Genomic DNA, 57,671 nt, shown 5'->3' with positions numbered 1-57,671 from the left:
CAGCGGCTTCACCGGGGTCGCCGACCGCCAGGGCAACCTGATCGGCCAGGTCTGGTCCGCCCGGGGCGCCAACTTCGCACCGGGCCAGGACGGCAAGGACGCCCGCTACCCGATGGCCGAGGGCCAGGGCCCGAAGAACGCCAAGGAGGTCGCCCTCGACCGCAGGACGGCCGACAAGGCGGGCTACAAGGTCGGCGACACCGTCCGGGTGGCCGCCAACGGCCCGGTGATCGAGGCGAAGCTCACCGGCGTCTTCACCACCGACGACCCGGTGGTCAACACCGGCGGCACGCTCACCCTGTTCGACCGGGCCACCGCCCAGCAGATCCTGCTGGAGCCGGGCCAGTACAGCAGCGTCGTGCTCACCGCCAAGCCCGGCACCTCCGAGGACGCGCTGCTCGCCCAGGTCCGGCCCAAGCTGCCGACCGGCGGCCGGTTCGACGTCGAGACCGGCGCCAAGCTGAAGGCCGACGATCAGGCCATGATCGCCAAGGGCACCGACAACCTGCGCATCGTGCTGCTGGTCTTCGCCGGCATCTCGCTGTTCGTCGGCATCTTCATCATCGCCAACACCTTCACCATGCTGGTCGCCCAGCGCACCAAGGAGCTGGCGCTGCTGCGCGCGATCGGTGCCAGCCGCAAGCAGGTCACCCGGTCGGTGCTGGTCGAGGCGCTGCTGATCGGCGCCGCCTCCGCGGTGGCCGGTCTGCTGGCCGGCATCGGGATCGGCGCCGGCATGCGGTCGCTGATGGGCGCGATGAACGAGAACATGCCGACCGGCTCGCTGGTGATCGCACCGGCCACCATCGTGGTGACCCTGGTGGTCGGCGTCCTGGTGACGGTCCTGTCGGCCCTGCTGCCGGCCGTGCGCGCCGCCCGGATCGCCCCGGTGGCCGCGATGAGCAGCGGCGACCAGCCGGCCAGCCAGAAGAGCCTGATGGTCCGCAACACGATCGGCGCGCTGTTCGCGGCCGGCGGCCTGGCCCTGATCAGCTACGGCGCCTCCACCGGCAACGACTCCGGCCGGCTGCCGGTGGGCGCGGGCGCCTTCCTGGCCCTGATCGGCGTGTTCGTCCTGCTGCCGCTGCTCTCCCGCCCGGTGGTCGCGCTGGCCGGCCCGCTGCTGCGCGGCCTCGGCGGCACGCCCGGCAAGCTCGCCCAGCAGAACGCGGTCCGCAACCCGCGCCGCACCGCGGCCACCGCCGCCGCGCTCACCATCGGCCTGACCCTGGTCAGCGGCCTGACGGTGATCGGCACCTCGGTCGGCGCCACCGTCGACCGGGCCGTCACCAGTTCGATGAAGGCCGACTACATCGTCTCGGTCGCCAACGGCATGAGCCTGTCCCCGCAGGTCTCCGAGCAGATCGCCAAGACCCCGGGCGTGGCGGCCTCCTCCCCGGTGACCACCGCCGCCGGCTGGAAGCTCAACGACACCCGCCAGGAAATCAACGGCCTGAACCCGGACGGCTTCGAACAGCTCCTCGACGTCAAGCTGACCAGCGGTTCGGCCGCGGCGCTCGGCCAGGGCCAGCTGCTGGTCTCCCAGGACGTCGCCACCAAGTCCGGGGTCGGCACCGGCTCGACGATGACCGTGACCTACCCGGACAAGTCCACCGGCCGGCTCACCGTCGGCGGCGTGTACGAAAAGGGCGGCATGCTCGGCTCGGTCCTGCTGGCCAACAGCGAGATCGCCAAGCACGAGTCGAAGCCGTACACCGCCGACGTCCTGGTCAAGGGCAAGGACGGCGCCACCGCGGGCCTCAAGCAGGCCCTCAAGGACGCCACCGGCGCCAACCCGGTGATCGAGGTGAAGTCCAAGCAGGAGGTCCGGGACGACTTCAGCCAGACCATCACCAACGTGCTGAACATCATGTACGGCATGCTGGCGATGTCCGTGCTGGTCGCGGTCCTGGGCGTGGTCAACACGCTGGCGATGTCGGTCTTCGAGCGCAAGCGCGAGATCGGGATGCTGCGGGCGATCGGCCTGGACCGCGGCGGCATCAAGCGGATGGTCCGGCTGGAGTCGGTGGTGATCTCGCTCTTCGGCGCCGGGATCGGCCTGCTGCTCGGCTGCTTCATCGCCTGGGCGATCAACGGGACGCTGAAGTCCAGCCTGACCGGGCTGACCACCGTCCTGCCGTACGGCCAGCTGGCGCTGTTCCTGGGCCTGGCCGGGCTGGTCGGCCTGGTGGCCGCGATCTGGCCGGCCCGCCGGGCGGCCGGGCTGGACATCCTGTCGAGCATCAAGACCGACTGACGGACCGTCCGCCTCCGCCCCCGGTCGCACCCGCGGCCGGGGGCGGAGGCGTCCGGAACACAGCGGGAGCCCCTGCCGAAGGATCGGCAGGGGCTCCTCAACTGCTGTACTCCGCCCGGTCGCACGGCCGGCTGAGCACCACGGAGGTCGTGGTCCGGCGACACTGCCGGGCGGAGGGCCTCCGACTCATACCCCGGCGCTCCCACACCGGGGTCCAGTCGCTTACTTGCTGGCGAGCTCCTTGTCGGCGGCCGGCTTGGCGGCCTCGACGGGCTTGGTGGGCGGCGTGACCTCCTGGATCGGAAGCTGCGGGTTCTCCATCTGGGAGAGACCCACCGCCTCGCGCTTCAGGAACATCGCGAGGGTCCAGTCGGTGAAGACGCGGACCTTGCGGTTGAAGGTCGGGACCATCGCGCCGTGGTACAGGCGGTGGAACCACCAGGCCGGACGGCCCTTCAGCTTGTACTTGCCGAAGAGGATCGCCACGCCCTTGTGCAGGCCGAGACCGGCGACCGCACCCAGGTTCTTGTGCTTGTACTCCTTCTGCGGGAAGCCCCGCATGCCGGAGATCACGTTGTCACCGAGGACGACGGCCTGGCGGCAGGCGTGCTGGGCGTTCGGCGGGCACCAGGCGCCCTCGCCGGCGGCGAGGTCCGGCACCTGGGCGTTGTCGCCGGCCGACCAGACGTAGTCGAAGCCCTGGACCTGGAGGGTCGGAGCGGTGTCGACGTGGCCGCGCGGGCCCAGCGGCAGGCCGAAGTTGGCCAGCACCGGGTTCGGCTTCACGCCGGCCGTCCACACGATGGTGGCGGCGTCCATCTCCATGCCGTTCTTCAGCATGACGTGGCCGTCGATGCAGGAGTCCATCGAGGTCTCGATGTAGACCTCGATCTTCCGCTCCTCCAGCTTCTCCTTGGTCCACAGACCGAGGTCCGGGCCCATCTCGGGGAGGATGCGGTTGGCGGCCTCGACCACGACGAAGCGCATGTCGTCGCGGCTGACCGTCTTGTACAGCTTCGCGGCGTCGCGCGCCATGTCCTCGACCTCGGCGACCGTCTCGATGCCGGCGAAGCCGCCACCGATGACGACGAAGGTCAGGGCCTTGCGGCGGATCTCCGGGTCGGTGGTGGACTCGGCCTTGTCGAGCTGGGCCATGACGTGGTTCCGGAGGCCGATGGCCTCCTCGACCGTCTTCATGCCGATGCCGTTCTCCGCCAGACCCGGGATCGGGAAGGTGCGGGAGACCGAGCCGGTCGCGACGACCAGGTACTCGAAGGGCAGCTCGTAGCTGTCGCCGGCCGCCGGCTGGATGGTCGCGACCTTGCGGGCGTGGTCGATGCCGGTGACGGACCCGGTCAGCACCTCCGCCTGCTTGAGGGTCTTGCGCAGCGGCGCGACGAGGTTGCGAGGCGCGACGTTGCCGCCGGCCGCCTCGGGGAGGAAGGGCAGGTACGTCATGTACGACCGCGGGTCCACGACCGTGACGGTCGCTTCGCCGTAGCGCATCTTCTTGAGGATGCGCATCGCGGCATACAGGCCGACGTAACCACCGCCGACAATGAGGATGCGAGGACGCTCCGTGGTGCTCATATCCGAAAGTATCCAGCACCGTCCGGAGCAGCCTTCGTGAGCCCGGTCACAAGTTGCTGGACACCCCGTGCTACACTCCGCGCCCACAAAAACGGCACGGACGCACCGGCTCACGGGCCCCGACGGTCCCTCGTGAACGTGCGCCGGAGCACCACCCGGCTGAGCAGCAACGATCCGTACAGCGCCCGGGTTCCCGCTCGTGATTTCGATTTTCAAACCTCAGCCGAGGCCTGACCTGCGATCCAGCGGGCCGTGCGCCGGGCGGGCCTTCGGTCTCACAATTCGGGCGTAGTGGGCCACGGGGTGCGACGAATGGCCGGATCGCCATGTGAAGAAATTCACGAACTTTCCGCCACGCACCCGGGCGCGCCCCGGCCCCGGCCCCCGGGAAGGGGTGCCGGGGCCGGTTCGGTAAGTCCCGAGGCGACTCAGGAGGCCGTACTCCAGGCGATGCCGTCCAGGATGTCGTGCTCGCTCACGACCACCTCGGCCGCGCCGGTGCGGTCCATGATCTCCAGCAGCTCCAGCGCGCCGGCCGCGATCACGTCCACCCGGCCCGGGTGGACCGACGGGATGGCCGCGCGCTCGGCGTGGGTGGCGGCCAGCAGCTCGGCGGCGATCTCCGCGACCCGCTCGCGGCTGATCCGGGAGTGGTGCACCGTCATCGGGTCGTAGACCGGAAGGCCCAGGGCGATCGCGGACACCGTGGTGACCGTGCCCGCCAGGCCCACCAGGGTGGCCGCGCCGGTCAGCGGGACGACCTCCTCGGCCTTGTCCAGCTCGGCCCGCACATGCGCCCGGGCCTGCGCGATCTGCTCCGCGGAGGGCAGCTCGGCCCCGCCGAAGTGCCGCTCGGTCAGCCGCACGCAGCCGATGTCCACCGAGCGGGCCGCCTGCACGTCCGCCGCGCCGAGCACGAACTCGGTGGAGCCGCCGCCCAGGTCGAAGACCAGGTAGGGGGCCGGGAACTGCCCGCCGGTCAGCTCCTTGGTGGCGCCGACGAAGGACAGGTGCGCCTCCTCCTCGCCGCTCACCACCTCCGGCTCGACGCCCAGGATGTCCCGCACGCCCTTGACGTACTCGTCGCTGTTCTCGGCGTCCCGGGAGGCGCTGGTGGCGACGAAGCGGGTGCGCTCCGGGCCGACGCCGAAGCCGTCGATGACCTCCCGGTACTCCCGGCAGGCCGCGAAGGTGCGCTCCAGCGCCTCCGGCTGCAGCCGGCCGGTGCGGTCCACGCCCTGGCCCAGCCGGTTGACGATCATCCGGCGGTCGAGGTCGGTGATCTCGCCCGTCTCCGGGTCCAGGTCGGCGACCAGCAGTCGGATCGAGTTGGTGCCGCAGTCGATCGCGGCCACGCGGGTCATGCTCACTCGGACTCCTGCTCCGCTGCGCCGGCGTCCCGGTCCGCGGCCTCGGTGGCGCGCTTCTTGGCGGCCCGCTCGGCGGTCTTCTGCTGCTTGGCCGCGATCACGGCCTCGTGGTCCTGCTCCTTGACCCGGTTGCGCAGGACCCGCTCACCGGCCGCCTCGACCTCGGCCGGGGAGACGCACGGGCCCTTGGCCCACCAGTCCTCCAGCATGCCGATCGCCTCGTCGCCGAGCGGGTTGACGCCCTCGCCGGCCGCCAGCGAGTGGCCGACCAGCACGTGCAGGCACTTCACCCGGTCCGGCATGCCGCCGGCGCTCGGGAAGCCCTCCAGCACCTCGATCGCGTCGCGCCGGGCGATGTAGTCCTCGTGCGCCTTCTGGTAGGCGGCGGCCAGCTCCGGGTCCTCGGCGAGGCGCGCGGTCTGGTCCTTCATCACGCCGTCCGCCTCCAGGGTGCCGATCAGCGAGGCGGCCTTGGGGCAGGTCAGGTAGTACAGCGTCGGGAACGGCGTGCCGTCCGGCAGCCGGGGGGCCGTCTCCACGACGTCCGGGTTGCCGCAGGGGCAGCGGTGCGCCACACCGCGCAGGCCGCGCGGTACCCGGCCGAGCTGGGCGGCGATGGCCGCGACGTCGGCGTCGGAGACGGTGGGGTGGTTCTCAGTGGTCATGGGGGGTGGGGTCTCCAACGGGGGACGGGGGGAGCGGACGGGGGGTGGCGGGGGCCAGCGCGACGGTGTCGGCGGCGTCCACCGAGTCCCAGACGCTGGTGTACCAGGGCTTCGCGGCCTTCGCCTGGCCGCCCGCCGCCTCGGCGGAGGGGGTGGCCGAGCCGGCCGGGGCCGAGGGCTTGGCGGCCGCGCCGGAGGGGTCCACCGCGATGTACGGGGTCTCCCCCGGCACCGCGTAGTGCAGCCGGGCGCGGGCCTGCGCCTTGACGTACTCCGGATCCTGCCAGCGGGCCCGGTCCCGGCGCAGCTGCTCGACCTGCTGGCGCGAGTGGTCGGCCTTCGCCCGCTGGGCGGAGATCTCGGCGCGCTGGGAGATGAACTGCCGCGTCGGGTACGCCAGGATCGCGACCAGTGAGCAGAGCACCAGGACGAGGACGGTCGCCCGGCTCGTGAACCGGGGCCGGGCCGCCAAGCCCGGGATCCTCCAGCCAGCCATCTCCCGTTTCCCCTCCTGGTCGCGACGGTGCCCCGCCGGACACCCTACGGGGTGTGCGGCGGGGCACCGGTCAGGCTTGCGCTACCGGGGACCTTCGGCCCCACGGTTTCCGGCCTCGGAGGCTCAGGCCTCGTACTTACTGTGCCTACTGGTCCGCGGAGCGGAACCGCGGGAAGGCGCCGCGGCCGGCGTACTCGGCGGCATCGTCGAGGATCTCCTCGATGCGCAGCAGCTGGTTGTACTTGGCGACGCGCTCGGAGCGGGCCGGGGCACCGGTCTTGATCTGGCCGCAGTTGGTGGCGACGGCCAGGTCGGCGATGGTGACGTCCTCGGTCTCGCCGGAGCGGTGCGACATCATGCAGCGGTAGCCGTTGCGCTGGGCCAGCTCGACGGCGTCCAGGGTCTCGGTCAGCGAGCCGATCTGGTTCACCTTCACCAGCAGGGCGTTGGCGGTACCGGTCTCGATGCCCTTGGCCAGGCGGGCCGGGTTGGTGACGAACAGGTCGTCGCCGACCAGCTGGACCTTGTCGCCCAGCTTGACGGTCATGGCCTTCCAGCCGTCCCAGTCCGACTCGTCCAGCGGGTCCTCGATGGAGACCAGCGGGTAGGCGGCGACCAGCTCGGCGTAGTACTCGATGAGCTCGGCGGCCGTGAGGGCCTTGCCCTCGAACTGGTAGGCGCCGTCCTGGTAGAACTCGGAGGCGGCGACGTCCAGGGCGAGCGCGATGTCGCGGCCGGGCACGTAACCGGCCTTCTGGATGGCCTCGGTGATGAGGTCCAGGGCCTCGCGGTTGCTGTCCAGGTTCGGCGCGAAGCCGCCCTCGTCGCCGAGGCCGGTGGACAGGCCGCGCTCCTTCAGCACGCCCTTGAGGGTGTGGTAGACCTCGACGCCCCAGCGGACGGCCTCGGAGAAGGACTCCGCGCCGATCGGAGCGATCATGAACTCCTGGATGTCGACGTTGGAGTCCGCGTGCGAGCCGCCGTTGAGGATGTTCATCATCGGGACCGGCAGGACGTGGGCGTTCGGGCCGCCCAGGTAGCGGAACAGCGGCAGGTCGCTGGCCTCGGAGGCGGCGTGCGCGACGGCCAGCGAGACGCCCAGGATGGCGTTGGCGCCGAGCGAGGACTTGTCCGGGGTGGCGTCCAGGTCGAGCATGGCCTGGTCGATCAGGCGCTGCTCGGTGGCGTCGTAGCCGACCAGCTCCGGGCCGATCTGCTCGATGACGGCCAGGACGGCCTTCTCCACGCCCTTGCCGAAGTAGCGGTTCTTGTCACCGTCGCGCAGCTCCAGCGCCTCGAAGGCGCCGGTCGAGGCACCCGACGGCACAGCGGCACGACCCGTGCTGCCGTCGTCGAGGCCGACCTCGACCTCGACCGTGGGGTTGCCGCGGGAGTCGAGGATTTCGCGGGCTACGACGACATCGATGGACGGCACGAAGCATCTCCTTGCGGAAGCAGGGTCCGGCCCACGGTGGTGCGGTCGGCCGGATGATTGCGGAGTCGTTACGACCAGAGCCTAACCGCCCGGGCTCCCGGGGCCACCTCGACCTCGGCTCCGTCTCAGCGTGTGGCCCCGCTACCCACCGGTAGTTCACCTGCTCGTCCCAGCCGGTCCGGCCGGAGCGGGCGAATGCGGACGAAGGGGGCCGCGCCGGGCGCGACCCCCTCGGAATGCGTCCGGGGACGGCTCAGCCGAGGTGCAGGACCTGGCCGGGCATGATCAGGTTCGGGTTGCCGCCGACCGTGCCGCGGTTGCCGTCGTAGACCGCCTGCCAGCCGCCGGACACGCCCTGGGCGGCGGCGATGGTCGACAGCGTGTCGCCGGAGCGGACGGTGTAGTCGTGACCGCCCTGGGCGGCGGCCTGCGGGGCCTGCTGCGGCTGGGCGGCGGCCTGCGGGGCGTACTGCTGGTAGACGCTCTGGTGGCTGGTCCAGTACCAGGAGCCGCCGTTCTGGTACCAGTACACCTTCGAGTCGGCGTCCCAGCCGGCCTTGCCCGGGAAGCCCTGCAGCTGCGGCTTGGCCAGCTGCGGGGCGGCCGGCTTGGCGTCGTCCTGCTGCGGGGCGGGCTTCGCGGCGGGCTTGGGGGCCTGGGTCTTGGGGGCCTGGGTCTTGGGGGCCTGCTGCTTCGGGGTGGACTGCTGCTGGGCGGACTGCGGCTTGGCGTCCGAGGAGGTGTCCACGGCCGCCGGGGCGCCGCCCTTGCTCAGCCCCGCCTTCTTGGAGCAGACCGGCCAGGCGCCCGGGCCCTGCGAGGCGAGCACCTTCTCGGCGACCGTGATCTGCTGCGCCCGGCTGGCCTGGTTGGCCTGCGCCGCGTACGCGGTGCCGCCGTACGCCTTCCAGGTGCTGGAGGTGAACTGCAGGCCGCCGTAGAAGCCGTTGCCGGTGTTGATGCCCCAGTCGCCGCCGCTCTCGCACTGGGCGACGGAGTCCCAGGCGGAGGCCGGGGCGGCGGACGCGCCGGTGGCGGTGAGGAGCGGCAGCGCGAGTCCGACGCCGGCCACACCCGCGACGGCGATGGCCTTCTCGGCCTGGGTGCGACGACGGTGACGGCCAGATCCAACGAGCAGCATGAAGGGTCCCTCTCCGCACGCCTGCGAGGTGAGCTGTCGGGTTCGGACCGGGAGGTGGCCCGGCCGCCGTATGCGGGAACGGTCCCGCGCGGGCGGCTTCACCCCGAGCCGTGGGAGAACGGCAACAAACCTGGTTCCCCCGCCCCTGCCCAGGGTTCTGGTCGGTTTCCCGTGGCGCGGCGGGCAGGACTCGGCGTTCCGCGTTCGGGGTCCGCAGCTGCGAACTCCAGGGAGACTAGACAGATCCTCAGATCAATCACAAGCTCATATCGCCGACATCACACAAGAATTACGGCGCGTGTTCGATCGCCTACGGACGGCGGGGCTTTGTCCGGTTTGATGGGTGTTCATACCGTCGCCGAGGCGCCGTTCGCGACCCCGCGTCAGTGTGTCGGAGCCTCCGGGCGGGCGTGCGGCGAACGCACTTCCGGACTGAATTCGACCGGAAGTTCACGCAATCCACGCATGATCAGGCCACCGCGCCAGCGCAGGTTCTCCGGACTTTCGGCCAGGCGCAGATCGGGCAGCCGGGAAAGCAGCGTGGCCAGCGCGGACCGTCCTTCGAGCCGGGCCAGCGGGGCGCCGATGCAGTAGTGGATGCCGTGCCCGAAGCCCAGGTGGGGATTGTCGGTCCGGGCCAGGTCCAGGGTGTTCTCGTCGGAGAACCGGGCCGGGTCGCGGTCCGCCGCCGCCAGCACCACCAGCACCGGATCGCCGACCGGGATGTCCACCCCGCCGATGGTCAGCGGCCGGGTCGCGAACCGCCAGGTCGCCAGCTCCACCGGCCCGTCGTAGCGCAGGAGTTCCTCGATCCCGGTCTCCAGCAGCGCGGTCTCGCCGCGGGCCACCGACTCCTGCAGCAGCGCCCGCTGCCCGGGGTTGCGCAGCAGCGCGTACGTCCCGTTGCCGATCAGGTTGACGGTGGTCTCGAACCCGGCGAACAGCAGGATGAAGGCCATCGCCGCGGCCTCGTTCTCGCTCAGGTGCTCGCCGTGGTCGCTCGCCCGGATCAGGCCGGAGATCAGGTCGTCGCCGAGGTCCGCCCGCTTGCGGTGGATCAGCTCCAGCAGGTACGCCCGCATCTTCTTCACCGCCCGGCCCACGCCGCCGCGTTGGCCGCCGCCGTGTCGGATCATCATGCCCGCCCAGTCGCGGAAGTCGTCCTGGTCCTCGGCCGGCACGCCCAGCATGTCGCAGATCGCGTAGATGGGGAGCGGGAAGGCGAACTCGTGGATCAGGTCGGCCGATCCGCGCTGCGCGAAGCCGTCGATCAGCCGGTCGGTCAACTGCTGCACCCGCGGCTCGAACTCGGCCACCCGGCGCGGGGTGAAAGCCTTCGACACCAGTCGGCGCAGCCGGGTGTGGTCCGGCGGGTCGATGTTCAGCAGGTGGGTCATCAGGTCCGCCTGCCGCTCCCCCGGGATGCCGACCCGGCCGGTGCGGTGCGCCTGCTCGCTGTGGTGCGCCGGGTTCTTCGACAGCCGGCCGTCCGCGAGCGCCTGCCGGGCGTCCGCGTACCTGGTCACCAGCCAGGCCTCCACCCCGCTCGGCAGCGTGGTGCGGTGCACCGGGGCGTGCTCGCGCAGCCAGGCGTAGGCGGGGTACGGGTCGGCGGCGAACTCCCAGGTGAAGAGCTGGGGGTCGGGCTGGGCGGCGGACTGAGCGGCATCGGGCTGAGCTGGCATGGGTCGACCGTAACCGCTGGACCGGCGGCGCCCGGCTACCGGCGGAACATCACCGGTTCGCGAACCGTTCGTGAGCGGCGCGCGAGCAGTGTGCCAACCCTCCGTGGACGCCCCGTGGACGGTCCGTGGACAGCCCTTGGACAGCTCTTGGCCGGGTGGCAGGCGTGAGCCTGGTCACCTGCGGGGTAATCCCTGTTGCGGAGGGTCAGGACGTGCCTACGATCCTCCGCAGTATGCGTGGGCGCCGGTGCGGTGTCGCCCACAGGGAGGAGCAGGCCATGCGGGTCAGCGGAGCAGTCGTCGTCATCGCGGTACTCGACGGCGGTTCGGGAGCCGACCTCGCCCGCCGGTTCACCGCGGCCGGCGCCGCCGGGATGCTGATCGCCGACCAGCACGTCGGGATCGCGGAGGACCTCGCCGCCGAACTCGACCGGCCGGGCTGCCCCGTGGTGGGCGTCTGCGGCGACATCCGCCGGCCCAGCGACGTCGCCGCCCTGGTCGACACCGCCGAGAAGCACCTCGGGCCGATCGACCTCTTCTGCGTCGCCGGCCCGCGCGGGGAGCGGATCGTCTCCCTCGCCGAGCTGCCCGACCACCTCGACCTGGAGCGGCTCGCCGAACTGGTCGCCCTGGTCGGCGAGGCGATCGGCGAGCTCGTCCCGCCGCAGCGGCAGCCGGTCGGCCGGACCGCCACGGCGGCCTGAGCCGCTCCCGTCCGGCCTGGGCCGGGCCGGCTCCGGCCCGAACCGGGCTACTCCGGCTTGAGCCCCTCGGCCGCGCGCACCGCGTCCCGGTAGCCGCGCGCGGCCGAGCGCAGCGCCGCGTCCACGTCCACCCCGGCGTCGTGCGCCCGCTGCGCGACGGCCAGCAGCAGCCGGCCCGCCGACTCCGCGGTCAGCTCCCCCGGCAGGACGTACGGCTCGTCCGGCACCCCGGTGAAGCCCGCCCGGCGGACCCGGGACACCAGCTTCGCCGCGTACGCCAGCGCCGGCAGCCCGGCCGGGACGCCGTCCAGGACGGACTCCCGGTCCGCCTTCTCGGCCGCCTTCAGCTGCTCCCAGTTGGCCTCCGCCTCGGCGGCGCCCGCCACCTCGACGTCCCCGAACACGTGCGGGTGCCGGTAGAGCAGCTTCTCGACCATGTCCCCGGCCACGTCGTCGACGGTGAACGGATCGGTCGGGTGCTCCTCGGCGATCCGGGCGTGGAACAGGACCTGGAACAGGACGTCGCCCAACTCCTCGCGCAGCGCGTCCCGGTCCCCCTGCTCGATCGCCTCGACCAGCTCGTAGGCCTCCTCGACCAGGTACTTCACAAGGCTCTCGTGGGTCTGCTCGGCGTCCCACGGGCAGCCGCCGGGCGAGCGCAGCCGGTCCATCACCGAGGCCAGGTCCAGCAGCCGCGCCCCGGGCAGGTCGTACGAGCCCGGCAGCACCTCGATCTCCGGCACCTCCCCGGCGTGCTCCACCGCGAGGCGGGCCAGCGCGTCGGTCAGCCCCGGGTCCCCGTCCGGGCCGCCCAGCCACACCGTCGGCCCCGCCCCGGCCGGCTGCCCGGTCAGCAACCGCGCCAGCGCCGGCGCCGACCCGGCCGCCGCCACCTCGACGGCCACCCCGGCCTGCCGCACGGCCGCCACCTGCGGATGCCCCTCCTCGCCCACCAGCACCCGCCCGGCCGACCGCAGCGCCTCCCAGGCCGGCCACGCCAGCAGCCCGGGGGCCACCCGGTGGGTGGTGGTCAGGAGGATCAGCTTCGCGCCCGGAGGGTTCGTCGGCACAGCGTTCGTCGTCACCCCTCGAACCTACCCGCCCCGGGCGCGCCCGGCCCGTGCCGGTGCCCCGCACGCGAACGGCGGCCACGGGCCGGGCCCGTGGCCGCCGCGGGGCGGGTGCCGGCTGCCGCCGGCGGCCGGCGTTACCTCCTCGACCCCGCCAGGTCGTCGAACATCGCCGACAGGAACTCGGTGCACCAGGTCAGCAACTCGCGCCCGACCAGCGGCTTGCCGCCGATCCGGCCGGTGCTGGGCCGCGGCACCAGCAGCTGCTGGGCCGCCGCCTTGACCTGGCTGCGCGGGTAGAGCCGGTTCAGCCGCAGTTGCTGGGACTCGCGCAGCTCCACCGGGCCGAAGCGGACGTTCGAGCCCTGGAGGGTGATGTCCGCGATCCCGCACCGCCGGGCGTAGAGCCGCAGTGCGGCGACCATCAGCAGGTTCTCCACCGGATCGGGCAGCTTCCCGTAGCGGTCGGTGAGTTCGTCCCGGACCTGCTGGATGTCCTCCTCCGAGTTGACCGCCGCGATCGAACGGTAGGCCTGCAGCCGCAGCCGCTCGCCGGGCGCGTAGTCGTGCGGCACGTGGGCGTCCACCGGCAGCTCGATCTTCACCTCCAGCGGCTCCTCCTCCGGCTCGCCGCCGTTGGCCAGCGACTCGCGGAACTCGGCCACCGCCTCGCCGACCATCCGCATGTAGAGGTCGAAGCCGACGCCCGCGATGTGCCCGGACTGCTCGCCGCCGAGCAGGTTGCCGGCGCCGCGGATCTCCAGGTCCTTCATCGCGACGTACATGCCGGCGCCCATCTCGGTGTGCTGGGCGATGGTGGCCAGGCGCTCGTGCGCGGTCTCGGTGAGCGGCTTCTCCGGCGGGTACAGCATGTACGCGTAGCCGCGCTCGCGGCCGCGCCCGACCCGGCCGCGCAGCTGGTGCAGCTGGGACAGGCCGAAGGTGTCGCCGCGCTCGACGATCAGGGTGTTGGCGTTGGAGATGTCGATGCCGGACTCCACGATCGTGGTCGACACCAGGACGTCGAACTCCTTCTCCCAGAAGTCGACGACGACCTTCTCCAGCTGGGTCTCCCCCATCTGCCCGTGCGCGGTGGCGATCCGCGCCTCCGGCACCAGGTCCTTCAGCCGGGCGGCCGCCTTGTCGATCGACTCCACCCGGTTGTGGATGTAGAACACCTGGCCCTCGCGCAGGAGTTCACGCCGGATCGCGGCCGAGATCTGCTTCTCGTCGTACGGTCCGACGAAGGTCAGCACCGGGTGCCGCTCCTCCGGCGGGGTGGTGATGGTGGACATCTCGCGGATGCCGGTGACCGCCATCTCCAGGGTGCGCGGGATCGGCGTCGCGGACATGGTGAGCACGTCCACGTTGGCCCGCAGCTTCTTCAGCTGCTCCTTGTGCTCGACACCGAAGCGCTGCTCCTCGTCGACGATGACCAGGCCGAGGTCCTTGAACCTGGTCTCGGAGGAGAACAGCCGGTGGGTGCCGATGACGACGTCCACCGAGCCCTCGAACAGCCCCTCCAGCACGGCCTTGGCCTCGCTGTCGGTCTGGAAGCGTGACAGCGCCCGCACGTTGACCGGGAAGTTGGCGTAGCGCTCGGCGAAGGTCGAGAAGTGCTGCTGCACCAGCAGCGTGGTCGGCACCAGCACGGCGACCTGCTTGCCGTCCTGCACCGCCTTGAACGCGGCCCGCACGGCGATCTCGGTCTTGCCGTAGCCGACGTCGCCGCAGATCAGCCGGTCCATCGGGACGGACTTCTCCATGTCCGACTTGACCTCGGCGATGGTGGTCAGCTGGTCCGGCGTCTCCGCGTACGGGAAGGCGTCCTCCAGCTCGCGCTGCCACGGGGTGTCCGGGCCGAAGGTGTGCCCGGGCGCGGCCATCCGGGCCGAGTAGAGCTTGATCAGGTCGGCGGCGATCTCCTTGACCGCCTTCTTGGCCCGCTGCTTGGTCTTGGCCCAGTCCGCGCCGCCGAGCCGGTGCAGGGTCGGGGCCTCGCCGCCGACGTACTTGGTGACCTGGTCCAGCTGGTCGGTCGGCACGAACAGCCGGTCGCCGGGGTGGCCGCGCTTGGCGGGGGCGTACTCCAGCACCAGGTACTCGCGGGTGGCGCCCTGGACGGTGCGCTGCACCATCTCGACGTACCGACCGACGCCGTGCGCCTCGTGCACCACGAAGTCGCCGGCCGCCAGGGCCAGCGGGTCGATCGCGTTGCGGCGCCGGGACGGCATCCGGCGCATGTCCTTGGTGGAGGACTTCTGGCCGGACAGGTCCGTCTCGGTGATCACGGTGAGCTTCAGCCGCTCGTCCACGAAGCCGTGCTCGATCGAGCCGCAGGAGACGTGGACGACGTCCCGGGTGGGCGCCTCGGCGAGGTCGGCGACCAGCCGGGCCGGGATGCCCTCGTTGCCGAGCACCTCGGCCAGCCGGGAGGCCGGGCCGTGACCCTCCGTCACCATGACGACCCGCCAGTCCGCGGCCAGCCGCTCCTTGGCGTCGGCGATCGCCCGGGCGGTGTCGCCCCGGTACGCCTCGACGGCATGCATGCCGAGGGTCAGCGTGTTGGCGTCGAACTCCAGGATGCCGTCGACCGTCGACTCGCTGGTCGCGAACGGGCTGACGGACCACCAGGGCAGCCCGATCTCGTCGGCGTGCTCGCGCACCTCGGCGAGCGAGCGCAGCGAGGCGGCGGAGACGTCGATGGCCTCCAGGTCGATCGGGCGGTCGCCACCGGCGGCCGCGGCGACCCAGGAGGCGTGCAGGAACTCCTGACTGGTCGCCACCAGGTCGGCGGCCCGGGTCCGCACCCGCTCCGGGTCGCAGACCACCGCGACCGAGCCGAGCGGCAGCACGTCCATCAGCAGTTCCATGTCGTCCACCAGCACCGGTGCCAGCGACTCCATGCCCTCGACCGCGATGCCCTCGGCGATCCGGTCCAGGATCTCGGCCAACCCGGGCTGCTCGGCGGCCAGTTCGGCGGCCCGGGCACGCACCTCGTCGGTCAGCAGCAGCTCCCGGCAGGGCGGCGCCCACAGGCCGTGCTCGGCGATCTCCAGCGAACGCTGGTCGGCCACCTTGAAGTAGCGGATCTCCTCGACCTCGTCGCCCCAGAACTCCACCCGCAGCGGGTGCTCCTCGGTCGGCGGGAAGACGTCCAGGATGCCGCCGCGGACGGCGAACTCGCCGCGCTTCTCGACCAGTTCGACCCGGGCGTAGGCGGCCGCGGCGAGCCGGCGGGCCACCTCCTCCAGGTCGTGCGACTCCCCGCGCCCAACGGCCACCGGCTCCAGCTCGGCCAGCCCCTTGACCTGCGGCTGGAGCACCGAACGGACCGGGGCGACGATCACCTGCACCGGCCCGGCCGCCGGGTCGTCCGCCCGCGGGTGCACGATCCGGCGCAGCACGGCCAGCCGGCGGCCGACGGTGTCCGACCGGGGCGACAGCCGCTCGTGCGGCAGGGTCTCCCAGGCCGGGTACTCGGCGACCGCGTCGGGGGGCAGCAGCGAGCGCAGCGAGGCGGCCAGGTCCTCGGCCTCCCGCCCGGTCGCGGTGACGGCCAGCACCGGGCGGCCCCGGTCGCCGGCGGCCTGCCCGGCCAGCGCGCGGGCCAGCGCGGCGATCGCGAACGGCCGGGCGGCGGGCGGCCCGACCAGGTCCAGGTGGCGGCGGCCGCCGGCCGCGGCTCCGGTGGCGGTGGCCGCCTCGATCGCCTCGGCGAGCGCCGCGTCCCGCGCGACGACATCGAGCAGTCCGGTCAGGCTCATCTGAGGTCTCTTCTTCGTCCCGTGACTGATGCTGCCTCCGGGCGGCGGAAAGCCCGCCGGGGCAACGCGAACGGCCCGGCACGCCGAGCGGCCGGGGGTCTCCAGCCTACGCCGCGGCACGGACAGCCACGCGGCGTACGGGCCGGGCGGCACCGCGCCGCCGGGGCGGTGGACCGCACGGGGACGAACCGGCTCCCCCACCCGCCGTGCTGTCAGGGACACGACCGCAGACGAACCACTGGACGGAACGCCGGACCGACCGGTGGACGAACCAGCCTGGAGACCGCCCCGACCGGACTTCACCATCTGCCACGAACTGGACATACTCCTGTCACTGGCCGTCCATGGAGATCGCGCACCATGGTGAATGTGCCCGCCGCACCCAACCGTGGGGGATGGCTGTGGCGGCACTGTCGCACCCCCGATGGGGGTCGGAGGTGCGAGGCCGGGCGACCCTGGGTGGGGGCGCCCGCCCAAGCGCCGGGAACCGTGGCGCCCTTTCCTGGAGGGCGCCACGGGTCTCGGCCTCATGCGTTCACGGGCCCTTCCGGCCCGTCCCCGCCCGGCGCCGCGACGCGAAAAGGCCCTGACCGCCTCCCAGGGGGCGGTCAGGGCCTTCGAACGCGCGGGCGGCTAGCGGCGGCGGTAGGCCACCGTGTTGGGCGGCTCGTAGCCGGCGCCGTCGTCCACGATGATGATCTTCGGAATGATCCGGGTCTCCTCGGCGCCGGGCGCGCCGACCCCCGGCGCCGCGCCGTCCTGCGCGGACGTCACGGACGACACGGACGACACGGGCGGCGCGGGCGGCGCGGACGTCACGGGCGCCACCGGCGGCGCGGGCGGCTTCGGCGGCGCCGCGGCCGGGGCGACCGGGGCGACCGGGGTGACCGGGCCGGTCACCACCGGACCGGCGGCGGCCTTGGACAGCGCCACCGCACCGCCGACCACGGGCTGCCGCAGCACGCCCGTCGACTTCTCCGGCCCGCCGACGGCCCCGGCGGCGCTCTTCGCACCGGCCGCGGCGCCGGCCGTCGCCGAGGCCTCGCCCAGGTCCGGCAGCGGGATCTCCCCGGTGTCCGCCTCCGAGTCCACCGGCGCCACGTCGGCCACCGGCGCGTCGTCCACCACCGCGGCCGCCGCGGCAGCCGCGGCCACGAGCTTCTCGGGCTCCAGCTGCCCGACCGCCGCCCCGGTGAGCGAGGCCAGGGTCGCCTTGATGTGGTCCAGGTGCTGCTGCACCGTCTCCAGCCGGGCGTCGAAGGCGCGCTGCTCGCGCTCGCTCTCCGCGTTGATCTTCTCGGCCTCCCGGCGGGCCTGCTCGATCACCTGGTCGGCCTTGGCCTGGGCGTCGGTCTCCAGCTGCTTGATCCGGCCCAGCACACCCTCCCGGTGCTGCTCGGCCTCCTTGACCCGGCGCTCGGCGGTCGCGGAGACCTCGGCGTCCTCTGCGTCGGCCGCGGCCTGGGCCTCGGCGAAGGTCTCGTCGGCCTTGCGCCGCTTGGCGGCCAGCTCGGCCTCGGCCTGCTCGCTGGCCTCGGCGGCGGCCACCCGCACCTTGGCGGCGTAGGCGGTGGCGCCGTCCCGGGCGGTCCGGCTCTCCCGGTCGGCCTCGGCGCGGAGCCCCTCCGCCTCGGCGCGGGTCCGCTCGTCGGTGCGGCGGGCGGCCGCGTCGGCCTCGGAGCGGGTGGTGGCGCCGTACTCCTTGGCGGCCTTGTCCGCCTCCTGCCCGGCCTCGTACACCTCGTCCCGGAGGTCCTCGGCGAAGCGCTCGGCCTTCTCCTTCACCGCGCGGGCCTCGTTCTGCGCCATCACGGCCAGCCCGGCGGCCTGCTCGCTGAGCACCTGGTAGTCGGGCTCCGGGGCCTCGTCGGCGGCGCGGCGGATGACCTCCAGCCGGGTCTCCATCTGCCGGATCCCGGCTCCCAGGACGCTCAGCCGTTCCCAGGCCTCGTCGCGTTGCGCGGTCAGGGCGACCAGCGCCCGGTCGACCTGCTCGGGCGCGTAGCCGCGCCGGGCCTGGGTGAAGCCGTACTGGGGGACGGCGTCGCTCATGGGCTCTTCCCCTCGTTTCGCGGGCTGCGGAGCCCATGATCGGACGGAACGGCCGGATCCGGAACCGGTTCGGTGGCCGGGGCCGGATTCGGTCGTCCTGTGGACCGGAATACGTCGAGGACCGGACGAGTAGACCCATCCTCTTGACCTATTTTGCGCAGATCCGGACGAAACCCCAACGAGGCACAGCTTCCGGGACATGCCGGAGGGGTCGTTCCGGACACCGGGAACGACCCCTCCACCTGCGAGGATCCGCGACGGTCCGCTACAGCAGACCGTCCCAGAACTGCTCCAGCAGCACGGCCCACCAGGTGTCCGTGGTCTGCAGGGCCGCCGGGTCGATCGCGGCGAGCTGGGCCTGGAAGTCGGTCGTCCAGCGACCGGCCTGCTCCGGGGTCAGCCCGTACCGGAGCCGCCACATCCGGCCCAGCAGGGCCAGCGCGCGGACGAACTCCGGTACACCGGTGTTGACGAAGCGGGGCGGCTGGCCGGTTCCGTCGACATCCACGGCGACCACGTTCGCGGTGCCGTACTGGACGCACAGCTGACGGCCGTAGTCGTTGCCGAGCACCAGGTAGCCGCCGAAGTCCGGGCCCGCGGGCAGGCCCCGCTCGGCGGCCAGCTCGGCGAGCGTCGGGATCGGACGCCCCTCCTGCGCCTGGGCCCAGAAGAACGGCCCGAAGTCGCGCGGCAGCCCGGCCCACATCAGGGTCTGGGACACCGGCTCGGGCACGCCCTGGCGGGAGACCGCGCGCTGCTCGTAGCGGAACAGGTTCTGCCCGAAGGCCGTCCCCAGCTCCTGGGCGAGCTGCTGGGGCGGCAGCGGGGGCAGCGGCTGGACCGTGCCCGGCGCGGGCAGCGGGGCCCGGAACGGGCGGACCCGCTGGGCGCCGGCGGCCTGCTGGTGCAGCTCGTCCAGGTGGTCGAGCAGCTCGGCCATCCCGGCCTGCCGGGAGGCGTGGTCGCGGCCGTACGGGGCGGTGTGGGTCAGCCGCACGTTCGGCCAGGAGGCCGCGATCATGCGGTTGCAGTAGCCACCGGGCAGGTCGCAGGACTCCAGCTCGGTGTAGAGCTCCAGCACCTGCTCCGGGGGCACGTTCAGCCGGCGCAGGTCCTGGAGGATCTTCCACTCCGGGTGCGGGGTGCCGGGCTCGCTGCGGTGCAGCAGCTTCTGCTCCGAGCCGTCCGGGCCCCGGTAGCTGAGCGCGGCGAAGTAGCCCGGGCCGACCGCGGGCACCCCGGGCGGCACCGGCGCGCCCGGCGGCGGACCGGTGACCTGGACCGGCGGGACCACACCGGGCGCGGCACCCGCGTTCGGGTAGCCGTACCCGGCCGCGGGCGCGGCGGGGGCGGCCGGGCCGCCGGGCGGCGGCGGGACGGCCGGGCCCCCGGACGGCGGGGTGCCCGGGTCAGCCGGGCCGCCGAGCAGCGCCGGGTCGATCGCGCTCGCCAGCTGGGTCGCCTCGTACGCCACCCCGGCGGCCGGGGCCGGCCCGCCCTGCGGCACCGGGGCCGGGGCCGGGGCCCCGCCGGAGCGCAGGCCCGCCGGGGGCGGGGGCGGCGGGGTCGAACCGGCCGCCCGACCGCCGGGGCCGGCGGCGGGCGTGCCGGAGCCCGGGGTCTGCCGCAGCTCGGCGGGCGGAGGCGGCGGCGGGGCGGAGGCCTGGGCGCGGCCCAGCCCGCCGGGGCCGGACGGGCCGGGCTGACCGGCCGGGCCGCCGCGCAGCGCGGCCGGCGGGGGCGGCGGCGGGGCCGAGGCCGGGGCGCGACCGTGGCCGACCGGCGGCGCGGCGGCGGGCGGAGCCGCCGGGGCGGGGACGCCGGGGGCACCGGGCAGGCCGGCCAGCCCGCCGGGCGAGGCCAGCATGGTGGGCGCCTGCTCCGCCGGTGCGCCGGCCGGGGGCGGCCCGGGCGGCGTGCCGGGCGTGGCCAGCACGGTCGGGGCCGGCTCCACCGGGGCGGCGGGCGGGCCGGGCGGCGTCGCCGGGGCGCCGGGCAGGCCCATCAGGCCGGGCAGGGCGTCCGGCGGGGCGAGCAGCGTCGGCGCCGGCTCGACGGCCGGAGCGGGCGCCGGGACCGGCGGGACGGCGGGCGGCGCGGCCGGGGGCCGGGCGCCGACCGGCGGGACCGCGGGCAGGCCGGGGCCGCCCGGGGGCATCAGCACGGTCGTGGCCTCGGCCCCGGCCGGGGCGGGTGCCTCGGGCAGGTCCGAGCCGGAGGTGCGCAGGCCCTCGGGCATCAGGACGGTCGCCGCCTCGGCCCCGCCGGGCGCGGCGGGCGGCACCGGTGCGGCCGCGGGGGGCACCGGTACGGCGAACGGGTCCCCGCCGGGCGGCGGGGCCAGCATCGTCGGCGCGTCCCCGGCGGGCCGGTCGGAGACCGGCGGCTCGGTCAGCACGGCGGGCCCGGGCGCCACCGGCGGTACGGGCGCGGCGGGCGGCACGGGCGCGGCAGCGGGGGGCACCGGCACGACCGGAGCGGGCGCGGGCGCCGGGGGGGCCGGGGCGGTCCCCAGCTTCGCCGCCTCCGCCGCGAGCGCCGCCGCCCCCGCCTCCTGCAGCCACTGCGGCGGGCTGAGCAGGAAGGAGGTCGCCTCCACCGGCCCCGGCGCAGGCTTCGCCGCCCCGGCCGGGTTGGCCGCGACCGGCCGGCCGTACACCTCCTCGTACTGCCGGACCACCTCGTTGACGGGCAGCGCGGGCCACAGCGTGCTGGCGCCCGAGTCCCGGGCGATCACCAGCCGCGCCTCGCCCGCGCCGGAGCCCGCGCCCGACCCGCCGTCACCGGCGGCCGGGAGGCCCGGATCGCCCCCGGGCGGCACCGCCCAGCAGACGAAGCCCAGGTCGAACTCCCGGACCCGCACCTCGCGCTGCTGCCCGTGCGGCACCCCGCCGTTGATCCACTCCTCGGCGAGCTCCTGCGCCTGCGCGTACGTCACCACGCCCGGTTCACCCCTGTCCCCGTCGTCCCCACTCGTTCCATCGCCGCCGTTCCCGCCGCCACGTCAGTCCACCGGGACGGCCCGGGCGAACCCGCCGTCCACCATCAGCTCGGCGACCGTCTCCAGCTCCGGCGGGCTGCCGGCCAGCCGGAGCAGGAAGGCGTCGAAGTCGTCCCCGCAGGGCAGCAGCAGCCGGGCGCAGCGCTCCTCCGGGGCCTCGGGGGCGCCGGAGTCGCGGGCGTCGTCGTACAGGTGGAACCAGACCGAGCCGGTCCGCTCGCCGCGCACCTTGAGCGCGACGATGCCGCCCTGGACGTAGGCGATGCCCAGGTAGTCCTTGGTGAAGTGGTCACGCAGGCACTTGTTGGCGTAGACGACGTCCTCGCTGCCGTACTCCTCGGTGAGGGTCAGGAACGGCTGGTCGAGCAGCATGCCCAGCTCGGTGTCCAGCGCGACGCCGACCGGGCCGCGGCCGCCGCCCAGCTTGAGGAAGGTGCGGTAGGCGCCGGGCAGCCGGTAGCCGAGGCGCTCCTCGGCGGCCTGCACCAGGTCCTCGGGGACGCCGATCGGGTCGCCGCCGTCCTTGGCCAGCGAAAAGTGGACGGGCCGGCGCTCCTGGAGCGGGCGGGTACCGCGCCGGGTGTGGTCGGCGGGCGAGGTGGCCAGGCCGCCGTGGTGCCGCAGCAGGGCCTTGACCTCGACCGGGACGAGCTCCATCCGGCGCCAGCCGGGGGCGGCCCGGCCGACCGCGTGGTGCCAGGTCCAGCCGGGCGGGGTGGCCACCGCGGTCTCCAGGTCGGCCCAGAGCGGGTGCCCCTGGGTGAACAGCGCGGCGTTGGCCGAGACGTAGTCGGTCAGCCGCAGTTCGTCGACGCCGAAGCCCTCGGGCGGGTCGGCGACCTCGGCCGCCGCCGCGGCGTACGGGCCGAAGTCCGGGTAGCCGGCCTCGTCCACCCGGACCCCGGCCGGGTGCCGCTCCGCGCGGACCGGGTCCGGGAACTGCACCACCTGACCTGCGTACGCCGCGTTCGGTGCGGCGGCGACGCCGGGCCGACCTGTCGTCATCTGGGAGCCCCCACTGGCTGCTGCAAAGTGCTCGGTGCGCTTGCTGGGCCCCAGCCTATTGCGTCACCCGGCCGGCCGAACCCCCGCGTCCAGCGCCCGCCCCAACACCTCCACGACCCGTACCTGCTGGGCCTCCGTGAGGTGCGGGTGCAGCGGCAGGCTGAGCAGTTCGCGGGCGGCCCGCTCGGCGACCGGGAAGGCGCCCGGGCCGTGCCCGAGCGGGCGGAACGCGGGCTGGAGGTGGACCGGGACGGGGTAGTGCACCCCGGCGCCGATCCCGGCCGCGTGCAGGGCGGCGAACGCGGCGTCGCGCCGGCCGCCGGCGATCCGCACCGGATAGAGGTGCCGGACGTGCTCGTTGCCCGGCGCGGTGGACGGCGGCCGCACGTCCGGCAGGCCGGCGAGCAGCGCGTCGTAGCGGGCCGCGGCGGCCCGGCGGGCGGCGTTCCAGTCGGCCAGCCGGCGCAGCTTGGCGCGCAGCACGACGGCCTGCAGCGCATCCATCCGGGAGTTGAAGCCGAACCGTTCGTGCCGGTACCGGTCGCGGGCGCCGTGATCGCCGATCAGCCGTACGGCGGCGGCGAGTTCGTCGTCGTCGGTGAGCACCGCCCCGGCGTCGCCGTAGCCGCCGAGGTTCTTGCCCGGGTAGAAGCTGGTCGCCGCGATCCGCCCGTACCCGCCGCGCCCGTGCCGCCGGGCACCCTGGGACTGGGCCGCGTCCTCCACCACCGGTCGGCCGTCGGCCAGTTCCAGCAGCGCCTCCATCGGCGCGAGCTGGCCGAACAGGTGGACCGGCAGCAGCGCCACCGCGCCGGGCAGGGCGGCGGCGGCCCGCTCCGGGTCGATCAGCAGGTGCTCCGGGTCGACGTCGACCGGCACCGGGCGCAGCCCGGCCCGCTGCACCGCCTCGGCGGTGGCGACGAAGGTGTTGGCGGGCAGCACCACCCCGCCGCCGGGCGGCAGGTCCAGGGCGCGCAGGGCCAGTTCCAGCGCGTCGGTGCCGTTGCCGGCGCCCACGCAGTGCCGGACGCCGGCGAAGGCGGCGTACTCCCGCTCGAAGGCGGCCACTTCGGGGCCCTTGACGAAGACGCCGCCGGCCAGCACCCGGTCGAAGCCGGCCCGCACCTCGGCCGCGACCTCGGCGTGCGCGGCCGCCAGGTCCACCAGCGGGATCTCCGGGCTCATCGGACGGCCGCCCGGTCCGCGGCCCCCACCGGCACGGTGACGCCGCCGAGTTCGAGGCTGAGCGAGGCCGCCTCCAGCAGCTCCAGCACCCGGACCCCGGCCCGCCCGTCGGTGAGCGGGGCGCGGCCCTCGACGATGGCGGCGGCGAACTCGGCCATCACGTTGCGCAGCGCCTCCTGCTCGACCAGGGCGGGCGCGACCATCTCGCCGACCCGGTAGGAGATCAGCGCCCGGTGCCGGATGGCGTCGGTCAACTGGTCGGGCGGGGTGAGGTCGACCCCCCGGTCGTGCACGGCCAGCCGGGCCTGCGGGTTGAGGTCGTCCCAGACCAGGGTGCGCCGGGAGCCGCCGATCAGGGTGGTGCGGACCTTGGTCGGGGAGAGCCAGTTGACGTGGCAGTGCGCCAGCGCGCCGTTGCTGAGCCGCACCGTCAGGTAGGCGACGCAGGCCCGGCCGGCCCCGATCGGGTCGGCGCCCTGGGCGGACACCCCGACCGGCACCACCCCGGGCGGCAGCACGAAGTCCAGGATGGACAGGTCGTGCGGGGCGAGGTCCCACAGCACGTCCACGTCCGGCTGCACCAGGCCGAGGTTGATCCGCACCGAGTCGAAGAACTGGACGTCCCCGATCTCCCCGCCGTGCACCAGTTCGCGGATCCGACGGACCACCGGGGTGTAGCAGAAGGTGTGGTCGCACATCAGCACCAGTCCGGCGCGCCCGGCCAGTTCGACCAGTTCGGCGGCCTCGGCGGCGGAGGTGGTGATCGGCTTCTCCACCAGCACGTGCTTGCCCGCGGCCAGCGCGGCCCGCACCAGCGGGTAGTGGGCGCCCGCCGGGGTGGCCACCGCGACCGCGTCCACCCGCTCGTCCGCCAGCACCTGCTCGTACCGGCCGGTCGCCCCGACGGTGCTGTACTCCCCCAGCACGGCACGGGCCTTGGCCTCGTCCAGGTCGCACAGCCAGTGCAGCCGCAGCGCCGGGGTGTGCTGGGCGTTGCGGACCAGCTTCGGCCCCCAGTAGCCGGCCCCGACCACGGCGAGGCCCACCGGTCGTTCCGGCACCGGCCGGGGCGGCTCGCCCGGGGTGGGCACATGGCCGCCGGGCGCCTGGTTGGCGGCCTCGGCCGCCCACTGCTTCGACGTCATCGCTCGGGCCCCCTTGCGGAAGGGTCTGACTCCGGCACTCGGAAGGCACCGGGTGCCGGGGGCCGCCCTGCCCGCCCCCGGCGCCCGGGCCCCAACCTCCGTCGCGGGAAGCGGAGTCGGCCCCGCCGGTACGTGTCCGTACGGCCGGGACGGCCCCCCTTCGGCTCGCTGCCGGAACCGTACCGGCCCGGGCCCGGAGCCGTGGGCGGTTTCGGTGAATCAACGGACATGTCGTGACGACGGTGTGCGGATCAGGCCCTTCCACCGCCAGGATTCCGGTGGGGCGGGAACGCGATCCACCGCCGACCGCACGGGTGTTCGCCCGGCCCCGCACCCCGGTTGTGCGGTTGTCGGTGTCGAATGACAGGCTTGCCCGGACCGACCGGAACCAACAGGAGCCGGACCACCAGGAACGAGGAGGAGGACACCGCATGACCACCGGTGAGCCCGCGGGCCCGCCCGTGCTGCGCCACCTCCGCGACAGCCTGCTGCCCGCCGTCGCCGCCGCGCTGTCGCTCAAGGGCGGCGAGGTGCACACCCTGGCCGGCGACAAGGACGACCGGCGACCGGTCCTGCACCCGCTGGTCGACGAGTTCCTGCGCACCCTGCCGGTCGAGGCCCGCGAGCGGTTCACCGGGCGCTGCCCGGAGGCCGTCCTGCTCTCCCAGCACCTGACCACGGTCGACGGCAGGCGCTCCAAGCGCGCCGCCCGCAAGCCGATGAGCCTGCACGAGGCCCGCAAGGCGCTCAAGGGCTCCCGGATGACGACCCTCCGGATCCGCGAGGAGGGCGACCCGGCGCACGGCACCCACGCCCCGCCGTGCCGCTCCTGCGCCCCGATGCTGGAGCACTTCACCGTACTGAGCGTTGCCGTCGGGCCGCCGGCGCGGTGAGCGTCCGCACGCCGGACGTCCGCGCCCTGGCGCCCCTCGCACGCCCCCCTGTCCCCGAGCCCCGGAGCACGCCCTGAATCCGCCCAGCCCGCCCCCGCCCCCACCGGCCACCCTCGCCCCGGCCGCCGCCCCCGGGCGGACCCGCCCGCGCTTCCCCGCCGAGGTCGCCGCCGAGCTCAAGGCGGCCGGCTGGCACCCCGGCCGGTGGCAGATCCGGCAGGCCGAGGAGTGGGCCGACGCCCTGGTCGGACACGGCGGCGGCCCCGGCGCGACCGGGCACGCGGTGTTCCCGGCGGCGGTGGAGGCCTGGGCCGAGTTCGGCGGACTCGCCTTCGACCTGTCCGGGCCGGGCCGCCAGCTGGCCCGCACCCCGTTCCTGATCGACCCGCTGTGCGGCCTGCACCAGCCGCGCACCCTGTTCGACCTCGGCCGGGCACTGGGCAGCCAGGTCGCCCCGCTCGGCGAGGAGGCGTACGGGCAGGCGCTGCTGGCCGTCGACGAGGAGGGCCGGGTGTACAGCCTGGACCACACCGGCGAGTGGTTCCTCGGCCACGGCATCGACCAGGCGATCAGCGCGCTGGTGCTGGGCACCGCCCCGGAGCGGCTGCGCACCGCCGAGGAGCACGGGGCGCCGTAGGGCGCGCCCGGCCTAGTTCAACCGGTCGCCCCGGACCATCAGCCGGGACGGCAGCACCGCCTCGACCCGGAAGCCGCCGTCCGCCTCCGGCCCGGCCGAGAAGGTGCCGCCCAGCGCGATCACCCGCTCCCGCATCCCGACCAGCCCGTTGCCCCCGCTGGGCAGCTGGGCCCCGCCCCGCTCGCCGCCCGGGCAGGCGTTCACCACGCCGACCCGCACCCCGTTCGGCGCGTACGCCAGCAGCACCGACACCTGCGCCCCGCCCGCGTGCTTGTGCGCGTTGGTCAGCCCCTCCTGGACGACCCGGTAGGCGGTCTGCTCGGCCTCGGCGGTGAACTCCTGCCGACTGCCGCTGACCGTCAGGGTCACCGCCATCCCGGCCGCCCGGGACTGGTCCACCAGCCGGGGCAGTCCGGCCAGCGAGTCCGGCTCCGGCTGCCGCTCGTCGTCCATCCGCAGCACGCCGAGGATCTCGCGCAGCTCGTTGAGCGCCTGCCGGCCCACCTCGCCCATCAGCCGGGCGCTCTGCGCGGCCTTCTCCGGGTCCTTCACGGCTATCCGCTCCAGCGCCCCGGAGTGCACCACCATCAGCGAGACCCGGTGCGCCACCACGTCGTGCATCTCCCGGGCTATCCGGGTGCGCTCCTCCAGCCGGGCCCGGCGGGCACGCTCCTGGGCCTGTTCGGCCAGCAGGTCCAGTTCGGTCTCCAGGCCGTGCGCGCGGTCCTTGAGCGACTCGATCAGCCGCCGCCGCGCCCCCACGTACAGCCCGGTCACCACCGGGGCGACGGTCAGTCCGACGGCGACCAGCAGGGACAGCAGCACCATGCCCCACAGCGGCGGCCGCTCGGCCGTCATCGAGTCGTCCGGGGTCAGGAACTGCACCGCCATCACACCGACCGCCTCGACGAAGGCCAGTCCGGACAGCGCCACCACCCGGCGGCGCCGGGACGGCCACTCCCAGGTCTCCGCCAGCGTGTACAGCCCCACCACCAGCAGCAGCACGCCCAGCATCCCGGGCAGCACCAGCAGCGTCGCCAGCACCGGTACGGCCGGCCAGCGCCGGCGCACCACCAACGAGCCGCCGGCCAGCGTGCCCAGCACGGCGATGCCCACCGCGCCCATGGTGGTCACGTGGAACCGCGCGGACAGGAAGGAGATCGTGCTGGCCGAGCACTCGACCGCGGCGAGCAGCGCCAGCCCGACGTCCAGGAGGGCGCTCCTCGGCCGCTTCCACCACCAGAACGACCGGACCGGCACGCGCTCCCCAGGCGACTTGCTCATGCGTGACAGGTTAAGCGGCAACCCCCTCCCTTCCCCACCGGGATTGCCGGGTACACCTCCGGGAGCCCGGCAAGTGGTCCAGACCACAGATGGTTTTCGGCGCCCCTGTCCGCCATCCGGCCACCTCGCGGACAGCGACCGCCCCGACACCTATGCTGGTCGCGTCGGACAGCGCGGTCCGCACGCGTCACACCCGCCACACTGCGCGTGGACCTGTGACGATGAGCCGTTGCCGAACCCCACCACCACAGGGAGCCAGCCGTGACCGCTCCGGTCCCCAACCCGGCGGACAGCCCCACCACCGTCGCCGACAATGCCGCCCTGCGCGCGGACATCCGCCGCCTCGGCGACCTGCTCGGCGAGACGCTGGTCCGCCAGGAGGGCCCCCAACTGCTGGGCCTGGTCGAACAGGTCCGGCTGCTGAGCCGCACCGACGGCGAGGCCACCGCCGAACTGCTCTCCGACATCGACCTGGACACCGCCGCCAAGCTGGTCCGCGCCTTCTCCACCTACTTCCACCTCGCCAACGTCACCGAACAGGTGCACCGCGGCCGGGAGTTCGCCACCCGCCGGGCCCGCGAGGGCTCACTGCTCGCGCAGACCGCCGACCAGCTCGCCGAGGCCGACCCCAAGCACCTCCGGGACACCCTGGCCCACCTCGCGGTCCGCCCGGTCTTCACCGCCCACCCGACCGAGGCCGCCCGCCGCAGCGTGCTCAACAAGCTGCGCCGGATCGGCGAACTCCTCGACCGCATCCACCGCGAGGAGCTCAGCTCCGGCCTGGCCGCCGCCGACCCGGCCCGCACCAGCAGCGCCAAGCGCTCCGCCGACCGCCGGCTGGCCGAGGTCATCGACCTGCTCTGGCAGACCGACGAGCTGCGCATCGCCCGCCCCGAGCCCACCGACGAGGCCCGCAACGCCGTCTACTACCTGGACGAGCTCTACCGCGAGGCCGTCCCCTCCGTCCTGGAGGAGCTGCACGAGGAACTCGCCCGGGTCGGCCTGAACCTGCCCGACGGCGTGCGCCCGCTCACCTTCGGCACCTGGATCGGCGGCGACCGCGACGGCAACCCCAACGTCACCCCGCAGGTCACCTGGGACGTCCTCAACCTCCAGCACGAGTACGGCATCAAGGACGCCCTGGCCGCGATCGACGACCTGCGCAACACCCTCTCCACCTCCGAGCGCCTGGCCGGCGCCTCGGTCGAACTGCTCGCCTCGCTCAACACCGACCTGCACCGGCTCCCCGAACTCAGCCCGCGCTACAAGCGGATGAACGCCGAGGAGCCCTACCGCCTCAAGGCCACCTGCATCCGGCTCAAGCTGGAGAACACCCGCGAGCGGCTGGCCGGCGGCACCCCGCACGTCGAGGGCCGCGACTACGTCGGCACCCGCGAACTGCTCGTCGACCTGCGGCTGATCCAGGAGTCGCTGCGCGCCCACCGCGGCGAGCTGATCGCCGACGGCCGGCTCGCCCGCGCCATCCGCACCATCGAGGCCTTCGGCCTCCAGCTCGCCACCATGGACGTCCGCGAGCACGCCGAGGCCCACCACCACGCGCTCGGCCAGCTCTTCGACCGCCTCGGCGAGGAGGCCTGGCGCTACGCCGACATGCCCCGCGAGTACCGGCAGAAGCTGCTCGCCAAGGAGCTGCGCTCGCGCCGCCCGCTCGCCCCCACCCCGGCCCCGCTGGACGAGGCCGGCACCAAGACCCTCGGCGTCTTCAACACCGTCCGCGAGGGCTTCGAGCGCTTCGGCGACGAGATCGTCGAGAGCTACATCATCTCGATGTGCCAGGGCGCCGACGACGTCTTCGCCGCCACCGTGCTGGCCCGCGAGGCCGGGCTGATCGACCTGCACGCCGGGATCGCCAAGATCGGCATCGTGCCGCTGCTGGAGACCACCGACGAACTCCAGCAGGCCGACCGCATCCTGGACGAGATGCTCTCCGACCCCTCCTACCGACTGCTCGTCTCGCTGCGCGGCGACGTCCAGGAGGTCATGCTCGGCTACTCCGACTCCTCCAAGTTCGGCGGCATCACCACCTCCCAGTGGGAGATCCACCGCGCCCAGCGCCGACTGCGCGACGTCGCCCACCGCTACGGCATCCGGCTGCGGCTGTTCCACGGCCGCGGCGGCACCGTCGGCCGCGGCGGCGGCCCCTCGCACGAGGCCATCCTGGCCCAGCCCTGGGGCACCCTGGAGGGCGAGATCAAGGTCACCGAGCAGGGCGAGGTCATCTCCGACAAGTACCTGCTCCCCTCGCTCGCCCGGGAGAACCTGGAACTGACCATCTCCGCCACCCTCGCCGCCTCCGCGCTGCACACCGCCCCGCGCCAGGCCCCCGAGGAACTGGCCCGCTGGGACGCCGCGATGGACCGGGTCTCCGAGGCCGCCCACACCTCCTACCGCGCCCTGGTCGACCAGGAGGACCTGCCGAAGTACTTCTTCGCCGCCACCCCGGTCGACCAGCTCGCCTCGCTGCACCTGGGCTCCCGCCCGTCCCGCCGCCCCGACTCCGGCGCCGGGCTGGACGGCCTGCGGGCCATCCCGTGGGTGTTCGGCTGGACCCAGTCCCGTCAGATCGTCCCCGGCTGGTACGGCGTCGGCTCCGGCCTGGCGGCCGCCCGCGCGGCCGGCCTCGGCGACGTGCTGGACGAGATGTACGGCCAGTGGCACTTCTTCCGCAACTTCCTGTCCAACGTCGCCATGACGCTGGCCAAGACCGACCTGCGGATCGCCCGCCACTACGTCGAGCAGCTGGTGCCCGGCGAGCTGCGGCACATCTTCGACCAGATCGTCGCCGAGCACGAGCTCACCCTGCGCGAGGTGCTGCGGCTCACCGGTGAGAGCGAACTGCTGGAGCACAACCCGGTGTTGAAGCAGACCTTCACCGTCCGCGACGCCTACCTCGACCCGATCTCCTACCTCCAGGTGGCGCTGCTGCGCCGCCAGCGCGAGGAGGTCGCCACCGGTCGGCCCGAGGACCCGCTGCGCGCCCGCGCGCTGCTGCTCACCGTCAACGGCATCGCCGCCGGCCTGCGCAACACCGGCTGACGGCCGCCCGGACGCACCGAAGGGGCCGTCGTCCGTCCGACCGGACGGACGACGGCCCCTTCGCGTCCCCGCGGGCGGACCGGCCCCGGACGGCAGGAGGGGCCGGCGCCCACTCCCGTGGACCCCGGCCCCTCACCGCACGTCGCTACTCCGCGGGTTCACCCGCGCGCCGGCGCTTCAACCACAGCGCCGCTCCGCCGGAGGCGACCAGCAGACCGCCGCCGACCGCCAGCAGCCCGGCGTCCGGACCGACCGGGTCGCCGAGCACCGGACCGAACTGCGCCGCCGCGGGCTCCGGCGAGACCACCGCATCCGGTTCGGCCACCGGATCGGCGTGCGCCACCGCACCGCCGGACAGCAGCACCCCGGCCGCCCCCAGCGCACCGGCCGTGCCGATCCTCCGTCCGAACCGCTTCAGCCGGACCACCCGGAGCCGCCGAAGTCGGCGGACCGGACGCAATCTCCGCATCGAGAACTCCCCAGGACCCGTTCGCGTACCCGGCCGACGCTATCCGATCCCGCACGGGATTCTCACGTGGATTCAGGTTTGACGGAGCAAGCGTTGTACGACTGTTGTGTACCCGGCACGATGTGCGCATGACGGACCGTCAGGAGTTGTAGCTGCCCTGCGCGCGCTCCAGCCCCTCGGACAGCAGCGCCTCCACCGCGTCCGCCGAGCGGTCCACGAACCACTCCAGCTCCTTGCGCTCGGTCGAGGAGAAGTCCTTCAGCACGAAGTCCGCGACCTCCATCCGGCCCGGCGGACGGCCGATCCCGCAGCGCACCCGGTGGTAGTCCGGGCCGAGCGACTTGGTGATCGACTTCAGCCCGTTGTGGCCGTTGTCGCCGCCGCCCAGCTTCAGCCGCAGCGCCGCGTAGTCGATGTCCAGCTCGTCGTGGACGGCGATCAGCGCCGAGGCCGGCGCCTTGTAGAAGTCCCGCAGCGCCGTCACCGGCCCGCCGGACAGGTTCATGAAGGACATCGGCTTGGCCAGCACCACCCGCTTGCCCACGAGCCGCCCCTCGGCCACCTGGGCCCGGCTCTTGTGCGCCTTGAACTTGGCGCCCATCCGCTGCGCCAGCAGGTCCACCACCATGAAGCCGATGTTGTGCCGGTTCCGGGCGTACTGCTCCCCCGGGTTACCCAGTCCGACCACCAGCCAGGGGCCGTCGTACTCGTCGTCCGCCATGCTCTCCACTCTCCTTCGCGCTCGACGTCATCATCCCGGACGCGCCGCTGCCCCGGCCGCTCCAGAGGAGCGACCGGGGCAGCGGCCGAACGGCTAAGCGGTGCGCGAGGCTCAGGCCTCGGCGCCCTCGGCCGCCTCGTCCTCGACCGGGGCGGCCTGGGCGGCGATGACCTGCAGCACGACGGCGTCGGCCTCGACGGCCAGCGCGACGCCGGCCGGCAGCACGATGTCCTTGGCGAGGACGGAGGCGCCGGCCTCCAGGCCCTCGACCGAGACGGTGACGGCCTCGGGCAGGTGGGTGGCCTCGGCCTCGACCGGCAGGGCCTGCAGGACGTGCTCCAGCAGGTTGCCGCCGGCGGCCAGCTCGCCCTCGGTGTGGACCGGAACCTCGACGGTGACCTTCTCGCCACGCTTGACCAGCAGCAGGTCGACGTGCTCGATGGTGCGCTTGATGGCCTCGCGCTGGACGGCCTTCGGCAGGACGTACTCGTCCTTGCCCTCGATCGGGACGACCAGCAGGGCGTTCGGGGTCTTCAGGGCCATCATCAGGTCGTGGCCGGGCAGGTTCAGGTGAACCGGGGCGTGGCCGTGGCCGTAGACGACACCGGGGACGAGGCCGGCACGGCGGGCGCGACGGGCGGCACCCTTGCCGAACTCGGTGCGGGTCTCAGCGGCAAGGCGGATCTCGGACACGACTGCACTCCTCGTGGAAGATGGCGCGGGGGTGCAGGCAACGCGAAAAACCGCCGGGACCACACCCTCAGTACGTTCGGGGGTCACTCGGCGGCAACGTCCTCTGCCGGCGGACGGAATCCGCTACCGGCAGCGCGTCGATCACGGTGTCGGTGCCCGTCGAGCAGGCACACGGCATCCCTCGCCGAGCAGTCTCACGAGTCTAACCGCACAAGCCCCCCGGCGTGAAATCGGCCCTTCCGGCGGCCGAACCACGGGCGGCCCCGGACCGCACCGGGTCCGGGGCCGCCTGCGCGGGCTTCGTCAGTGCACGCCCTCGAAGAGGCTGGTGACCGAGCCCTCCTCGAAGACCTCGCGGATCGCGGCGGCGATCGACGGGGCGATGGAGAGCGTGGTGATCTTGTCCAGCTGGAGCTCCGCCGGGGTGGGCAGCGTGTTGGTGAACACGAACTCGCTCACCCGCGAGTTCTTCAGCCGGTCCGCGGCCGGGCCGGAGAGCACGCCGTGGGTGGCGGCCACCACGACGTCCGCGGCGCCGTTCTCGAACAGCGCGTCGGCGGCGGCGCAGATCGTGCCGGCGGTGTCGATCATGTCGTCGACCAGGACGCAGACCCGGCCCTTGACGTCACCGACGACGTCGGCCGACAGGATGGTGTTGGCCTGGGTGACGTCGCGGCGCTTGTGGATGATCGCCAGCGGGGCGTCCAGCCGGTCGCACCACTGGTCGGCCACCTTCACCCGGCCGGCGTCCGGCGAGACGATGGTGAGCTTGGAGCGGTCGACCCGCTCGCCGATGTAGTCGGCCAGCATCGGCAGCGCGAACAGGTGGTCCACCGGGCCGTCGAAGAAGCCCTGGATCTGCGCGGTGTGCAGGTCGACGGCCATCAGGCGGTCGGCGCCGGCCTGGCGGAGCAGGTCGGCGACCAGGCGGGCCGAGATCGGCTCGCGGCCCAGGTGCTTCTTGTCCTGGCGGGCGTAGCCGTAGAACGGCAGGATCGCGGTGATGCTCTTGGCGGAGGCCCGCTTCAGAGCATCGATCATGATCAGCTGCTCCATGATCCACTGGTTGATGGGAGCCGTGTGGCTCTGCATCACGAAGCAGTCCGCGCCACGGGCGGACTCCAGGAAGCGGACGTAGATCTCGCCGTTGGCGAAGTCCAGGGCCTTGGTCGGAACCAGCTCGGTACCCAGCGCCGCGGCCACCTCCCTCGCCAGCTCCGGGTGGGCACGGCCGGAGAAGAGCTTCAGCTTCTTCTCACCCGACGTCGTGATCCCGCTCACTGCACCGTCTCCTCGCGTTGCGGACGCTGATCCCCACCATCCAACGCGAGCAGGCGCAGCCCGTGCGCAAGACGGTTTCAGGGGAATGTCGGTACGCCTGGACACGGGCGGTAAGCCCAGTGGCGCACGTATGACCTCAAGGTTACGCGCCCGCGCAGAAACCGTCCGCCCCGGGACCGCGGCAGCGGCCCCGGGGTGACCCTTCAGACCTCAGCGGCCTCGTCCGTCGCCGCCTTCGCCGCCTGGGCGGACACCGTGCCGGGGCGCTTGCGCTCGACCCAGCCCTCGATGTTGCGCTGCTGCGCGCGGTTCACGCCGAGTGCGCCGGGCGGAACATCGGTGGTGATGACCGAGCCCGCGCCGGTGTAAGCGCCGTCACCGATGGTGACCGGGGCGATGAACATGTTGTCCGACCCGGTGCGGCAGTGCGCGCCGATGACGGTGCGGTGCTTGTTGACCCCGTCGTAGTTCACGGTGACCGAGGCCGCGCCGACGTTGCTGCCCTCGCCGATGGTGGCGTCGCCGATGTAGGAGAGGTGCGGCACCTTGGCGCCCTCGCCCAGCTCGGAGTTCTTCACCTCGACGTAGGTGCCGACCTTCGCCTTGCGGGCCAGCTTCGCCCCCGGCCGCAGGTAGGCGTACGGGCCGGTGGCGGCCAGCTCGCCGATCTCGGCGCGGTCGGCCGTGGTGTTGCTCACACGGGCGCCGGCGCCGACCGCGGTGTCCCGCAGGGTCGAGTTCGGGCCCACCTCGCAGCCCTCGCCCAGGTGGGTCGCGCCCTGCAGCTGGGTGTTCGGCAGCACGACGGCGTCCGGCTCGTACGTCACCTGGACGTCGATCCAGGTGGTCGCCGGGTCCACCACGGTGACGCCCTCGCGCATCGCCCGCTCCAGCAGGCGGTCGTTCAGCAGCCGGCGGGCCTGCGCCAGCTGGACCCGGTCGTTGATGCCCAGGATGTCCCGGTGGTCCTCGGCGACCACGGCGCCGACCCGGTGCCCGGCCTTGCGCAGGATCTCCAGGGTGTCGGTCAGGTACTCCTCGCCCTGCGAGTTGTCGGTGGTCAGCTCGGCCAGCGCCTCGGCGAGCAGCTTGGCGTCGAAGGCGAAGACGCCCGAGTTGATCTCGGCGATCGCCCGCTGGGTCGCGGTGGCGTCCCGCTCCTCGACGATCGCGGCGACCGTGCCGTCCTCGTCGCGCAGGATCCGGCCGTAGCCGAAGGGCTCGGGCACGACGGCGGTCAGCACGGTGACGCCGTTCTGCTGCGCCTCGTGCGACTTCGCCAGCCGGCGCAGGGTGGCCCCGGTCAGCAGCGGCGAGTCCCCGGCGGTGACGATCACCGTGCCGTCCAGCGTCACGCCGTCGGCGACCAGCGCCTCCAGCGCGGTGCGCACCGCGTGGCCGGTGCCGTTCTGCTCCTCCTGGACCACCGGGCGGGCGGCCGGGTAGTGCGCCGCGAGGTGCTCCTCGACCTGCTCGCGCTGGTGCCCGACCACCACGACGAGCTGTCCCGGCGTCAGTTCCCCGGCCGCCGAGACCGCATGACCCACCAACGAGCGCCCGCACACCTCGTGCAGCACCTTGGGCAGCTTGTTCGACTTCATCCGGGTCCCACCACCGGCGGCGAGCACGACAACGGCGGCAAGCGAATTGGCACCCATGCGGGAAGGCTCCTCAGTAGGTTCACAGAGAGGGCAGAGCAGGCCAGAACGCGGGTCCGCACATGTGCTCTGGCAGTTCGAGGATAGTGCCGGGCGGTCGGCCGGAATGCCGGGGCCCGGCCCGCGGCTGCCCGCCCGCGGCCGTACTCAGTGCTCCCGGAGGAGGATTCGAACCCCCATAAGCTGGACCAAAACCAGCTGTCCTGCCCTTAGACGATCCGGGACCGGAGCTCCCACCGTCGGTGGGCCGACGGCGCGCTGGGCCAAGACTACGGGGTAGCGCGCTCCACATCTACCACCAATGCCGACCGTCCGGTCCACCCGACCCGGGCACGGCCGGGGCCCCGGGTTCATCCATCCAGTCGGGTGAATTCACTCAAGCGCCGCGCGGCGGTGTGTTCCGTTGGACACGGAGCGCAACCTACGATGCCGTAAGTTACGCCACCGTAGGCTCCGCTCTGTCCCGATCCGGGACGTCGCGAAGGGACGCCCATGACCATCCAGGCCGGCGAGGCGCGCGCGGAGGCCGCGCTCCCCGATCCCTCCCCCGATCCCTCCGCCGACGCGGCGACCCGGCTGTCCGCCACCCGCGGCGGGGAGCAGCAGGGCCCCGCCGAGAAGGTCGCGCTCGCGCTGTTCATCCTGGTGCCGTTCGCCGCGCTGGTCGCCGCCGTGCCGGTGGCCTGGGGCCGGGGGCTCGGCTGGACGGACGTGGCGGTCACCGTCGCCATGTACTTCCTCACCTGTCACGGCATCACCGTCGGCTACCACCGCTACTTCACCCACGGCGCCTTCAAGGCCTCCCGCCCGATGCGGCTGGCGCTGGCGGTCGTCGGCAGCCTCGCGGTCGAGGGCCCGCTGGTGCGCTGGGTCGCCGACCACCGCAAGCACCACCGGTTCAGCGACAAGGACGGCGACCCGCACTCGCCGTGGCGCTACGGGGAGAGCGTCCCCGCACTGATCAAGGGCCTGTGGTGGGCGCACATGGGCTGGATGTTCGACGAGGAGCAGACCCCTCAGCTCAAGTACGCCCCGGACCTGGTCGGCGACCCGGCGCTGCGGCGGATCTCCCGGCTGTTCTGGCTCTGGACCACCATCTCGCTGCTGCTGCCCGCGCTGGTCGGCGGCCTGGTCGGGCTGTCCTGGCAGGGCGCGCTGTCCGCCTTCTTCTGGGGGTCGCTGGTCCGGGTCGCCCTGCTGCACCACGTCACCTGGTCGATCAACTCGATCTGCCACGCGGTCGGCCGCCGCCCGTTCCGCTCCCGGGACCGCTCCGGCAACGTCTGGTGGCTCGCGGTCCTCTCCTGCGGCGAGTCCTGGCACAACCTGCACCACGCCGACCCGACCTCGGCCCGGCACGGGGTGCTGCGCGGGCAGATCGACTCCTCGGCCCGGCTGATCCGCTGGTTCGAGCTGGCCGGCTGGGTCCGGGACGTCCGCTGGCCGGACGCGCAGCGGATCGCCGCCCGCCGCGCCGCATGAGGCGGCGCTTCCAGCATGATGTAGGGGTGAACGGGAGCAGCGCAGACAGCACAGGCGGTCACCACAGCACGCGGACGGACGCGGCGCCCGGAACGGCGCCGGCCCGTCCGCGGGCCGCCGCAGCGGCGGGCGCGGCCCCCGGGGGCGGTCCCGCCGGCGGCGGGGCCGAGCCGGGCGCGGACCGCGCCGCCGCCGCACCCGCCACCGCACCGGCCCCGCGCCGCCGGGGCGGCCGGGTCCGGATGACCGGCAAGCAGCGCCGGGAGCAGCTGCTGGAGATCGGCCGGACGGTCTTCGCGGAGCGCGGCTACGACGGCACCTCGGTGGAGGAGATCGCCGAGCGCGCCGGGGTCTCCAAGCCCGTGGTGTACGAGCACTTCGGGGGCAAGGAGGGGCTCTACGCGGTGGTGGTGGACCGCGAGATGCAGCTGCTGCTGGACATGGTGACGGGCGCGCTCACCGGTGGGCACTCGCGCGAGCTGCTGGAACAGGCGGCGTTCGCGCTGATGGACTACATCGACACCTCGACGGACGGCTTCCGGATCCTGGTCCGGGACTCCCCGGTGGCCCAGTCGACCGGCACCTTCGCCTCGCTGATCAGCGACATCGCCACCCAGGTCGAGGACATCCTCGGCCTGGAGTTCAAGTCCCGGGGCTTCGACGCCCGGCTGGCGCCGATGTACTCGCAGATGCTGGTCGGGATGGTCGCGCTGACCGGCCAGTGGTGGCTGGAGGTGCGCAAGCCGGACAAGGCGACGGTGGCGGCACACCTGGTGAACCTGGCCTGGCACGGGCTGGAGGGCCTGGAGCGGCACCCGCGGCTGGTCGGCGACCGCAAGGGCTGACCGCCCGGGTGCCGTTCGCGCCCCGGGCGGTCCGCGCTCCCGGCCGCTCACCCTCCCTGGCTACTGCTCGACCCGGCTACTGCTTGTTGACCCGGCTACTGCTTGACCCCGACGGCGAAGATCCGCCGGAACGGGAAGACCGTCCCGTGCGGCCCGGCCGGGTAGGCCCCGCGCAGCAGCCGCCCGTACTCCGCCAGGAAGGCGGCCCGGTCGGCCGGGTCGGTGAGCCGGCCGAGGACCGGGCGCAGCGCCGTCCCCTTGACCCACTCCAGCACCGGGTCCGGCCCCGGCAGCAACGTGCTGTAGGTGGTCTCCCAGACGTCGACGGCGCACCCGGCCCCGGCCAGGGCGTCCAGGTACCGCCCGGGCTCGTGGACGCCGTTGCGGACGGCGTCGTCGCCCAGCAGGTCACGCCAGCGCGGGCTGCGGCGCAGGTCGGCCAGCAGGGTGTGGCTGGGGGCCTCGAAGTTGCCGGGCACCTGGAAGGCCAGCACCCCGCCGGGCTTGAGGGCGTCCGCCCAGCGCGGCAGCACCGCCAGGTGCCCGTCCACCCACTGGAGGGTCGCGTTGGAGGCGATCAGATCGGGCCCGACCGGGGCCGGGTCGTAGTCGTGGGCGTCCGCGAGCAGGTACTCGGCGGTGGGCTCGCCCTCGGTGCGGGCGGTCTCCAGCATCGGGGCGGAGCTGTCGACGCCGATGATCCGGGCCCGCGGCCAGCGCTGGCGCAGCACGGCGGTGGAGTTGCCGGGGCCGCAGCCGATGTCGAGGATCGTCGCGACGGGTCCGTTCCGGTCCGACGGTTCCCCGTGCGGCAGGACTTCGGGCGGCAGGACTTCGTTCGGCAGGGCGGGGACCCGGGCGAGCAGGTCGCGCAGCGGGCGGGTGCGTTCGTCGGCGAAGCGCAGGTACTGCGCCGGGTCCCAGACGGGGCTGGTCATGGTTCACCTCGCAGGTATCTCGACATCAAGATATCTCAGGTAGCGTCGCTGGCACATTTCTCGATGTCAAGAGACTTCACATCGACACATCCACCGATACACTGATCGTCATGGAGGACGAGGTCGACAGGCTGGTCGCAGCATGGCGCCGAGAGCGCCCCGACCTCGACGTGGAGCCGCTGGAGGTGCTCAGCCGGGTCAGCCGGCTCGCCCGTCACCTCGACCGCGCCCGCCGCACCGCCTTCGCCGAGCACGGCCTGGAGCCCTGGGAGTTCGACGTCCTGACCGCCCTGCGGCGGGCCGGCTCCCCGTACCAGCTCTCCCCCGGCCAACTGCTCACCCAGACCCTGGTCACCTCCGGCACCATGACCAACCGGATCGACCGGCTCACCGGCAAGGGCCTGGTCAAGCGCCTGCCCGACCCGGACGACCGGCGCGGCGTGCTCGTCCGGCTCACCGACGACGGCCGCGACCGCGCCGACCAGGCACTGGCCGGCCTGCTGACGCACGAGCGCGAACTGCTCGCCCAGCTCAGCTCCGACCAGCAGGGCGAACTCGCCGCCCTGCTGCGGCTGTTGGTCGCGCCCTTCGACAACATCCCGGGCTGAACCGGGCTCCGCCCCCGACGTCCGCTCCGCCCCCGACGCCCGCTACGGCGCGGAGGCGATGGACGGCGGCACGGCCGGCTCCGAGGGGCTGACCCCGGCCCGGCGGGCCACCGCGACGGCGGCCAGCGTGGAGTGCACCCCCAACTTCCCCAGCACGTTCTGCATGTGGGTGCGGACGGTGTGCGGCGACAGGTACAGCCGTTCCGCGACGGCCTGTCGGCCCAGGCCCGCCACCATGCAGCGCAGGATCTGCTTCTCCCGCGGGGTCAGGGAGTCGACCAGCCGTTCGCTCTCGGTCCGGTCCCGCCGGGCGGTGGTCAGTTCGCGGATCACCCCGGTGAGCAGCGCGGGCGGCAGGTGCGTCTCGTCCCGCAGCACCCCGCGGACCACCGCGAGCAGCCGGGCCAGTGAACTCTCCTTCGCCACCCAGCCGGTGGCGCCCAGATGCAGCGCCCGGGCCGCGCGGTGCGGGTCGTCCGCGGTGGCCAGCACCACCCCGCGCAGCCCCGGGTGGGCCCGACGGAGCCGGCCGAGCAGGGCGATCCCGTCCGGGGGCGGGGCGGCGGGCCTGAGCTGCTCGGCCCGTAACTGCTCGGTGCGGGGGTGGTCGACCCGCAGCTGTTCGACCCGCAGCTGTTCGGCGCGCGACTGCTCGGCGCGCAGGTGGTCCGCCGGACGGCCGACGGCCCCCGGGGCGGTCGGTGCGGCCCCCGTCCTTCGCGGTGGCGGCACGCCCGGGGCCGGGCGGCGCCGGGCCTCCTCGGCCGCCTCGACGCCCGGCCGGGCGCGGGCCCCCGGCCCGACGGCCCCGGCGCCCAGGTCGGCGTCGATCAGCGCCACGTCGTAGGCCCGGCCCTCGGTGGCGGCGCGCTCCAGCGCCCGCTCGGCGGCGGCCGCGCTGCCGGCCGCGCCCACCTCCACGTCGGGCTCGGCGGCGAGGGCCGCGGCCAGTGCCTCGGCGAAGATCCGGTGGTCGTCGACCACCAGGACCCGGATCCGCCCCATCGTCAGTACCCCCTGCTCAGAGCGCCCGAGCCCGGGGACGGGGAGCGGCCGGCGTCCGCGTTCCGGACCCGCCGCTCCGCCCGCCCACCGGTGGCCGGTGAAGCCGAAAGGACGCCGGCCCCCACCGGTACCGCACTCAGCGTACGGGCCGGGAAACGCTCCCGTGGCGGTTCGGTGAAGTTTCGTCAGGAGGTGCCGGAGTGGCCGGACTTGACCGGTCGGACGGCCCGGGGACGCCGCTCGCGCGTCCCCGGGAACCGTACCGACCGACCGGCTCCCCGGCCCGGTCCGGGCCGTTCGACGGCCGGGCCGTTCAACAACCGGGCACCGCAGCCGGGTTCAGCGGCCGCGCTCAGCGGCCGTGCTGCTCCAGCGCGAACTTCCAGGCGTCGGCGACGATGTCGTCCAGGTTCGGACGGCGCGGGGTCCAGCCCAGCTCCTGGTGGGCGCGCTCGGCGGAGGCCACCAGCACCGCCGGGTCGCCCGCCCGGCGACCGGCGACCTGCACCGGGATCTCCCGGCCGGTGACCCGCTTGACCGACTCGATCACCTCGCGCACCGAGAAGCCGCTGCCGTTGCCCAGGTTGCAGATCAGGTGCTCGCCCGGCTTGGCGGCGGTCAGCGCCAGCAGGTGGGCGTCGGCCAGGTCGGCGACGTGGATGTAGTCGCGGATGCAGGTGCCGTCCGGGGTCGGGTAGTCCTCGCCGAACACCGCGATGTGCGGGCGCCGGCCGAGCGCGGCCTGGAAGACCAGCGGGATCAGGTGCGACTCGGGGTCGTGGCGCTCGCCGTAGGCGCCGTACGCGCCGGCCACGTTGAAGTAGCGCAGCGAGACGGCGGCCAGGCCGTGGGCGACGGCCTCGCTGGTGATCATGTGGTCCATGGCGAGCTTGCTGGCGCCGTAGGTGTTGGTCGGCGAGGTCCGGGCGGTCTCGGCGATCGGCACCACCTCGGGCTCGCCGTACACGGCGGCGGTGGAGGAGAAGACCAGCTTGCGCACACCGGCCTCGCGCATCGCGGTGATCAGCTCCAGCGAGCCGGCCACGTTGTTGCGCCAGTACTTCTCCGGGTCCACGACGGACTCGCCGACCTGCGAGGAGGCGGCGAAGTGCAGCACGCCGTCGAAGGAGCCGTCCAGCACCCGGCCGGCCTCCTGGATCCGGCCCTCGACGAACTCGGCACCGGTCGGGACGCCCTCGCGGAAGCCGGTCGAGAGGTCGTCCAGGACGGTCACCTCGTGCCCCGCCTCCAGCAGGTGGGCGGCCACCACGCTGCCGACGTAGCCGGCGCCACCCGTGACCAGGTACTTACTCATGATGAGACCTCCAGCGGGCGATGGCCCGCGCGTCGGCGGCGCCATCGACGGAATGCGTACGACTACGGCCAATTGTCCCTGCCCGGACGGGTGCTCCGGACCACCGGGGCGGTCGCCCCGCGGCCCCCGCGGCCCCCGCCCGGTTCAGCCGCCGGACATCCGCTCCAGCAGTCCGGTCCGGGCGGCCACCGCGGCCGCCTCCAGCCGGGTGCGCGCGCCGAGCTTCATCAGCACCCGCTGGACGTGGGTACGGGCGGTGCTCGCGGCGATCCGCATCCCGGCGGCGATCGCGGCGGTGTCCTCGCCGTCCGCGATCCGGGCCAGCACCTGCACCTCACGGCGGGTCAGCAGCCGCAGCAGCCGGACCGCCTCGTCGTCGGGTTCGGCCACCGGGCGCAGCAGTTGGTCGAAGGCACCGCGCAGGACGTCCACCGTCACCGCGGCCTCGCCCGCCCGGGCCCGTCCGATCGCCCGCTCGACCACCTCGATCCGCTCGTCGCTGGGCACGTACCCGGCCGCCCCGGCCGCGAACGCGCAGGCCACGCCCCGGAGTTCACCCACCGGTCCGAGGACGATCACGGCCACCTCGGGACGTTCCCGGCGGATCCGGCGCAGCCCGTCGAAGGCCCCCGGGTCGCCCGGCGCGGCCACCCCCAGCAGGCACACCTCGGGCCGCCGCCCGGCCACCAGGTCGGCGGCGGTAGCGGCCGGCGAGCCGACCGCGAGCACCCGGTGACCGCGCAGCTGGAGCGCGGTGGCCAGTGCCTCGGCCAGCAACCGGTGGTCGTCGACCACCACGAGTCGAACGCCCATGACGCCCTCCAGCTCGGGGTCCGGCTCGTGCCCGCACCCGTCGGGCGGGCGGCCGATGACGCACCATCACAGCGCATTCCGTACCCGACCCGCTAGGTCACGTCCGCCGCGAGCCGCCCGGGGGGCGGGCGGACCGGGGCGGATCGGCGCAGGTCGGGCGCGGGAACGCGAAAGACCCCCGCCGAGAGGCGAGGGTCTTTCAGTTGAGCCCCCATGCGGAATCGAACCGCAGACCTTCTCCTTACCATGGAGACGCTCTACCGACTGAGCTATAGGGGCTTGCCGGGTTTTCGTTTTCCCGGGCCGGTCGAACAAGGAAGACATTACACGGCCGTCGGCCCGGAAGGGAAATCGGCTCCGTCCCGGCTCCCGGCCGCCCGCCGGCCCCCGGCGGCTACTCGCCGCCCCCGGCGTGCGCCGCGTCGAACTCCTCGCGGGCCGCGAGCATCTGCAGGGCGCGCCGCTCCGTCCAGCGGCCCAGCGGGGCGACCAGTTCGGCCAGCTCCCGGCCGAGCGGCCGCAGGTCGTAGACCACCCGCGGCGGCGTCTCCGGGAAGACCGTGCGGAGCACCAGGCCGCTGCGCTCCAGGTTGCGCAGCGACTGGGTGAGCATCTTGCGGCTGACCCCGCCGACCGCGCGCTGGAGCTCGGAGAAGCGCTGCGGGCCGCAGGCGGAGAGGCTCATCAGGATCAGCATCGACCACTTGTCGGCGAGCTCGGCGAACATCTCGCGGCTGGGGCAGAGCCGGGCGAAGACGTCGAGCTCCAGCTCCTCGTGCTGTTCGACCCCGGCGCGGGCCGCTTCCTCCGTCGTCATACCGCCAGGGTAGACCCACGGTCTCCGATCCGCTCTTGGTAACCAATGGAGACCTGGTCTACATTAGAGACCGAAGGCGGGTCCGGCAGGCCCGGGCCCCGCCCGGGGCACCGCCGTGCCCGCACCCGTCCGTGCTTCGCCGTCCCCGCCGCTACCACCCCGCACAGGAGTGCCCTCATGACCGCCGTCCGCCCGACCGTCGCCCTCGCCTACCACTCCGGCTACGGCCACACCGCCGTGATCGCCGAGGCCGTCGCCCGCGGTGCCGCCGCTGCGGGTGCCGAGGTCGTCACGATCGCCGTCGACACCATCACCGACGAGCAGTGGGCCCAGCTGGACGCCGCCGACGCGATCGTCTTCGGCTCCCCCACCTACATGGGCACCGCCTCCGGCGCCTTCCACGTCTTCGCCGAGGCCACCAGCAAGCGCTGGTTCTCCGACGCCTGGCAGGACAAGGTCGCGGCCGGCTTCACCAACTCCGCCTCCAAGAGCGGCGACAAGGCCGGCACCCTCGGCTTCTTCCAGACCCTGGCCGCCCAGCACGGCATGAGCTGGGTCAACCTCGGCCTCAAGCCCGGCTGGAACGCCACCACCGCCACCGAGAACGACCTCAACCGGCTCGGCTTCTTCAACGGCGCCGCCGCCTCCTCCCCCGCCGACGCCGGCCCGGAGGCCGTCCACAAGGCCGACATCGCGACCGCCGAGCACCTCGGCGAGCGCGTCGCCCGGCACACCGCGGTCCTGCTGGCCGGCCGCGCCGCCCTGGCCGGCTGACCCCGCCCCCCGTACGGCTACGCCGCCGGGTCCGTCCCCAGGACGGGCACCCGGCGGCGTCCGCCGTCCACCGCCGCCAACTCCGCACCCGTGGTCTCCGGCAGCAGCCACAGACACCCCAGCGCCAACCCGCCCAGCACCGCCAGGTACCAGCCGACCGGCTGCGCCGTCCCGTACTCCGCCGTCAGCCTGGTCGCCACCAGCGGCGTCGTCGCCCCGCCGACCACACCGCCCAGGTTGTACGTCAACGCGGCTCCCGTGTAGCGCACCCGGGTCGGGAACAGCTCCGGCAGGAACGCCGCCACCGGCCCCATCAGACACCCCAGCACCACCAACGCCCCGGCCAGCGCCAGGAACATCAGCGGTGGACGCACCGTCTCCAACAGCGGGAACAGCACCAGCGACCACGCCGCCGCCAGGCCCGTCGCCCAGCGCATCGTCCGGCGCCGGCCCCACCGGTCACTGTGCGAGGCGCTCAGCCATACCGTCCCCGCCCCGACCACCGAGCCGACCAGCAGCATCGCCAGCACCAGCGTGCTCGCCACCCCCAACCCGGAGGTCGCGTACGCCAGCGCGTACGTGGTGGTCAGGTAGAACAGCGCGTACCCGAAGGTGATCGCCCCGCCGCCCGCCAACACCGGCCGCCAGTGCTCGCGCAGCAGCTCCACCACCGGCGGACGGTCCCGCCGCTCGTCCGCCCGGAACAACGGCGTCTCCGCCAGCCGCAGCCGCACGAACAGGCCCACCGCCACCAGCGCGAGCGAGGCCACGAACGGCACCCGCCACCCCCACTCCCGGAACGACCGCTCGTCCAGCCCCAGTTGCAGCGCCAGGAACGCCCCGTTCGCCAACACGAACCCGCCCGACGGCCCCAACTGCAGGAACCCCCCGTACCGCCCGCGCCGACCCGCCGGCGCGTTCTCCGCGATCAGCAGCGCCGCCCCGCCCCACTCCCCGCCCAACCCCACGCCCTGGCACACCCGCAGCACCACCAGCAGCACCGGCGACCACCAGCCCCACGCGGCGAACCCCGGCAACAACCCCACCGCCGCCGTCGCCGAGCCCATCAGCAGCAGCGACACCACCAGCGTCGCCTTCCGCCCCACCCGGTCCCCGAAGTGCCCGAACACCACCGCCCCCAACGGCCGGGCCAGGAACGCCACCGCGTACACCGAGAACGCCGCCAACAACGCCCCCACCGACCCCAGTCCGGGAAAGAACACCGGCCCGAACACCAGGGCGGCCGCCGTCCCGTAGAGGAAGAAGTCGTAGAACTCGATCGCCGTCCCGATCAACGCCGCGGCCGCCGCCCGCCTCAACTGCCCGGCCCGGCCCACACCTTCCGCATCCATACCACCCACCCTCGCCACCGCCCGGCCACCCCACCAGCCCCCACCCGAGTGACCCCGGCGCACACCCCCGCCCCACACGCCCCACGCAAAAGCCCGGGCGCCGCCTCCGCGACACCCGGGCCCGTCCCCGCCCCCACCTCCTACGCGGCCGCCCGCCTACGCCGACGCACCAGGACGACCACCGCGGCCACCACCACCAACCCGGCCGCCCCACCGCCCACGACCGGCAGCACGCCCCCCGACCCGGACGACCCGGACGACGCGGCCACCGTCGGCGCGCCCGCCGCCACGGCACTCGGACTCCCCGCGGGCACCGACGGCGACGCGGCCGGAGCCGGCGAACCCGCAGACGCGGACGGGCTCGCCGCGGGCACCGGATCCGCCGCCGGAACCGGGGACACGTCCGCCGGACCGGGGTCGCCGGGATCCGTCAGCGCGACCCGCGGCCGCACCACCCCGTACCCGACGTCGTTGTTGCGGACGGAACCGTCCGTGGGCTTGCTCGCCGTGTTGATGAGGACCCGGAGAACCTGGTTCGCGGTCCAGTCCTTGTGCACCGACCAGACCAGAGCCGCCGAAGCGGACACCAGAGCGGCCGCGTCGGAGGTGCCATGGCTCTTGCAGTAGCCGGTGTTACCGGTACAGGCCTCGACCATGTCCACACCCGGCGCGGCGAGAACCACCTGCGGGCCCTGCTGGGACTCCGAGGTCGCAACGACATCGCGGCCGACCGCGCCCACTCCGACGACATCGGGCAGCGCGCTCGGGTACTCGGCGAGATTTCCGTCCTGCGCCGAATTCCCGACACTGGACACCACCAGCACGCCCTTGCTCCGGGCCATCGCCAAGGTCTTGCTCAACTTGTCGACATCGCCGGGCGAAGTGGAGACGGCGGAAATCCCCTGCGAGATGTTGACGACCTTCGCACCCTGGTCGACCGCATAGGTGACGGCCTGCCCGACCTGGCCGAGGAAGTCGGTCGAAACCACCGGCCCGACCGTCCCGTTGTTGATCTTCAGCGGAAGGATCTTGGCTCCGGGCGCAAGCCCGTAAGCGCCCGTACCACCGGCGGACTTTCCGGTCCCGGCGATCAGGCTGGCCATCTGCGTGCCATGCCCGTCACCGTAGGAACCGACACCGCCGGAGCCCCCGCTGAAGTCCTTACCCGGCAGGAACTGCCCCGCCAGGTCCGGGTGATCCAGCTTGAAGCCACCGTCGATCACCGCAACGGTGATTCCGTCCCCCTTCGAGGTCTTCCACATCTCCGGGGCGTGCATGGCATCCAGATGCCACTGGTCGGGGCGAATGGGGCCATCGGCGATCGCAGGTGCTGCGACCGGGCCGATCACGACTCCAACCGCCACGAGCGACGCCGCGAACACCCGCAGACGTGCTCGCGTATTCGTCCGCCCCATCACCACTCCTCGTCAATCTCTCCGCAGACCGGGAAGCATGCCCGAACAGGTCTGCCCGGCCACTGGACGAGCCCAGTGGCCGGGCAGACGGTGTCGTCCTACTCAATCACGTCGGGGTTGCTGTGCGGCGTGCCGCTGGTCCAGGTCTCCTCGTCCTCGTGCAGGTAGTCCGCACGGTCGCGACGGTCGCGTTCCTTCCGGTTGCCGTGACCGCCCGCGCCCGGGGCCATCATGCCGTTCTGCCCGGAGCGGGCACCGCCCTCGGCGGCTTCCGCCGCGGCCGCCCGGTTGCGCAGGCCGGTGCCGCCGGGCGTGAACTCCCCACCGGCAGCAGGACCCTTGCGGCCGCCGACGGTGCCACCGGGGGTCGAGGTCAGGCCCCGACCGCGCGAGCCGCCGGCCCCGCCGACGACACCGTGGCCGCCGCCCATGCCCGGGTGCATGCCACCCGTTCCGCCGCCCGTGGCCGACCCGCCGATCCGGCCGCCGCCCGGTGCGCCCTCACGGCCGAAGACCGTGCCGCTGGGCAGACCGCCGGACCTGCCCGGGACCGAGCCACCGCCGAACGGGCCCGTACGGGCGGGAATCGAGCCGCCGGCCTTTCCCGAGACGCCGCCGATGCCCCTGGTCGGCACGGAGCCGCCGCCGACGCCGCCCGGGTAGCCGCCGATCGGTCCGGTGCCACCCGACAGCCCGGGCAGGCCGCCCTGGCCGTCGGGACCACCCGGGTGGGCGGGAGTTCCGCCCGGGCCGCCCGGCAGGACGGGACCGCTTCCGGAGCCGACCGGGACGGTCTGGTCCGGCAGGGTCGGGAGGCCGTCGAGACCGGTGCCCGGTCGGTGGACCGGGTCCGACGGGGTGGACGGCGGCACCGGGGTGCCCGGGTCCCGCGGGGGCGTGGGCAACTGGCCACCGTCGTGCGGCGGGACCGGTCCGGTGTGACCGGGGTAGGTCGTCTCCTCCCAGTTCGTCGACGGATCACGAGGCTTCATGGAGACGTTGCCGTAGGTGCCGCCGGGCGAACGGTAGCTCGCCTTGACGCTGCCGCCGGCGGTCCGGGGGCCGGGCAGGACCGCACCGTAGCTCCCGCCGCCATTGCCACTGCCCGAATAGTCGGACGACGCGTCCCGGTTCGTCTCCGGCGTCCCCGGCAGCACCACGTTGTCGCCGAGCCCGGTCAGCGTCGTCGTCGCCGCGGAGTAGGCCTCGCCCAGTTTCTCCATCTGCCGGATGGCTTCCTGGTGCGCGTCGTAGAGCTCCTTGGTCCCGGCCATCGCCTGGGTCTCGGAGACCCAGTTCGGGTTCTTGCGCTTCATGGCCGCGTCGATGTCACCCGTGGACGGACCGTTCGGGTACCAGCCGACCGTCTTCAGCTGCCGGAGCACCTCGGGGTCGGGCATCCCCTGGTCGTGCCGCCCCTTCACCCAGGCGACGGCGTCCGGCGGCACCGGCGGCACTGCGGCCTTGGCCGTGCTGAGGGCCTCACCGGCCTGGTTCATGGCGTTGCCCGCGCCCGTCGAGTAGGCGCCCAGCTTCTCGGCGGACTGCTGCAGGTTCCCGGCCCACGTCTTGAAGTTCTCCGCGGCACGGCCCTCCCAGGTGACCTTGGAGAGGTGCGACGTGAGTGCCTCGCTCAACTCCTTGAGAACACCGCCGGCCTGTTGCAGCTTCGCGGCACGACTGAGGATCGTCGTGGGGTCGGTTCCGTTGACCATGTTCAGAAGTACTTGATGGTCCATGCCTTCGAACTTCGACTGGACTGCCACTGCTCTCTCTCCCCGTTCCCCGTGAACTGTCTCCCCCGACCTCGACCGCCGTCAGAAGCCGTCGGCGCCGGTCCGCTTCGCGACCGCGTTCTGGTCGTCCGTCGTGTTGTCCTCGTTGGTCGAGTAGTTCTGTGCCGTCGACGTGACCGCGTGCTGCATCGCCTTGATCTGCGCCGTGAAGTCCTTGTGCAGCTTGACGAGCTGGGTGTGGACCTTCTCGTAGGTGGAGGAGAGCGCGACCGCTTCCACGAACTGGTGAGCCTCGTCCCCGCTGACGAAGTTCTGCTGGGACACCTTCTGCGCCGCGAGCTTGTACGGCGCGGCCTCCGAGCCCTCCATCGCCGCGAGCAGGGCCTCGATCTTCTTCGCGAAACCGGTGAGGGTGTCGAGCTCGACCTTGACGTCGTGCTTGCCGAAGGCCGAGACCAGGTCACCGGCGGTGTTGTTGGTCTCGGCGGTGCTGAAGACCGGCGCGATGTTGACCCCGCCGACCCACGGGAGATGCAGCTTCCTCTCCAGGGTGAACGGCGTGTCCCCCGGGTTCGACCCCGCCGCCGGCGTACTCGGATCCGTCACAGCAATCCACCTCTCCCCCGTCGGCCCGCGCGCCCCGGGCGACTCCCGGGGCCCCGCCTGCCGTCACACACCGTCAACTTCCGGTTCGTACCGTCCTGGCCGTCCGACCGCCCGTCCTGGGAGCGGCCCCCGCCTCCGTCATGGTAGCCACCACCCCTGTCGGCCGGGCAGGGACCTCGGCCGGGCCGGGCCCGATCGGTACGAACTCGACACGTCCGGGCCCGCCCCGGGGCCCTGGGTAGACTGACCCGGTACGCCCCATCTGCCGCGCAATGTCGCACAGCAGCGATCCGAGGCCGCCGAACGGACGCGACGACATGCCTGCGAGCAAGCCGACCCAGACCACCTGGTGGGCCCGTGCCGTGCGCCCCGCCCGGCCGCCGGTGCCGGTGGGGGCGATGGTCCGGGCGGCGGTGGGCATGGCGGTGCCGCTGGTGGTCGGGCTGCTGCTGCACCGGCTGGACCTGGGGGTGTTCGCCGGACTGGGGGCGATGCACGCGACGATGAACGACCGCGCCGAGCCGGTGGGGCTGCGGGTGGCCCGGATCGGGTCGGCGGTGACGGCCTCCGCCCTCGGGATGCTGATCGGCACCACCCTGCAGCACGTCCACACGGGCACGCTCGCGCTCGGGGTCGGTCTGACGCTGACGGCGTTCGGGTCGGGCGCGCTGAGCGCGACGGGCCCGCGCGGTTCGGCGGCCGGGATGCTGCTGCTGGTGTCGACGGCGCTGGGCAGCGGGATGCCGCTGCCCACGCCGTGGTGGGCGGCGGCGCCGATGATGCTGGTGGGTGCCGCGTTCGTGGTGCTGCTCGGGCTGCCGGCCGGCGCCCACACCCGCCCGGCCTCGGATCCGCGCAACCGGGCGCTGGCCGCCGTGTACGAGGCCCTCGGCCGCACCCTGGCCGATCTGGGCACCGCGCGGGGCGCCGCCTCCCGCCGGGTGCTGACGGCCCGCCTGAACCAGTTGCAGGACCTGCTGCCGGAACGCGGCCGGACGACGGACCGCCGGGGCCTGCGCCCGATGTACGAGGCGGCGCTGGCGGCCACCGAGGCGGCGACCGGCCTGCTGTGGGCCTGGCGGCCGGTGCCGCCGGAGGTGGCCGAGGTGCCGGGGCTGCTGGCACGGGCCGTACGGCGGGGCGGCGGCGAGGTGACGGTGCCGGACTGGCGGCCGGACACCCCCTCCCGGCAGGCCCTGGACGCGGCCCTGCGGGCCGCCGCCGACACGGTCGCGGGCCGCCCGACCAGGGTGGGCACCGCGCCCGCGCCGCCGCCCGACCCGTGGCGGCTCCGGGGCGCCCTGCTGTCCGGCCCGTCCCTCCGGTACGGCCTGCGGGTCGCGCTGTGCATCGCGGCGGGCTCGGCCGTCACGGCCAACTACCCGCTCAGCAAGAGCTACTGGGTGCCCATGACGATCGCCTTCGTGCTGAAGCCGGACCTCGGTTCGGTGTTCCTGCGCGCGGTGAGCCGCGCGGTCGGCACGGTGCTCGGCGTGGTGGTGACGGCCGCGCTGCTGTCGGTGGCCACCGGGGAATGGGCGTTGACGGCGGTCGCGGCCGCTTGTGTGGCGCTGCTCCCGTACGCGACGGCGGCGCACTACGGGCTGAACACCGTGGTGATGACGCCGATGGCGCTGGTCCTGCTCCAGTTGGGCGGCCAGAGCGGTGCGGCCGAGTTCTGGCCTCGGGTGCTGGACTCCGTGCTGGCGAGCGTGATCGTGCTGCTCTTCGGCTACCTGCTGTGGCCGGAGCGCCCCCGCCACCGGATCGAGCCCCGCCTGGTGGCCGCGACCACCGCCCTGCGGGCCTACCTGGACGCGGTGACGGAGCGCCGGACGGACCAGCCGACGGACCAGCGGACGGAGCAGCGGACCGAGCAGGGCCACCCGACGGACCACACCGCCCAGGTGTGGCTGCGCCGCACCGCCTACCGGTCACTGGCGGACGCCCGCCGGGAGGTGCAGCAGGGCCTGGCCGAGCCGCCGCCCACCGGTCGGCTGGCCGAGCAGTGGCTGCCGGCCACGGCCGCGCTGGAGCGGCTCGGCGGCGCGGTGGCGGCGTTCGCCGCGCAGGTCCGGTACGGCGGCCGGGTGCCGGATCCGGCCGAGACCGGGCGGGTCCACCGGGCCCTGGACGAACTGACCGCCGCGGCCCGGGAGCACCGCCCGCCGACCGGGCCCTCGCTGCGGCCGAACGCGCCGCACGACCCCGCGCTCAGCGCGCTGGGCCGTGCGGCGGACGAACTCGAAGTACTGCTCGGGAAGCCGTAGTCCAGAACCGCAGGCCGAAGCCTCGGGCCGGAACCACAGGCCGGAACCGCAGGTCAGACCTGCTCGGCCAGCTCCAGCCAGCTCAGCTCCAGCTCCTCCTTCTCCTCCCGGACCCCGCGCAGCTGCCCGTCCAGCTCCGCGACCTTGGAGAAGTCGGCGGCGTGCTCGGCGAGTTGGGCGTGCAGCTTGGACTCCTTCTGGTCCAGCTTGGCGATCTGCCGCTCAAGCTTCTGCATCTCCTTCTTCGCCGCCCGCAGGTCCCCGCCGGACAGCCCCGCGGCGGCCTCCGCCGCGGCCGGGGAGGCCGCGACCGCGGCGGAGGAGGCGGCTGCCGCCGCGGCCGCCATCCGCGCCCGCCGCTCCAGGTACTCGTCCACGCCGCCGGGCAGCATCCGCATCTTCTTGTCACCGAGCAGCGCGTGGACGACGTCCGTGGTGCGCTCGATGAAGAACCGGTCGTGGCTGATCACGACCATCGAGCCGGGCCAGCCGTCGAGCAGGTCCTCCAGCTGGTTGAGGGTCTCGATGTCCAGGTCGTTGGTCGGCTCGTCGAGGAACAGCACGTTGGGCTCGTCCATCAGCAGCCGCAGCAGCTGGAGCCGCCGCCGCTCGCCGCCGGAGAGGTCGCCGACCGGCGTCCACTGCTTGTCCTTGCCGAAGCCGAACTGCTCGCACAGCTGCCCGGCGCTCATCTCCCGGCCCTTGCCGAGGTCGACCCGCGAACGGACCTGCTCGACGGCCTGCAGCACCCGGATCTCCGGCTCCAGCTCGGCGATCTCCTGCGACAGGTAGGCCAGCCGCACGGTCTTGCCGACCTTGATCACGCCCGAGGTCGGCTGCACGTCCCCCTCGGAGGCGTAGGCGTCCCGCATGGCCCGCAGCAGCGAGGTCTTGCCGGCGCCGTTGACGCCGAGCAGGCCGATCCGGTCGCCGGGGCCGAGCTGCCAGGTGAGGTTCTCCAGCAGCAGCTTGGGGCCGGCCTTGACGGTGACGTCCTCCAGGTCGAAGACGGTCCGGCCGAGCCGGGCGTTGGCGAACTTCATCAGCTCGCTCTTGTCGCGCGGCTCCGGCACGTCCGCGATCAGGGCGTTGGCCGCCTCGATCCGGTAGCGCGGCTTGGAGGTGCGGGCGGGGGCGCCGCGGCGCAGCCAGGCGAGCTCCTTGCGGGCCAGGTTCTGGCGCTTCTGCTCCTCGACGGCCTCGATCCGGGAGCGCTCGGCGCGGGAGAAGACGTAGTCGGAGTAGCCGCCCTCGTACTCGTGCACCTCGCCGTGCTGGACGTCCCACATCCGGGTGCAGACCTGGTCGAGGAACCAGCGGTCGTGGGTGACGCAGACCAGCGCGGAGCGGCGCTTCTGCAGGTGCTGGGCGAGCCAGTTGATGCCCTCGACGTCGAGGTGGTTGGTGGGCTCGTCGAGGATGATCAGTTCGGGCGAGCCGAGCAGCAGCTTGGCGAGGGCGATCCGGCGGCGCTCACCGCCGGAGAGCGGGCCGATCACGGTGTCCAGGCCGTCGGCGAAGCCGGGCAGGTCGAGGCCGCCGAAGAGGCCCTCGATGATGTCGCGGATCCGGGCGTCGCCGAGCCACTCGTGGTCGGCGCGGTCGGCGATGACCTCGTGCCGGATGGTGGCCTTCGGGTCGAGCGAGTCGTGCTGGGTGAGGACGGACGGTTCGAGGCCGCCGCTCCAGGTGATCCGGCCGCCGTCGGGCTCCTCCAGCTTGGCGAGCATCCGGATCAGGGTGGTCTTGCCGTCGCCGTTGCGGCCGACGACGCCGATCCGGTCGCCCTCGCTCACGCCCAGGCTCACCGCGTCCAGCAGGGTGCGGGTGCCGTAGACCTTCGTGACGGACTCGATGGTGGCGAGGTTGACGGCCACGTGTGCTGCGCTCCTGGGTTCGGCGGTCGCGGGGCGGGCCCAGCCCGCCCCTGAATCGGGGACGCCCCGATCACCCCAGCCTAATGGGCCCGCCCGGGCACCCCCGACGCGTCAGGAGACGACCGAGGCCCCCGGCACCGGCCCGTACGTGGCGTGCGCGGCCCGGCAGGTGCCGGAGGCGAGCAGCGCCTCGGCGACGGCGGCGGCCGACTCGGCGTCCTTGGCCAGGAAGGCGCAGGTCGGCCCGGAGCCGGAGACCAGGGCGCCGAGCGCGCCGGCCTCGGTGCCGGCCCGTAGGGTGGCGGCCAGCGCGGGGCGCAGCGAGACGGCGGCGGGCTGGAGGTCGTTGGTGAGCGCGGCGGCCAGGGCGACGGCGTCGCCCTCGGCGAGGGCCGCGAGCAGCGTCGGGTCCGCGTCCGGGACGGGCACGTCGGTCTCGCCGGAACCGGTGCCGGCCCGGTCGCGCAGCCGGTCGCACTCGCGGTAGACGGCGGGCGTGGACAGGCCGCCGTCGGCCACCGCGAAGACCCAGTGGAAGGTGCCCTCGACCGGGAGCGGCTCCAGGATCTCGCCCCGGCCGCGGCCCAGCGCGACGCCGCCGAGCAGGGCGAACGGCACGTCCGAGCCGAGTTCGGCGGCGAGGTCCAGCAGCACCGGCAGCGGCGTGTCCAGCTGCCACAGCGCGTCGCAGGCGACCAGCGCGGCGGCGCCGTCGGCGCTGCCGCCGGCCATGCCGCCGGCCACCGGGATGGCCTTGGCGATGTGCAGGTGCACGCCCGGGTCGGCGAGGCCGTGGTGGGCGGCGAGCAGCCGGGCGGCGCGGGCGGCGAGGTTGCTGTCGTCCAGCGGGACGACGGCGGCGTCCGGCCCGGTGCAGGAGAGCGTCACGCCCTCACCCGGGCTCGCCGTGACCTCGTCCCCCAGCGCGACCGCGAAGAACACGTTGGCCAGGTCGTGGAAGCCGTCGGCGCGCAGGCCGCCGACACCGAGCTGGACGTTGACCTTGGCCGGTACCCGTACGGTGATCACTCACTGTCCTTAGCAGGCTCGTGCTCGGCGATGACGGGCTTGTGCTCGGCGATCGCGGCGAACTGTTCCACCGTCAGCATCTCGCCGCGCAGCTTGTGGTCGATGCCGGCGGCCGCGAGCGCCTGCTCGGCCCCGGCGGCGGAGCCGGCCCAGCCGGCCAGCGCGGCGCGCAGGGTCTTGCGGCGCTGGGCGAACGCGGCGTCGACCACCGCGAACACCTCGGTCCGGCTGGCCGTGGTCCGCGGCGGCTCGCGGCGGACCAGCGAGACCAGCCCGGAGTCGACGTTGGGGGCGGGCCAGAACACGTTCCGCCCGATCGCGCCGGCCCGCTTCACCTCGGCGTACCAGTTGGCCTTGACCGAGGGGACGCCGTACACCTTGTTGCCCGGCTTGGCGGCGAGCCGGTCGGCGACCTCGCTCTGCACCATCACCAGGGTCCGCTCGATGCTGGGGAAGGTCGCCAGCATGTGCAGCAGGACGGGCACGGCCACGTTGTACGGCAGGTTGGCGACCAGCGCGGTGGGCGCCGGGCCGGGCAGCTCGGTGACCTCCATGGCATCGCTGAAGACCAGGTCGAAGGCGTCCGCCTTGCCCGGCATCCGGCCCGCGACGGTGTCCGGCAGGTGCCGGGCGAGCACCGGGTCGATCTCGACCGCGGTGACGTGCCGGGCCACCTCCAGCAGCGCCAGCGTGAGCGAGCCGAGCCCCGGCCCGACCTCCACCACGGCGTCCTGCCCGGTCACCTCGGCGGCCCGGACGATCCGCCGCACGGTGTTGCCGTCGATGACGAAGTTCTGTCCGCGCTGCTTGGTCGGCTTGACGCCGAACGCGGCGGCCAGCTCCCGGATGTCGGCGGCGCCCAGCAGGTGGCTGTCAGGGGTGGGGTCGGTGGTGCTCACGCGCCAAGGATACGGGCGCCGGAGGCGCTCAGAGTTCGACCACCGCGGCGAGGTCGATCTCCACGGGGTACGGGACCGAGGTGCGAAGCACTCCCTCGTGCTGCTCGACGGGCAGGTAGACGCCCTTCTCCTCGTCCCGGTGGAACTCGTGGACGATCGGCAGGTTGTCGATGCCGCGCTCGACCCGCCAGTAGTAGGGGATCTTCTTCTCCGCGTACTGGCCGGGCTTGCGAAAGCGGTCGTTCACCCGGGTGCCGTGCGATACGACCTCGACGGCAAGAACCACCGCCTCAGGCGGAACGCACTCCAGCTCGAAGACGTCGAGCCCGGTCTTGTCGAACACGACCACATCGGGCTTGGTCGTGTTGTCCTTGTCCAGCAGCACACAACGCTCGACATTGGCCGCGTACGGCGGGACCCGCACAGCACGGAGAGCCGAATACAACTCGTCCCGTACCTGGTCATGCCACTGATTCGTCTGCCCTCGGACCACGATGACTCCGTCCACCAGATCCCAATCGAACGGCAGATCGAGGTTCTTGGCCTGCTCGTAGGTCCAGTACCGAAACAGCGCATGCATCCAGTCAGGCCATTCAGCCCGGTCACGGTGATCGTCGACGGGTCCGTTGATCGGCTCGGCGGTCATCGCCACCTCCCTCACTGCACTCATGCTAGCCAGCCTAGGCAGCGATCAGGAGTGCCGAACCGTTTCTCCGGAACCACGAATCCGTTCGACCGGCGAAGCCCGGAGCTCAGTACCCGAAGGCCCGCGCCGTGTTCGCCGCGATCGCCGCCGACAGCTCGTCCTCGGGCAGCCCCAGGGTGGCGGCCATCGAGCGGACCGTGACCGGGATGAGGTACGGCGCGTTCGGCCGCCCCCGATAGGGGTGCGGGGTGAGGAAGGGGGCGTCGGTCTCGACCAGGACGCGGTCGAGCGGGGTGGCCAGCAGGGCGTCCCGCAGCGGCTGGTTGGCCTTGAAGGTGACCGGTCCGGCGAAGGACAGGTACCAGCCGTGCTCGGCGCAGACCTTCGCCATCTCGGCGTCGCCCGAGTAGCAGTGGAAGACGGTCCGCTCCGGGGCGCCCTCGGCGAGCAGCACCGCGATGACGTCCTCGTGGGCGTCGCGGTCGTGGATGACCAGCGCCTTGCCGTGCCGCTTGGCCATCTCGATGTGGCGGCGGAACGACTCCTTCTGGATCTCCACCCCCTCCGGCCCGGTGCGGAAGTAGTCCAGGCCGGTCTCGCCCACGGCGAGGACCTGCGGGAGCGCGGCCAGCGCGTCGATCTCGGCGAGCGCCTCGTCCAGCGCCGCCTGCCCGCCGCCGGGCCGCCGCTGCCCGGACCAGCCGTCCGGGTCGCCGAGGAAGATCCGCGGCGCCTCGTTGGGGTGCAGGGCGACGGCCGCGTGCACCTGCTCGTACTGCGCCGCCAGCTCGGCGGCCCAGCGCGAACCGGGCACGTCGCAGCCCACCTGGACCACCGTGGTGACCCCGACCGAGGCGGCCCGGGCGAGCCCCTCCGCCGGGGTGCCGGTCTGCATGTCGAGGTGGGTGTGCGAGTCGGCCACCGCCACGGCCAGGGGTTCCGGCAGCGGCGGCGGGGTCGACCGGTCGTCGTCCTTCTTGGCCATGTCAGGCGGCCGGCTTCTCTTCGAGACGCGGGAACAGGATGTCGCCCTTGGTGACGGTGGCACCGGCGGGCAGCAGGCCCCAGTCGCCGGCGGTGGCGACGCGCTGCCCGGCGAGCGCGCCGAGGCCCTCGGCGGCGCCCAGCGAGGCCCACAGCTTCTCGGCGGTGGACGGCATCACCGGGTTGAGCAGCACGGCGGTGCCGCGCAGCGCCTCGGCCGCGGTGTAGAGGATGGTGGCCAGCCGGGCCTTGCCCTCCTCCGACTCGTCCTTGGCGACCTTCCACGGCTCCTGGATGGTGAGGTAGCCGTTGACCTGCTTGACGAACTCGAAGATCGCCGCGAGGCCGCCGGCGAAGTCCAGCTCCTCGCCGATCTTCAGGTCGGCGGCGGCGACGGCCGCGGCCAGCCCGTCTGCGACGGCCTGCTCGGCGTCACCGTGCGCGACCGCAGCGGGCAGCGCCCCGCCGAAGTACTTGCCGACCATCGCGGCGACCCGGGAGGCCAGGTTGCCGAAGTCGTTGGCGAGCTCGGAGGTGTACCGGGCGGTGAAGTCCTCCCAGGAGAACGAGCCGTCCGTGCCGAACGGGATCGCCCGCAGGAAGTAGTAGCGGTACGCGTCCACGCCGAAGTGCGAGGTCAGGTCGGTGGGCGCGATGCCGGTCAGGTTGGACTTGGACATCTTCTCGCCGCCGACCATCAGCCAGCCGTTGGCGACGACCCGCTTGGGCAGCGGCAGGCCCGCGGCCATCAGCATGGCCGGCCAGATCACCGCGTGGAAGCGCAGGATGTCCTTGCCGACCAGGTGGACGGAGGCCGGCCACAGCTCGGCGAAGCGCTCCGGGTCGCTGCCGTAGCCGGCCGCGGTGATGTAGTTCTGCAGCGCGTCCACCCACACGTAGAGGACGTGCTTCTCGTCCCAGGGCAGCGGCACGCCCCAGTCGAAGGTGGAGCGGGAGATCGAGAGGTCCTTGAGGTCCTGCTCGACGAAGCGCAGCACC

44 protein-coding genes, 2 tRNA genes, 1 pseudogene and 1 riboswitch (2 of these 48 only partly in view) are annotated in these 57,671 nt (G+C 73.6%); of the genes and pseudogenes, 10 read left to right on the top strand and 37 right to left on the bottom strand.

The window, feature by feature from the left end:
• On the top strand, positions 1-2,257 hold the 3' portion of the coding sequence (locus tag ACIP4P_RS39200; RefSeq protein ID WP_400927472.1) for an ABC transporter permease. 305 nt of this gene lie to the left of the window's left edge; the window shows 2,257 of its 2,562 coding nt (coding positions 306-2,562); its start codon lies off the left edge, out of view; the stop codon is at positions 2,255-2,257.
• Positions 2,258-2,479: 222 nt separating this feature from the next.
• Here the strand turns inward: ACIP4P_RS39200 and ACIP4P_RS39195 are convergent, their stop codons facing one another.
• From ACIP4P_RS39195 to ACIP4P_RS39165, 7 genes and pseudogenes are all read right to left on the bottom strand, one after another.
• Positions 2,480-3,847 carry an NAD(P)/FAD-dependent oxidoreductase gene (locus ACIP4P_RS39195; protein ID WP_350515032.1) on the bottom strand — a complete coding sequence of 456 codons (1,368 nt, stop codon included), beginning with the start codon at positions 3,845-3,847 and terminating at the stop codon, positions 2,480-2,482.
• Positions 3,848-4,275: 428 nt separating this feature from the next.
• Positions 4,276-5,211, bottom strand: coding sequence for an exopolyphosphatase (locus ACIP4P_RS39190; protein WP_400927486.1), 936 nt, complete (start codon positions 5,209-5,211; stop codon positions 4,276-4,278).
• A gap of 149 nt (positions 5,212-5,360) precedes the next feature.
• A pseudogene (locus ACIP4P_RS39185) lies at positions 5,361-5,900 on the bottom strand (DUF501 domain-containing protein); the annotation flags it as partial.
• Complete coding sequence (locus ACIP4P_RS39180) at positions 5,872-6,378, bottom strand: septum formation initiator family protein (protein WP_350515031.1); 507 nt, start codon at positions 6,376-6,378, stop codon at positions 5,872-5,874. The pseudogene ACIP4P_RS39185 and the gene ACIP4P_RS39180, both read right to left, overlap by 29 nt.
• Positions 6,379-6,523: 145 nt before the next feature.
• Positions 6,524-7,813 (bottom strand): phosphopyruvate hydratase, encoded by a 1,290-nt coding sequence (gene eno / locus ACIP4P_RS39175; protein WP_400927467.1) that lies wholly within the window; start codon positions 7,811-7,813, stop codon positions 6,524-6,526.
• 253 nt (positions 7,814-8,066) lie between these two features.
• Positions 8,067-8,954, bottom strand: coding sequence for a transglycosylase family protein (locus ACIP4P_RS39170; protein ID WP_400927464.1), 888 nt, complete (start codon positions 8,952-8,954; stop codon positions 8,067-8,069).
• Between the two features lie 4 nt (positions 8,955-8,958).
• Positions 8,959-9,127: riboswitch (cyclic di-AMP (ydaO/yuaA leader) on the bottom strand.
• Between the two features lie 210 nt (positions 9,128-9,337).
• Positions 9,338-10,639: a cytochrome P450 gene (locus tag ACIP4P_RS39165; protein ID WP_350515028.1), complete on the bottom strand. Its 1,302-nt coding sequence runs from the start codon at positions 10,637-10,639 to the stop codon at positions 9,338-9,340.
• A 278-nt stretch (positions 10,640-10,917) separates the two neighbouring features.
• On the opposite strand from ACIP4P_RS39165, the gene ACIP4P_RS39160 reads away from it, so the two are divergent.
• On the top strand, positions 10,918-11,343 hold the full coding sequence (locus ACIP4P_RS39160) for an SDR family NAD(P)-dependent oxidoreductase (RefSeq protein WP_350515027.1): 426 nt from the start codon (positions 10,918-10,920) through the stop codon (positions 11,341-11,343).
• 47 nt (positions 11,344-11,390) lie between these two features.
• Here ACIP4P_RS39160 and ACIP4P_RS39155 read toward each other — a convergent pair whose 3' ends face one another.
• The 7 genes from ACIP4P_RS39155 to ACIP4P_RS39125 form a co-directional block, all read right to left on the bottom strand.
• Positions 11,391-12,428, bottom strand: a complete 1,038-nt coding sequence (locus ACIP4P_RS39155) for a MazG family protein (RefSeq protein WP_400927459.1) — start codon at positions 12,426-12,428, stop codon at positions 11,391-11,393.
• Between the two features lie 122 nt (positions 12,429-12,550).
• Positions 12,551-16,180, bottom strand: coding sequence for a transcription-repair coupling factor (mfd, locus tag ACIP4P_RS39150; RefSeq protein ID WP_400927456.1), 3,630 nt, complete (start codon positions 16,178-16,180; stop codon positions 12,551-12,553).
• 633 nt (positions 16,181-16,813) lie between these two features.
• Complete coding sequence (locus ACIP4P_RS39145) at positions 16,814-18,232, bottom strand: DUF4047 domain-containing protein (RefSeq protein ID WP_400927453.1); 1,419 nt, start codon at positions 18,230-18,232, stop codon at positions 16,814-16,816.
• A 265-nt stretch (positions 18,233-18,497) separates the two neighbouring features.
• Positions 18,498-21,173, bottom strand: coding sequence for an SUKH-4 family immunity protein (locus ACIP4P_RS39140; RefSeq protein ID WP_400927450.1), 2,676 nt, complete (start codon positions 21,171-21,173; stop codon positions 18,498-18,500).
• A 63-nt stretch (positions 21,174-21,236) separates the two neighbouring features.
• A complete protein-coding gene (locus ACIP4P_RS39135) occupies positions 21,237-22,238 on the bottom strand; it encodes an SMI1/KNR4 family protein (protein WP_350515335.1) in 1,002 nt (333 codons plus the stop codon).
• 63 nt (positions 22,239-22,301) lie between these two features.
• Positions 22,302-23,423 (bottom strand): DegT/DnrJ/EryC1/StrS family aminotransferase, encoded by a 1,122-nt coding sequence (locus tag ACIP4P_RS39130; protein WP_400927447.1) that lies wholly within the window; start codon positions 23,421-23,423, stop codon positions 22,302-22,304.
• Positions 23,420-24,568, bottom strand: coding sequence for a Gfo/Idh/MocA family protein (locus ACIP4P_RS39125; RefSeq protein WP_400927444.1), 1,149 nt, complete (start codon positions 24,566-24,568; stop codon positions 23,420-23,422). The genes ACIP4P_RS39130 and ACIP4P_RS39125 overlap by 4 nt, the downstream gene beginning before the upstream one ends.
• A gap of 431 nt (positions 24,569-24,999) precedes the next feature.
• On the opposite strand from ACIP4P_RS39125, the gene ACIP4P_RS39120 reads away from it, so the two are divergent.
• Together ACIP4P_RS39120 and ACIP4P_RS39115 are read left to right on the top strand one after the other, a co-directional pair.
• Complete coding sequence (locus ACIP4P_RS39120; protein ID WP_350515338.1) at positions 25,000-25,461, top strand: YwqJ-related putative deaminase; 462 nt, start codon at positions 25,000-25,002, stop codon at positions 25,459-25,461.
• A gap of 73 nt (positions 25,462-25,534) precedes the next feature.
• Positions 25,535-26,098 carry an SUKH-3 domain-containing protein gene (locus ACIP4P_RS39115; protein WP_350515417.1) on the top strand — a complete coding sequence of 188 codons (564 nt, stop codon included), beginning with the start codon at positions 25,535-25,537 and terminating at the stop codon, positions 26,096-26,098.
• Between the two features lie 12 nt (positions 26,099-26,110).
• On the opposite strand, the gene ACIP4P_RS39110 is transcribed toward ACIP4P_RS39115, so the two are convergent.
• Positions 26,111-27,382 (bottom strand): sensor histidine kinase, encoded by a 1,272-nt coding sequence (locus ACIP4P_RS39110; RefSeq protein WP_400927441.1) that lies wholly within the window; start codon positions 27,380-27,382, stop codon positions 26,111-26,113.
• 261 nt (positions 27,383-27,643) lie between these two features.
• On the opposite strand from ACIP4P_RS39110, the gene ppc reads away from it, so the two are divergent.
• Positions 27,644-30,439 (top strand): phosphoenolpyruvate carboxylase, encoded by a 2,796-nt coding sequence (gene ppc, locus ACIP4P_RS39105; RefSeq protein ID WP_350515340.1) that lies wholly within the window; start codon positions 27,644-27,646, stop codon positions 30,437-30,439.
• Between the two features lie 145 nt (positions 30,440-30,584).
• Here ppc and ACIP4P_RS39100 read toward each other — a convergent pair whose 3' ends face one another.
• From ACIP4P_RS39100 to ACIP4P_RS39075, 6 genes are all read right to left on the bottom strand, one after another.
• The gene (locus ACIP4P_RS39100) at positions 30,585-30,908 is read right to left on the bottom strand and encodes a hypothetical protein (protein ID WP_350515341.1); all 324 of its coding nucleotides are present in this window, start codon (positions 30,906-30,908) and stop codon (positions 30,585-30,587) included.
• Positions 30,909-31,047: 139 nt separating this feature from the next.
• The gene (pth, locus tag ACIP4P_RS39095; protein WP_400927436.1) at positions 31,048-31,629 is read right to left on the bottom strand and encodes an aminoacyl-tRNA hydrolase; all 582 of its coding nucleotides are present in this window, start codon (positions 31,627-31,629) and stop codon (positions 31,048-31,050) included.
• A 111-nt stretch (positions 31,630-31,740) separates the two neighbouring features.
• Entirely contained in the window at positions 31,741-32,322 is a 582-nt protein-coding gene (locus ACIP4P_RS39090; protein ID WP_400927433.1) for a 50S ribosomal protein L25/general stress protein Ctc, read from the bottom strand.
• Positions 32,323-32,625: 303 nt separating this feature from the next.
• Positions 32,626-33,603, bottom strand: a complete 978-nt coding sequence (locus tag ACIP4P_RS39085) for a ribose-phosphate diphosphokinase (protein ID WP_400927430.1) — start codon at positions 33,601-33,603, stop codon at positions 32,626-32,628.
• A 203-nt stretch (positions 33,604-33,806) separates the two neighbouring features.
• Positions 33,807-35,261, bottom strand: coding sequence for a bifunctional UDP-N-acetylglucosamine diphosphorylase/glucosamine-1-phosphate N-acetyltransferase GlmU (gene glmU / locus ACIP4P_RS39080; RefSeq protein WP_400927427.1), 1,455 nt, complete (start codon positions 35,259-35,261; stop codon positions 33,807-33,809).
• Positions 35,262-35,414: 153 nt separating this feature from the next.
• Positions 35,415-35,485 (bottom strand) — tRNA-Gln (locus tag ACIP4P_RS39075).
• A 268-nt stretch (positions 35,486-35,753) separates the two neighbouring features.
• On the opposite strand from ACIP4P_RS39075, the gene ACIP4P_RS39070 reads away from it, so the two are divergent.
• Positions 35,754-36,743 (top strand): acyl-CoA desaturase, encoded by a 990-nt coding sequence (locus tag ACIP4P_RS39070; protein WP_400927424.1) that lies wholly within the window; start codon positions 35,754-35,756, stop codon positions 36,741-36,743.
• 242 nt (positions 36,744-36,985) lie between these two features.
• On the top strand, positions 36,986-37,588 hold the full coding sequence (locus ACIP4P_RS39065; RefSeq protein ID WP_030259955.1) for a TetR/AcrR family transcriptional regulator: 603 nt from the start codon (positions 36,986-36,988) through the stop codon (positions 37,586-37,588).
• A 95-nt stretch (positions 37,589-37,683) separates the two neighbouring features.
• Here the strand turns inward: ACIP4P_RS39065 and ACIP4P_RS39060 are convergent, their stop codons facing one another.
• On the bottom strand, positions 37,684-38,526 hold the full coding sequence (locus tag ACIP4P_RS39060; protein WP_400927422.1) for a methyltransferase domain-containing protein: 843 nt from the start codon (positions 38,524-38,526) through the stop codon (positions 37,684-37,686).
• Between the two features lie 110 nt (positions 38,527-38,636).
• Here ACIP4P_RS39060 and ACIP4P_RS39055 point away from each other — a divergent pair, with 110 nt between their 5' ends.
• Positions 38,637-39,134 (top strand): MarR family winged helix-turn-helix transcriptional regulator, encoded by a 498-nt coding sequence (locus ACIP4P_RS39055; RefSeq protein WP_270144612.1) that lies wholly within the window; start codon positions 38,637-38,639, stop codon positions 39,132-39,134.
• 42 nt (positions 39,135-39,176) lie between these two features.
• On the opposite strand, the gene ACIP4P_RS39050 is transcribed toward ACIP4P_RS39055, so the two are convergent.
• The 5 genes from ACIP4P_RS39050 to ACIP4P_RS39030 form a co-directional block, all read right to left on the bottom strand.
• Complete coding sequence (locus ACIP4P_RS39050) at positions 39,177-40,139, bottom strand: LuxR C-terminal-related transcriptional regulator (RefSeq protein WP_400927419.1); 963 nt, start codon at positions 40,137-40,139, stop codon at positions 39,177-39,179.
• Between the two features lie 352 nt (positions 40,140-40,491).
• Positions 40,492-41,454 carry a UDP-glucose 4-epimerase GalE gene (gene galE / locus ACIP4P_RS39045; RefSeq protein ID WP_400927417.1) on the bottom strand — a complete coding sequence of 321 codons (963 nt, stop codon included), beginning with the start codon at positions 41,452-41,454 and terminating at the stop codon, positions 40,492-40,494.
• A gap of 144 nt (positions 41,455-41,598) precedes the next feature.
• On the bottom strand, positions 41,599-42,267 hold the full coding sequence (locus tag ACIP4P_RS39040) for a response regulator transcription factor (protein ID WP_350515350.1): 669 nt from the start codon (positions 42,265-42,267) through the stop codon (positions 41,599-41,601).
• 206 nt (positions 42,268-42,473) lie between these two features.
• A tRNA-Thr gene (locus ACIP4P_RS39035) sits at positions 42,474-42,546 on the bottom strand.
• Between the two features lie 115 nt (positions 42,547-42,661).
• Positions 42,662-43,084 (bottom strand): helix-turn-helix domain-containing protein, encoded by a 423-nt coding sequence (locus ACIP4P_RS39030; RefSeq protein WP_350515351.1) that lies wholly within the window; start codon positions 43,082-43,084, stop codon positions 42,662-42,664.
• Between the two features lie 177 nt (positions 43,085-43,261).
• On the opposite strand from ACIP4P_RS39030, the gene ACIP4P_RS39025 reads away from it, so the two are divergent.
• Positions 43,262-43,858 (top strand): flavodoxin family protein, encoded by a 597-nt coding sequence (locus tag ACIP4P_RS39025; protein WP_350515352.1) that lies wholly within the window; start codon positions 43,262-43,264, stop codon positions 43,856-43,858.
• Between the two features lie 17 nt (positions 43,859-43,875).
• Here the strand turns inward: ACIP4P_RS39025 and ACIP4P_RS39020 are convergent, their stop codons facing one another.
• The 4 genes from ACIP4P_RS39020 to ACIP4P_RS39005 form a co-directional block, all read right to left on the bottom strand.
• Positions 43,876-45,210 carry an MFS transporter gene (locus ACIP4P_RS39020; protein ID WP_400927414.1) on the bottom strand — a complete coding sequence of 445 codons (1,335 nt, stop codon included), beginning with the start codon at positions 45,208-45,210 and terminating at the stop codon, positions 43,876-43,878.
• 140 nt (positions 45,211-45,350) lie between these two features.
• The gene (locus ACIP4P_RS39015) at positions 45,351-46,625 is read right to left on the bottom strand and encodes a S8 family serine peptidase (RefSeq protein WP_400927412.1); all 1,275 of its coding nucleotides are present in this window, start codon (positions 46,623-46,625) and stop codon (positions 45,351-45,353) included.
• A gap of 98 nt (positions 46,626-46,723) precedes the next feature.
• Positions 46,724-48,364, bottom strand: coding sequence for a WXG100 family type VII secretion target (locus ACIP4P_RS39010; RefSeq protein WP_400927410.1), 1,641 nt, complete (start codon positions 48,362-48,364; stop codon positions 46,724-46,726).
• Between the two features lie 78 nt (positions 48,365-48,442).
• On the bottom strand, positions 48,443-48,967 hold the full coding sequence (locus ACIP4P_RS39005) for a hypothetical protein (RefSeq protein ID WP_400927408.1): 525 nt from the start codon (positions 48,965-48,967) through the stop codon (positions 48,443-48,445).
• A 317-nt stretch (positions 48,968-49,284) separates the two neighbouring features.
• Here ACIP4P_RS39005 and ACIP4P_RS39000 point away from each other — a divergent pair, with 317 nt between their 5' ends.
• Entirely contained in the window at positions 49,285-51,237 is a 1,953-nt protein-coding gene (locus ACIP4P_RS39000) for an FUSC family protein (RefSeq protein WP_400927405.1), read from the top strand.
• A gap of 53 nt (positions 51,238-51,290) precedes the next feature.
• Here the strand turns inward: ACIP4P_RS39000 and ACIP4P_RS38995 are convergent, their stop codons facing one another.
• The 6 genes from ACIP4P_RS38995 to metG form a co-directional block, all read right to left on the bottom strand.
• The gene (locus ACIP4P_RS38995; RefSeq protein ID WP_350515358.1) at positions 51,291-53,114 is read right to left on the bottom strand and encodes an ABC-F family ATP-binding cassette domain-containing protein; all 1,824 of its coding nucleotides are present in this window, start codon (positions 53,112-53,114) and stop codon (positions 51,291-51,293) included.
• 111 nt (positions 53,115-53,225) lie between these two features.
• Complete coding sequence (locus ACIP4P_RS38990) at positions 53,226-54,143, bottom strand: 4-(cytidine 5'-diphospho)-2-C-methyl-D-erythritol kinase (protein WP_350515359.1); 918 nt, start codon at positions 54,141-54,143, stop codon at positions 53,226-53,228.
• Positions 54,140-55,042, bottom strand: coding sequence for a 16S rRNA (adenine(1518)-N(6)/adenine(1519)-N(6))-dimethyltransferase RsmA (rsmA, locus tag ACIP4P_RS38985; protein ID WP_400927400.1), 903 nt, complete (start codon positions 55,040-55,042; stop codon positions 54,140-54,142). Before rsmA ends, ACIP4P_RS38990 begins: the two co-directional genes overlap by 4 nt.
• Before the next feature lie 28 nt (positions 55,043-55,070).
• Complete coding sequence (locus ACIP4P_RS38980; RefSeq protein WP_400927397.1) at positions 55,071-55,688, bottom strand: Uma2 family endonuclease; 618 nt, start codon at positions 55,686-55,688, stop codon at positions 55,071-55,073.
• A gap of 106 nt (positions 55,689-55,794) precedes the next feature.
• A complete protein-coding gene (locus ACIP4P_RS38975) occupies positions 55,795-56,673 on the bottom strand; it encodes a TatD family hydrolase (RefSeq protein ID WP_350515362.1) in 879 nt (292 codons plus the stop codon).
• Position 56,674: 1 nt separating this feature from the next.
• Positions 56,675-57,671, bottom strand: the 3' portion of a protein-coding gene (gene metG / locus ACIP4P_RS38970; protein ID WP_400927393.1) for a methionine--tRNA ligase. It continues 623 nt past the right edge of the window; 997 of the gene's 1,620 nt are visible here — the last part of the coding sequence; the start codon falls outside the window, past its right edge; the stop codon is at positions 56,675-56,677.

It is taken from the genome of Kitasatospora sp. NPDC089509 (assembly GCF_044749365.1).
Taxonomy (GTDB): Bacteria; Actinomycetota; Actinomycetes; order Streptomycetales; family Streptomycetaceae; genus Kitasatospora.
Note: the sequence above shows the minus strand (reverse complement) of the source record. Positions and strands in the feature narration are given on the sequence as shown.

Bases quoted from the DNA above. Each gene is read 5' to 3' on its own strand.
- ACIP4P_RS39130 (WP_400927447.1), bottom strand. From the start codon at position 23,423: ATGAGCCCGGAGATCCCGCTGGTGGACCTGGCGGCCGCGCACGCCGAG.
- ACIP4P_RS38980 (WP_400927397.1), bottom strand. From the start codon at position 55,688: ATGACCGCCGAGCCGATCAACGGACCCGTCGACGATCACCGTGACCGG.
- ACIP4P_RS39135 (WP_350515335.1), bottom strand. From the start codon at position 22,238: ATGACGACAGGTCGGCCCGGCGTCGCCGCCGCACCGAACGCGGCGTAC.
- ACIP4P_RS39055 (WP_270144612.1), top strand. From the start codon at position 38,637: ATGGAGGACGAGGTCGACAGGCTGGTCGCAGCATGGCGCCGAGAGCGC.
- ACIP4P_RS39170 (WP_400927464.1), bottom strand. From the start codon at position 8,954: ATGCTGCTCGTTGGATCTGGCCGTCACCGTCGTCGCACCCAGGCCGAG.
- glmU (WP_400927427.1), bottom strand. From the start codon at position 35,261: ATGGGTGCCAATTCGCTTGCCGCCGTTGTCGTGCTCGCCGCCGGTGGT.
- ACIP4P_RS39165 (WP_350515028.1), bottom strand. From the start codon at position 10,639: ATGCCAGCTCAGCCCGATGCCGCTCAGTCCGCCGCCCAGCCCGACCCC.
- ACIP4P_RS39125 (WP_400927444.1), bottom strand. From the start codon at position 24,568: ATGACGTCGAAGCAGTGGGCGGCCGAGGCCGCCAACCAGGCGCCCGGC.
- ACIP4P_RS39000 (WP_400927405.1), top strand. From the start codon at position 49,285: ATGCCTGCGAGCAAGCCGACCCAGACCACCTGGTGGGCCCGTGCCGTG.
- ACIP4P_RS39110 (WP_400927441.1), bottom strand. From the start codon at position 27,382: ATGAGCAAGTCGCCTGGGGAGCGCGTGCCGGTCCGGTCGTTCTGGTGG.
- ACIP4P_RS39145 (WP_400927453.1), bottom strand. From the start codon at position 18,232: ATGAGCGACGCCGTCCCCCAGTACGGCTTCACCCAGGCCCGGCGCGGC.
- ACIP4P_RS39030 (WP_350515351.1), bottom strand. From the start codon at position 43,084: ATGACGACGGAGGAAGCGGCCCGCGCCGGGGTCGAACAGCACGAGGAG.
- ACIP4P_RS39020 (WP_400927414.1), bottom strand. From the start codon at position 45,210: ATGGATGCGGAAGGTGTGGGCCGGGCCGGGCAGTTGAGGCGGGCGGCG.
- ACIP4P_RS39190 (WP_400927486.1), bottom strand. From the start codon at position 5,211: ATGACCCGCGTGGCCGCGATCGACTGCGGCACCAACTCGATCCGACTG.
- ACIP4P_RS39025 (WP_350515352.1), top strand. From the start codon at position 43,262: ATGACCGCCGTCCGCCCGACCGTCGCCCTCGCCTACCACTCCGGCTAC.
- ACIP4P_RS38975 (WP_350515362.1), bottom strand. From the start codon at position 56,673: ATGGCCAAGAAGGACGACGACCGGTCGACCCCGCCGCCGCTGCCGGAA.
- ACIP4P_RS39065 (WP_030259955.1), top strand. From the start codon at position 36,986: ATGACCGGCAAGCAGCGCCGGGAGCAGCTGCTGGAGATCGGCCGGACG.
- ACIP4P_RS39100 (WP_350515341.1), bottom strand. From the start codon at position 30,908: ATGCGGAGATTGCGTCCGGTCCGCCGACTTCGGCGGCTCCGGGTGGTC.
- ACIP4P_RS39160 (WP_350515027.1), top strand. From the start codon at position 10,918: ATGCGGGTCAGCGGAGCAGTCGTCGTCATCGCGGTACTCGACGGCGGT.
- ACIP4P_RS39010 (WP_400927410.1), bottom strand. From the start codon at position 48,364: ATGGACCATCAAGTACTTCTGAACATGGTCAACGGAACCGACCCCACG.
- ACIP4P_RS39180 (WP_350515031.1), bottom strand. From the start codon at position 6,378: ATGGCTGGCTGGAGGATCCCGGGCTTGGCGGCCCGGCCCCGGTTCACG.
- mfd (WP_400927456.1), bottom strand. From the start codon at position 16,180: ATGAGCCTGACCGGACTGCTCGATGTCGTCGCGCGGGACGCGGCGCTC.
- ACIP4P_RS39015 (WP_400927412.1), bottom strand. From the start codon at position 46,625: ATGGGGCGGACGAATACGCGAGCACGTCTGCGGGTGTTCGCGGCGTCG.
- ACIP4P_RS39195 (WP_350515032.1), bottom strand. From the start codon at position 3,847: ATGAGCACCACGGAGCGTCCTCGCATCCTCATTGTCGGCGGTGGTTAC.
- pth (WP_400927436.1), bottom strand. From the start codon at position 31,629: ATGGCGGACGACGAGTACGACGGCCCCTGGCTGGTGGTCGGACTGGGT.
- ACIP4P_RS39050 (WP_400927419.1), bottom strand. From the start codon at position 40,139: ATGGGGCGGATCCGGGTCCTGGTGGTCGACGACCACCGGATCTTCGCC.
- ACIP4P_RS39060 (WP_400927422.1), bottom strand. From the start codon at position 38,526: ATGACCAGCCCCGTCTGGGACCCGGCGCAGTACCTGCGCTTCGCCGAC.
- galE (WP_400927417.1), bottom strand. From the start codon at position 41,454: ATGAGTAAGTACCTGGTCACGGGTGGCGCCGGCTACGTCGGCAGCGTG.
- ACIP4P_RS39070 (WP_400927424.1), top strand. From the start codon at position 35,754: ATGACCATCCAGGCCGGCGAGGCGCGCGCGGAGGCCGCGCTCCCCGAT.
- ACIP4P_RS39120 (WP_350515338.1), top strand. From the start codon at position 25,000: ATGACCACCGGTGAGCCCGCGGGCCCGCCCGTGCTGCGCCACCTCCGC.
- ACIP4P_RS39040 (WP_350515350.1), bottom strand. From the start codon at position 42,267: ATGGGCGTTCGACTCGTGGTGGTCGACGACCACCGGTTGCTGGCCGAG.